Annotated in this window: 45 protein-coding genes and 3 pseudogenes (1 of these 48 running past the window's edge); 22 read left to right on the top strand and 26 right to left on the bottom strand. The window is 55.5% G+C overall.

Features of this window, described 5'->3' with window-relative positions; translation table 11 throughout:
- From ACR0M2_RS20115 to ACR0M2_RS20100, 4 genes and pseudogenes are all read left to right on the top strand, one after another.
- Positions 1–859: the 3' portion of a vWA domain-containing protein gene (locus tag ACR0M2_RS20115; RefSeq protein WP_170352092.1), read on the top strand. It extends 329 nt beyond the left edge of the window; 859 of the gene's 1,188 nt are visible here — the last part of the coding sequence; the start codon falls outside the window, past its left edge; the stop codon is at positions 857–859.
- A 12-nt stretch (positions 860–871) separates the two neighbouring features.
- Positions 872–1,684: an XdhC family protein gene (locus ACR0M2_RS20110; RefSeq protein WP_480706806.1), complete on the top strand. Its 813-nt coding sequence runs from the start codon at positions 872–874 to the stop codon at positions 1,682–1,684.
- A 106-nt stretch (positions 1,685–1,790) separates the two neighbouring features.
- Positions 1,791–2,243, top strand: a complete 453-nt coding sequence (locus tag ACR0M2_RS20105; protein WP_170352094.1) for an SRPBCC family protein — start codon at positions 1,791–1,793, stop codon at positions 2,241–2,243.
- Positions 2,244–2,343: 100 nt separating this feature from the next.
- Positions 2,344–2,448, top strand: a pseudogene (locus tag ACR0M2_RS20100) (IS5/IS1182 family transposase); the annotation flags it as partial.
- Positions 2,449–2,765: 317 nt separating this feature from the next.
- Here ACR0M2_RS20100 and ACR0M2_RS20095 read toward each other — a convergent pair.
- The 4 genes and pseudogenes from ACR0M2_RS20095 to ACR0M2_RS20080 all read right to left on the bottom strand — a co-directional run bounded on the left by ACR0M2_RS20095 (position 2,766) and on the right by ACR0M2_RS20080 (position 6,317).
- Complete coding sequence (locus ACR0M2_RS20095; protein WP_480706805.1) at positions 2,766–3,944, bottom strand: acyl-CoA dehydrogenase family protein; 1,179 nt, start codon at positions 3,942–3,944, stop codon at positions 2,766–2,768.
- 194 nt (positions 3,945–4,138) lie between these two features.
- Positions 4,139–5,158 (bottom strand): AraC family transcriptional regulator, encoded by a 1,020-nt coding sequence (locus ACR0M2_RS20090; protein ID WP_480706804.1) that lies wholly within the window; start codon positions 5,156–5,158, stop codon positions 4,139–4,141.
- 128 nt (positions 5,159–5,286) lie between these two features.
- Positions 5,287–6,033, bottom strand: a pseudogene (locus tag ACR0M2_RS20085) (acetyl-CoA C-acyltransferase); the annotation flags it as partial.
- Positions 6,018–6,317 carry an enoyl-CoA hydratase/isomerase family protein gene (locus ACR0M2_RS20080; protein WP_480706802.1) on the bottom strand — a complete coding sequence of 100 codons (300 nt, stop codon included), beginning with the start codon at positions 6,315–6,317 and terminating at the stop codon, positions 6,018–6,020. The gene ACR0M2_RS20080 and the pseudogene ACR0M2_RS20085, both read right to left, overlap by 16 nt.
- Before the next feature lie 1,671 nt (positions 6,318–7,988).
- On the opposite strand from ACR0M2_RS20080, the gene ACR0M2_RS20075 reads away from it, so the two are divergent.
- From ACR0M2_RS20075 to ACR0M2_RS20040, 8 genes and pseudogenes are all read left to right on the top strand, one after another.
- Positions 7,989–9,551: an arylsulfatase gene (locus ACR0M2_RS20075; RefSeq protein ID WP_480706800.1), complete on the top strand. Its 1,563-nt coding sequence runs from the start codon at positions 7,989–7,991 to the stop codon at positions 9,549–9,551.
- 127 nt (positions 9,552–9,678) lie between these two features.
- Positions 9,679–10,053: a DUF4345 domain-containing protein gene (locus ACR0M2_RS20070; RefSeq protein WP_480706798.1), complete on the top strand. Its 375-nt coding sequence runs from the start codon at positions 9,679–9,681 to the stop codon at positions 10,051–10,053.
- A 16-nt stretch (positions 10,054–10,069) separates the two neighbouring features.
- Positions 10,070–10,855, top strand: a complete 786-nt coding sequence (locus ACR0M2_RS20065; RefSeq protein ID WP_480706796.1) for a DUF302 domain-containing protein — start codon at positions 10,070–10,072, stop codon at positions 10,853–10,855.
- 1,209 nt (positions 10,856–12,064) lie between these two features.
- On the top strand, positions 12,065–12,637 hold the full coding sequence (locus ACR0M2_RS20060; protein WP_438826213.1) for a TRAP transporter small permease subunit: 573 nt from the start codon (positions 12,065–12,067) through the stop codon (positions 12,635–12,637).
- Positions 12,634–13,962, top strand: coding sequence for a TRAP transporter large permease (locus ACR0M2_RS20055; RefSeq protein WP_170350254.1), 1,329 nt, complete (start codon positions 12,634–12,636; stop codon positions 13,960–13,962). Before ACR0M2_RS20060 ends, ACR0M2_RS20055 begins: the two co-directional genes overlap by 4 nt.
- 67 nt (positions 13,963–14,029) lie before the next feature.
- Positions 14,030–15,067, top strand: coding sequence for a TRAP transporter substrate-binding protein (locus ACR0M2_RS20050; protein ID WP_170350253.1), 1,038 nt, complete (start codon positions 14,030–14,032; stop codon positions 15,065–15,067).
- Between the two features lie 347 nt (positions 15,068–15,414).
- Positions 15,415–16,311, top strand: coding sequence for an NAD(P)-dependent oxidoreductase (locus ACR0M2_RS20045; RefSeq protein WP_480706795.1), 897 nt, complete (start codon positions 15,415–15,417; stop codon positions 16,309–16,311).
- A 177-nt stretch (positions 16,312–16,488) separates the two neighbouring features.
- A pseudogene (locus tag ACR0M2_RS20040) lies at positions 16,489–17,107 on the top strand (tyrosine-type recombinase/integrase).
- Positions 17,108–17,411: 304 nt separating this feature from the next.
- Here the strand turns inward: ACR0M2_RS20040 and ACR0M2_RS20035 are convergent.
- From ACR0M2_RS20035 to ACR0M2_RS20025, 3 genes are all read right to left on the bottom strand, one after another.
- Positions 17,412–18,257, bottom strand: coding sequence for a hypothetical protein (locus ACR0M2_RS20035; RefSeq protein ID WP_480690289.1), 846 nt, complete (start codon positions 18,255–18,257; stop codon positions 17,412–17,414).
- 76 nt (positions 18,258–18,333) lie between these two features.
- Positions 18,334–19,980: an arylsulfatase gene (locus ACR0M2_RS20030; RefSeq protein WP_170362759.1), complete on the bottom strand. Its 1,647-nt coding sequence runs from the start codon at positions 19,978–19,980 to the stop codon at positions 18,334–18,336.
- 880 nt (positions 19,981–20,860) lie between these two features.
- Positions 20,861–21,727: a LysR family transcriptional regulator gene (locus ACR0M2_RS20025; protein ID WP_480706793.1), complete on the bottom strand. Its 867-nt coding sequence runs from the start codon at positions 21,725–21,727 to the stop codon at positions 20,861–20,863.
- A 95-nt stretch (positions 21,728–21,822) separates the two neighbouring features.
- On the opposite strand from ACR0M2_RS20025, the gene ACR0M2_RS20020 reads away from it, so the two are divergent.
- On the top strand, positions 21,823–23,130 hold the full coding sequence (locus ACR0M2_RS20020; RefSeq protein ID WP_480706791.1) for an aminotransferase class I/II-fold pyridoxal phosphate-dependent enzyme: 1,308 nt from the start codon (positions 21,823–21,825) through the stop codon (positions 23,128–23,130).
- Positions 23,131–23,469: 339 nt separating this feature from the next.
- Here ACR0M2_RS20020 and pcaF read toward each other — a convergent pair whose 3' ends face one another.
- Entirely contained in the window at positions 23,470–24,672 is a 1,203-nt protein-coding gene (gene pcaF, locus ACR0M2_RS20015; protein WP_480639150.1) for a 3-oxoadipyl-CoA thiolase, read from the bottom strand.
- Between the two features lie 377 nt (positions 24,673–25,049).
- Entirely contained in the window at positions 25,050–26,474 is a 1,425-nt protein-coding gene (locus ACR0M2_RS20010) for a phage head spike fiber domain-containing protein (RefSeq protein WP_480706789.1), read from the bottom strand.
- 546 nt (positions 26,475–27,020) lie between these two features.
- On the opposite strand from ACR0M2_RS20010, the gene ACR0M2_RS20005 reads away from it, so the two are divergent.
- Both ACR0M2_RS20005 and ACR0M2_RS20000 read left to right on the top strand, forming a co-directional pair.
- Positions 27,021–29,156, top strand: a complete 2,136-nt coding sequence (locus ACR0M2_RS20005) for a GumC family protein (RefSeq protein WP_480706787.1) — start codon at positions 27,021–27,023, stop codon at positions 29,154–29,156.
- A 188-nt stretch (positions 29,157–29,344) separates the two neighbouring features.
- The gene (locus ACR0M2_RS20000) at positions 29,345–30,106 is read left to right on the top strand and encodes a glycosyltransferase family 2 protein (RefSeq protein ID WP_480706785.1); all 762 of its coding nucleotides are present in this window, start codon (positions 29,345–29,347) and stop codon (positions 30,104–30,106) included.
- Positions 30,107–30,306: 200 nt separating this feature from the next.
- Here the strand turns inward: ACR0M2_RS20000 and ACR0M2_RS19995 are convergent, their stop codons facing one another.
- The 6 genes from ACR0M2_RS19995 to ACR0M2_RS19970 form a co-directional block, all read right to left on the bottom strand.
- A complete protein-coding gene (locus ACR0M2_RS19995) occupies positions 30,307–32,133 on the bottom strand; it encodes a BCCT family transporter (protein ID WP_226689570.1) in 1,827 nt (608 codons plus the stop codon).
- A gap of 120 nt (positions 32,134–32,253) precedes the next feature.
- Positions 32,254–33,261, bottom strand: a complete 1,008-nt coding sequence (locus tag ACR0M2_RS19990) for an Ldh family oxidoreductase (RefSeq protein WP_170352002.1) — start codon at positions 33,259–33,261, stop codon at positions 32,254–32,256.
- A 52-nt stretch (positions 33,262–33,313) separates the two neighbouring features.
- A complete protein-coding gene (locus ACR0M2_RS19985; protein ID WP_170533858.1) occupies positions 33,314–33,964 on the bottom strand; it encodes a DUF3726 domain-containing protein in 651 nt (216 codons plus the stop codon).
- Entirely contained in the window at positions 33,961–35,652 is a 1,692-nt protein-coding gene (locus ACR0M2_RS19980) for a hypothetical protein (RefSeq protein ID WP_480706784.1), read from the bottom strand. The genes ACR0M2_RS19985 and ACR0M2_RS19980 overlap by 4 nt, the downstream gene beginning before the upstream one ends.
- A gap of 14 nt (positions 35,653–35,666) precedes the next feature.
- A complete protein-coding gene (locus ACR0M2_RS19975; protein WP_170519630.1) occupies positions 35,667–36,644 on the bottom strand; it encodes a membrane dipeptidase in 978 nt (325 codons plus the stop codon).
- The gene (locus tag ACR0M2_RS19970) at positions 36,644–38,095 is read right to left on the bottom strand and encodes an aldehyde dehydrogenase family protein (RefSeq protein WP_480706782.1); all 1,452 of its coding nucleotides are present in this window, start codon (positions 38,093–38,095) and stop codon (positions 36,644–36,646) included. Before ACR0M2_RS19970 ends, ACR0M2_RS19975 begins: the two co-directional genes overlap by 1 nt.
- Positions 38,096–38,202: 107 nt before the next feature.
- Between ACR0M2_RS19970 and ACR0M2_RS19965 the strand changes: the two genes are divergently transcribed.
- The gene (locus ACR0M2_RS19965; RefSeq protein ID WP_170551290.1) at positions 38,203–39,105 is read left to right on the top strand and encodes a LysR family transcriptional regulator; all 903 of its coding nucleotides are present in this window, start codon (positions 38,203–38,205) and stop codon (positions 39,103–39,105) included.
- Between the two features lie 55 nt (positions 39,106–39,160).
- On the top strand, positions 39,161–39,298 hold the full coding sequence (locus ACR0M2_RS19960; protein WP_170351966.1) for a hypothetical protein: 138 nt from the start codon (positions 39,161–39,163) through the stop codon (positions 39,296–39,298).
- Between the two features lie 91 nt (positions 39,299–39,389).
- On the opposite strand, the gene ACR0M2_RS19955 is transcribed toward ACR0M2_RS19960, so the two are convergent.
- From ACR0M2_RS19955 to ACR0M2_RS19915, 9 genes are all read right to left on the bottom strand, one after another.
- Entirely contained in the window at positions 39,390–40,382 is a 993-nt protein-coding gene (locus ACR0M2_RS19955) for an MBL fold metallo-hydrolase (RefSeq protein ID WP_366554077.1), read from the bottom strand.
- A 121-nt stretch (positions 40,383–40,503) separates the two neighbouring features.
- On the bottom strand, positions 40,504–41,457 hold the full coding sequence (locus ACR0M2_RS19950; RefSeq protein ID WP_254428645.1) for a LuxR C-terminal-related transcriptional regulator: 954 nt from the start codon (positions 41,455–41,457) through the stop codon (positions 40,504–40,506).
- A gap of 136 nt (positions 41,458–41,593) precedes the next feature.
- On the bottom strand, positions 41,594–43,087 hold the full coding sequence (locus ACR0M2_RS19945) for a mannitol dehydrogenase family protein (RefSeq protein WP_480706780.1): 1,494 nt from the start codon (positions 43,085–43,087) through the stop codon (positions 41,594–41,596).
- A complete protein-coding gene (locus tag ACR0M2_RS19940) occupies positions 43,087–43,860 on the bottom strand; it encodes an L-iditol 2-dehydrogenase (RefSeq protein ID WP_170351962.1) in 774 nt (257 codons plus the stop codon). Before ACR0M2_RS19940 ends, ACR0M2_RS19945 begins: the two co-directional genes overlap by 1 nt.
- On the bottom strand, positions 43,857–44,861 hold the full coding sequence (locus ACR0M2_RS19935; RefSeq protein ID WP_170351961.1) for an ABC transporter ATP-binding protein: 1,005 nt from the start codon (positions 44,859–44,861) through the stop codon (positions 43,857–43,859). The genes ACR0M2_RS19940 and ACR0M2_RS19935 overlap by 4 nt, the downstream gene beginning before the upstream one ends.
- A gap of 12 nt (positions 44,862–44,873) precedes the next feature.
- Complete coding sequence (locus tag ACR0M2_RS19930; RefSeq protein ID WP_170351960.1) at positions 44,874–45,704, bottom strand: carbohydrate ABC transporter permease; 831 nt, start codon at positions 45,702–45,704, stop codon at positions 44,874–44,876.
- A gap of 13 nt (positions 45,705–45,717) precedes the next feature.
- A complete protein-coding gene (locus ACR0M2_RS19925) occupies positions 45,718–46,584 on the bottom strand; it encodes a carbohydrate ABC transporter permease (RefSeq protein WP_170351959.1) in 867 nt (288 codons plus the stop codon).
- 106 nt (positions 46,585–46,690) lie between these two features.
- The gene (locus ACR0M2_RS19920) at positions 46,691–47,995 is read right to left on the bottom strand and encodes an ABC transporter substrate-binding protein (protein WP_480706778.1); all 1,305 of its coding nucleotides are present in this window, start codon (positions 47,993–47,995) and stop codon (positions 46,691–46,693) included.
- A 94-nt stretch (positions 47,996–48,089) separates the two neighbouring features.
- Complete coding sequence (locus ACR0M2_RS19915) at positions 48,090–49,115, bottom strand: LacI family DNA-binding transcriptional regulator (protein ID WP_480706776.1); 1,026 nt, start codon at positions 49,113–49,115, stop codon at positions 48,090–48,092.
- Positions 49,116–49,237: 122 nt separating this feature from the next.
- On the opposite strand from ACR0M2_RS19915, the gene xylB reads away from it, so the two are divergent.
- The gene (xylB, locus tag ACR0M2_RS19910; RefSeq protein ID WP_480706774.1) at positions 49,238–50,674 is read left to right on the top strand and encodes a xylulokinase; all 1,437 of its coding nucleotides are present in this window, start codon (positions 49,238–49,240) and stop codon (positions 50,672–50,674) included.
- Here the strand turns inward: xylB and ACR0M2_RS19905 are convergent.
- On the bottom strand, positions 50,671–52,266 hold the full coding sequence (locus tag ACR0M2_RS19905; protein WP_226689564.1) for a GMC family oxidoreductase: 1,596 nt from the start codon (positions 52,264–52,266) through the stop codon (positions 50,671–50,673). The genes xylB and ACR0M2_RS19905 overlap by 4 nt on opposite strands.
- A gap of 108 nt (positions 52,267–52,374) precedes the next feature.
- Here ACR0M2_RS19905 and ACR0M2_RS19900 point away from each other — a divergent pair, with 108 nt between their 5' ends.
- The 4 genes from ACR0M2_RS19900 (at position 52,375) to ACR0M2_RS19885 (ending at position 56,496) form a co-directional block, all read left to right on the top strand.
- A complete protein-coding gene (locus ACR0M2_RS19900; RefSeq protein WP_170351954.1) occupies positions 52,375–53,613 on the top strand; it encodes a TRAP transporter substrate-binding protein in 1,239 nt (412 codons plus the stop codon).
- A gap of 68 nt (positions 53,614–53,681) precedes the next feature.
- Entirely contained in the window at positions 53,682–54,347 is a 666-nt protein-coding gene (locus tag ACR0M2_RS19895) for a TRAP transporter small permease (RefSeq protein ID WP_170351953.1), read from the top strand.
- A complete protein-coding gene (locus ACR0M2_RS19890; RefSeq protein WP_480706773.1) occupies positions 54,347–55,705 on the top strand; it encodes a TRAP transporter large permease in 1,359 nt (452 codons plus the stop codon). The genes ACR0M2_RS19895 and ACR0M2_RS19890 overlap by 1 nt, the downstream gene beginning before the upstream one ends.
- An 11-nt stretch (positions 55,706–55,716) precedes the next feature.
- Positions 55,717–56,496 carry an IclR family transcriptional regulator gene (locus ACR0M2_RS19885; protein WP_170362725.1) on the top strand — a complete coding sequence of 260 codons (780 nt, stop codon included), beginning with the start codon at positions 55,717–55,719 and terminating at the stop codon, positions 56,494–56,496.
- An 88-nt stretch (positions 56,497–56,584) separates the two neighbouring features.
- Here the strand turns inward: ACR0M2_RS19885 and ACR0M2_RS19880 are convergent, their stop codons facing one another.
- Complete coding sequence (locus ACR0M2_RS19880) at positions 56,585–57,562, bottom strand: HpcH/HpaI aldolase/citrate lyase family protein (RefSeq protein WP_480706770.1); 978 nt, start codon at positions 57,560–57,562, stop codon at positions 56,585–56,587.
- Positions 57,563–57,671: the final 109 nt, after the last annotated feature.

Here is a 57,671-nt window from a genome sequence, read left to right as displayed (position 1 = left end):
CCAGGATAGTCAGGAATCCGAGACTGGCACGGATCAGGCCGCCGCACCTGATACCGGCGATGGGGAGGCCGTGGGGAGAGACGGGAAGCTAATCGCAACCCGTACGGCCAACCTGTCGCGCCGGGATTTGCGCGAACTGATGGATGAAGACGCCCTGAGGCAGGCGGAACAGGTCGCGACCGCCATCGCACGCGCCATCCGCGACCGCCGCTCGCGTAGGCGAAAGCAAGCTCTGCGGGGCTCTGCTTTGGACATGCGCCGGATTCAACGCGCCAGCCTTGCACGAGGAGGAGAGCCGATGGATCTGTATCGCCGCGCTCGCCCATCACGCCCAATGAGGATTGTGGCCTTGTGTGACGTCAGCGGTTCCATGGCTGTCTATTCGCGGGTCTTTTTGGCCTTTTTGAAAGGATTGATCGGTAGTGGAGCTGAGGCAGACGCCTATTTGTTCCACACGCGTTTGATGCGTGTGACTGATGCACTGCGCGATCACGACACACTGCGCGCGGCTGGACGGCTATCACTCATGGCCGAAGGGTTCGGCGGTGGTACCGACATCTCGGGAAGCCTTGAGAAGTTTCTGAACGGATACGGTGCCCGGGCATTGAACGGGCGGACGATCGTTTTGATCCTCTCGGACGGCTATTGCAGCTCGTCACCTGAAGCCTTGGGAGAAGCGCTGGCTCAGGTTCGACGCAAGGCGCGGCGGATCGTCTGGCTGAATCCTCTTAAAGGATGGAAAGACTATCAGCCCATTGCTGCTGCCATGCAGGCTGCGGAGCCGTATCTGGATGCGCACTTACCGGCCAACACGCTCGACGCGCTGTCGGCGTTGGAACCCGAATTCCGAAAACTGTGAAAGGACACGGCTATGGCAGGTTTCGACATTTTCGACACGATTGAGGAGTTGCGTCAAAAGGGTGACGCCTTTTGCGTGGCAACTGTCCTTCGAACTGCCGACGCAACCTCGGCCAAGGCAGGTGGCAAGGCCGTGATCACGCGGGACGGGTGTATTTTTGGGCACCTGGGTGGAGCGTGCGTGCAGCGCGTCGTACGCGCATCGGCGCAGGAGGCACTTGCGGTTGGAATTCCGAAAATGATCCGCGTGAAACCTTCGGAAAAGGTAGTGGCGATGACAGACCCGGATGGTGTTGAGACCTTCAAAAGCGGTTGTCCTTCGGGCGGAACGGTCGATTTGCTGATCGAACCCTATCAGCACGCCCCGCGCCTGATCATTTTCGGAGAGTCTCCGATTGCACACGCGCTTGCCGCTCACGCGGCGCTGACCGGATTGCGTGTTTGCTTGCCTGAAGGTTCAGAAAGCTCGGTGGAATTCATCGGTTTTGATCCCAATGACCTAAGCGCATTGGGGGTTGAACCACGCGATTTCGCGGTGGTAGCCTCACAGGGGAAGGGCGATGGTGCAGCGCTGAAATCTGCGCTTGAATCACCAGCACGACGCGTTTCGATGGTCGCGAGCCACCGAAAGGCCAAGGTGTTGTGCGAGAGGTTGGAAGTGCAGGGAATGACCGTCGAGCAGACCAGCCGGCTCAAGTCACCGGCCGGTCTGGATATCCATGCAATCGACCCGCACGAAATCGCCCTTTCGATCCTCGCCGAGATCATCCTCTGGCGGAATTCAGACAATTCCAAGGAAACATCGCATGATGAAAAAATGGCGTAAATGGTTGCAGTCCTTTCGGACTGTGAAGCCGGAACAGACCCCGGAAGAGGCGACCGAGACCGCACTTCGCGTTTTCCCAAGATGCTGTTGAGTAAAGGACTCTCAAATGGAACTAAATGACGAAATCCGAATCTCTGCTCCGCGTGACGTCGTGTACCGAGCGCTAAATGATCCGGATGTGTTGCGTGAGTGCATTCCCGGTTGTGAGGAATTGATCCAGCATTCTCCCGAGCATTTGGAGGCCAAAGTTGTGCTCAAAATCGGCCCCGTCAAGGCTCGGTTCAGCGGCGAAGTGACGTTGGACAACTCCAATGCTCCGGATGAGTTTTCCCTGACTGGTGAAGGAAAAGGTGGCGCTGCGGGCTTTGCCAAAGGGGGTGCGGATGTCAATCTTAGCACGGAGGGCGAGGAAACGGTTTTATCCTATACTGCCAAGGTCACAATCGGCGGAAAAATAGCGCAATTGGGCAGCCGGTTGATTGCAGGGACTGCAAAAAAACTTTCAGCCAAGTTTTTTGACAGGTTTGGGGAAATCGTCACCGAGCAAAACGTCGGTTAGGGTCAGGACTTCGGTAACGAGGTCTTCCCAATCAAGCGGTTTTGCGCAAAATTATTGATCCGCCGAAGCGGTGTTGTCAGGTCTTTACCTGTCCGACATGCTATGGGAGTCGATCATGGATACTTTGAACCAAAGCAGAGCCGTTCCTCACAATCTGCAAATGATCGACAGCACCGTGATCCGCGCCCATCATCCACTTCCCGGCAGGGCATTGCGGCAACAATGTCCCGAGAGGGAGGCAGCGGGTGCCAAGCCATGGCCGCGATGATAAGTTACACCTTGGCACGCACTTTTTGTTGATCAGGCGCTGGCTGCATTGTTCGCACTGCGTGAACGTGCACAATTACGAAAAATGCAGTTGCAGCGAATGTCAGCAATGTGGACAAAGGTTGAATTCGCTGCGGTTGCACCAAGGTCTGCAATATCGAGTAACCGGCCGCATATGCGCGGCTGGTCTTTCAATTTTACCGCTCTCTGAGAAGATTTTCAGGTCGGTTCCGTTTCTCCGGCAGGTTGGAATGTTCAGCCAGTCTCACCAAATCCTTTCGGTACTGGCAGATCAGGCAAGGACGCCGCTCGTTTTTGCAGGGCCCGCCCGATAACTACACGGCTGATTTCGGTTGTCCCGTCCACGATCCGCAGCATTTGTGCAAGACGGGACAAACGATCCAGACCATAAGGCTGCAACAGCCCCATGCCGCCCAGCACTTGCGTGCAGGTATTTGCAGCCTTCACTGCGGCATCTGGCACAAACCGTTTGGCATGGGCGGCCATCAGTGGGCCCTCGGGCGTGCCAAGGGCCTTTGCCGCCTTGCGGTACAGCAGTTTCGAGGCTTCAAGATCGGTCGCAACCTCGCCCAGCATCCACTGGATCCCGTCCAGATCGAGGTTCTTGCCACCGAACATCTTGCGGTTCTTGGAATAGGACAGCGCCGTATCCAAGGCAGCTTGCATCAATCCACAGCATCCTGACGCAATCGACACACGGGCGATATCGATTGCCATGAGTGAGCCTTGCAGGCCCTGGCCAATGGGCAGGATGATGTTGTCTTCACTCACCACGACTTTGTCCATGTACATCTCGGCAAGAGGCAGGAAGTTGTAGGACGGGGTGTCGTAGAGCGGACCAAAGCTGAGGCCCGGAGCGTCGGCGGGAATGGCGATCATCGCCATATCCTTGTGGCCGGGTGCGTCACTGGTTTTGACCACGGTGAAATAGATATCAGCCTCGGTCGCCAGGCTGACCCATGCCTTCGCACCGCTGATCGCCCATGTGCCGTCGTCATTGATCACGGCTCGCGAATACATGTTTGTGGCATCCGATCCGGATTGCGGTTCGGTCAGTGCAAAGTTCGCCAGTTTGCGGCCAGAGGTCAGGTCTCGTGCCCATTTTTCCTTGAAGGCATCTGTGCCATAACCACAGCCCGCGAACGTACAGATGTTATGCATCGACAGGGCAAAGGCATAAGCGCCATCTCCGAGCCCCAGCTGTTCGTAGACCTGAATGCCCTCTGCCAGCGGCAAGCCCTGACCGCCAAACTCTTCGGGGGCGTAGAGGCCCGTCAGGCCGGCGGCCCCGGCTTTGTCGGACGCATCACGGGGCCATGTCTTGGCGGTGTTCCAGGCGTCCACATTGGGCAGGACCACTTGCTCGGCGTGGTCGCGTGCGGCTTGCAGTATGGTGTTGAGTTTGTCTGACATTGGTGGATCCTTTCTAGGACGATTATTCTCATTTGACGCCACAAACCCGCAGCCATGAATGGCCGGATTGATGAGCTATCAAGGCGAAACTTCAGCTGAGAATGCTTTTCTGCCGCAAGATTTAGCGAGTCAGCCCGCTAAGCTCTATCTCGTGCGCTGACAGATCATTGTCCAAAAGTGACAAAACAGGCGCTTTACGTCTGCATCCTGCGATAAGAGCTGGGGGTGCTGCCGGTCCAGCGTTGAAAGGCCCGGTGAAAATTGGCAGCCGAGGAGAATCCGACATCATGTGCGATGGCCTCGACGCTTTTGCGCCCCGCCTGCAGGTCGCGGATCGCGATGTCGCGGCGCAGGGCATCCTTGATCGCCTGAAACGATGTGCCATCCGCCTGCAACCTGCGGATCAGGGTGCGCGGGGTCATGTGCATTGCGGATGCTGTCTGGGTCAGGGTCGCCGCGTCCCATCCCGTTTGACCCAGATAGGTGCGCACCCGCAGCGATTGGGTATGTTCGCGCGAAGATGTAAAGATCCAGTCTCGCGGTGCGTTTTGCAAAAACCGGTCAAGATCAGATGTGCTGCGCGCCTGCACTGGACCCAGTGCGCTCGGATCGAACGAGATCGCGGTGGCGGGCTGGCCGAACCGGATCGGTGCCGGAAAGATGATCGCGTAATCCTGATCAAACTCCGGGCGCTCAAACGCGAAATCTACGGCCTTAACCGGAACCTCATGCCCTGCCAGCCAAGACATGAGCCCGTGGGCAAGTTTGAGGATCAGCATATGCCCAAACCGTTGAAGTGGCACTTCGCCTTGTGGTTTCAGAGTCAGCACCAACGCGCTGTCAGCGTCATCCAGATCAAACTGATAGTCATCCAACAGCAAGTTCCAGAAGGTCGAAAACCGGTAAAGAGCCGATGACAGAGACGTAGCCTCTCTGACAGTCGTCAGAAGGTGTTGTAGGGCCCTTGGCCGGACGGGTCTGCTCCAAAGCCCCATCATCTCATCACCGGTCTCAACTGCCGCAAGTTGATAGAGGCAAACGATCTGATCCAGCGTGACGCGACCATTCGGCGAGCGCGTATCCGCGTTCAGACCGGACCGGCCAAGCAGCGACGCCATCTGCGCCTCTGGGCACAGGGCGTTCAGCGCCACCAGCCAGTCATCGACAAACTGGCTGGAAACCGTGGAAAGGATCGTTGGCGCGACATTGGTCATAACGCCTCAGGAGGTATCACCAATTCCGGTCGACATGAAACGCAGGCTTGCAGATGGCGACCCTCGCAGATGACAGAATGTCAATGTCTCAACCAGATAACGCTCTGCTTGAACTAATTTCAGTGGGGTCAGGCGACTTCGAACAGTGCTGCGGCGCCCATGCCTCCGCCGACACACATGGAGGTCACCACGTATTTCACGCCACGACGCCTCCCCTCAATCAGAGCATGCCCGACTTGTCTCGCACCTGTCATGCCGTAGGGGTGGCCAATCGATATTGCACCGCCGTTCACGTTGTAGATTTCGGGATCGATCCCAAGATGGTCACGGCAATACAGAACCTGGCAGGCAAAGGCTTCGTTAAGCTCCCAAAGGCCGATGTCTTCGATGCGAAGACCTGCATTCTTCAGCAGCTTTGGAATTGCAAAGATCGGGCCGACCCCCATCTCTTCCGGTGCGTTTCCTGCAACAGCCATGCCGCGATAAATACCCAGCGGTGTGAGGCCCCGCTGCTCAGCCATTTTGCCTTCCATGAGCACACAAGCCGAGGCCCCGTCAGAAAGCTGGCTTGCGTTTCCGGCAGTGATCACGCCTCCTTCGACAACCGGGTTCAATGCCCCGAGTGTTTCGGCCGTCGTACCCGGTCTGTTGCCTTCGTCTTTTGACAAGGTCACTTCTTCCAGGGTTTCCTCTCCGGTTTCGCGATTCTTGACCCGCTTTATCGCAGTGATCGGAACGATCTCGTCATCAAAGGTGCCAGCGGCCTGAGCCCGGGCCGTCCGACCTTGGGAAAGTGCAGCGTATTCATCCTGGGCGTCACGACTGATCCCATAGGTCCGCGCCACATTTTCCGCCGTCATCAGCATCGGCATATAGGCATGTTCAGATTAGTCGATAACGTTTGGATCATTTGCGTTGCCGCTTCCAGCCCGGCAATCCGTGGCAGCCTCTGGGTGCCCCCGGCGCCTGGCAGCAGCCCCAGCTTGATCTCGGGCAGCCCCATAAATGCATCCGGCGTGGCGACACGGTAATCACAGGCAAGCGCGATCTCCAGCGCACCACCCATCTCGGGACCTGCTATCGCGGCGATAATGGGTTTCTTGCTGGTTTTAATCGTTACACACAGGTCTGGCAGGTCCGGCTTGTCCCAACCAGACATATGTACCCGTCAAAAAAGCAAACAACGCCAACAGGTAAAGGGCAGCGAATACGATGGTGGTTATTCTACATACCAAGTCGAGCTTTACACAGAGCGAGTCAGTGCTGCGCAACCGTACTCAGTTACGCACCAAACTGGTCACAGAGCGCCTTCGTCGCCAAGGAACTCGATACCAGCTGTCGCGCCATCACTGTAAGCAATACAATTCCAAGGAGCACGGTCCTCGCCAACGCCGACGGTTACTTGTGTTCCCGCCTCGCTAAACGCAGACGACAGCACCACGACTTGCGAATTGTTCGTCGTATTGGCGACATCTCGCAGACATGCCTGCTGGGCAGGAGTCAGTTCTGAGGACGCAGTAGAGCTGCCAGTATCTTCACATGCTGCAACGGTTAGAGACCCAATTAGTACAGCTGTGGGGGTCATAAATCTCTTCATTCTTGTTCCCTCGTTGGTTCTGCCTAACATTTGGTCAAAGATGCACTACAAAATCAACTATTCGATTGTGTCGACATTTCTGCGCAATAGCGGGCGCTAAACGGGAATGATCTTTTTCGATAGCAAGAGTCTTTCGGGCGGCAGGTCCATTCAAGCTTCCGTTTTGGGCACGAAGCATGCCGTAGCTGAAGCACTCTAGAATGACGATAACGCGGGACTAAGCCGCCTCTTACACGGCCGTCAATTTAAGCCGGAAAACCTCGTCTCATGATCAGAGCTTTTTGCATTTACTAACTTTCTGAACGGTGTTGTGAATTTTGGCGTAAAATCACAAGCCGTTTTGCGGAATATCTTTATATCGGCTGTGTTCCTGCGCGGGCGTAAAGTCCCGAACAGACAAATAGACTGGTCTGTCCCATGACCAGACTATCCCCGCGTTGCCAATCATCCCAGATTAGGGTGACGCGGGGAACTTTAAATCCAAGCGGCGGTCCTTGCCGTATTAAGCTTAACCCAATCCAATAGTGATTTGTGAGGGGGTAACGAGTTACGGCCTCGCCATTGTGCGGGGCCTTTTTTGTTGAAGGTAAAAAAGGCCAGCTTCACAATGCGGATCCACTCACACACTTGCATTGCGAAGCTGGCAAACAACTCTCCTACAGGGGGATGGTTAGTAGGAGGTGGCAGCACAATTATGGGACTGTGCAAGGCGAAATAACTACAGAATGACAGGATGCGCTAGGCGTTCATCGGTATAGGTTGGGTATCCGAAAGTATAGTTACACTCGACCAAGCTTAATCTGCGGTGCCAGCTTCGAAACACCCTCTCCGCACGGTGCAAAAAAGCTATACACTAGAACTTTCGGAAGGAGATGCCCGCCGGAGACGGCGGCATAGATAGGATATCTGACGTATTTTATGAAAACTGGAAGCGCCCAAAGCAGCTAGATACCCATTTTTTTTTGGTTTTTCCGAGAGTTTACTACTGATGGCTTGGCCTAACTCACAATTCTGGCTCTTTTGGTAGGCGCCAAACTTGACACAAAAGGAAGGTCTGTATTGGGCTCGAACCCGTTGTTCGCTAAATCGCGACGAGTGTACGTTTGCAGACTTTGCGGCCGAAGATGTTCTAACACAAGATATGTTTGGCCTGAAAAGTTAACGAATTAAACTGTTCCTCCAAGCCGATGTTTTTCCTATCGTTGGTGAGAAATTGCGTGTCGGGAGGTCTTAATGAACAAGCTTATCTCAGTAGCGGGTGCGGTCTGCTTTACTTTCACTGGAGCTTGGGCCGACGAGCATGCCCCGCCCAACATTCTTGTCATCATGGCAGACGACGTGGGTTGGGCGAGCGTCGGCGTTTACCATGGGGGTGTCAAAAGCATCGAGACGCCGAACTTGGATCGCCTCTCGTCTGAAGGTGCTCGTCTCACGGATTATTATGCCGAGCCAAGTTGTACTGCCGGCCGATCAGCTTTCATGACCGGACAGTTACCTATTCGGACTGGCATGCACACGGTAGGGTTGCCGGGGGATCCGATAGGGTTAAACCCAGATGATCCGACGCTTCCGATGTTCTTGAAAAAGTTGGGATACACGACGGGCCAGTTCGGTAAAAACCACTTGGGCGACCTCAACGAGTTCCTACCGACTACAAAAGGTTTCGACGAGTATTGGGGCTGGCTCTATCACTTGAATGCCATGGAATATACGTCTGATCCGGATTGGCCAGACGATCCAGAATTCAACGCGCAATTCGCGCCGCGCAACATCATTCATTCTTTTGCTACAGACGAGGAGGACGAAACAGTCGATCCGCGTTTTGGAAAAGTCGGGAAGCAGCGCATCATTGATGACGGACCTGCGCCGCCGGAACGCCAAAAGACTTTGGATGACGAAGTGACATCTTACACGAAGGACTTCATTTCTCGTGCAGTTGAGTCGGACACTCCGTTTTTTGTCTGGATGGCTCCAGCCCGTGCACACGTCTGGACCCACCTCAGCCCCGAATACGAAGCTATGTTGGGCAATGGGCGCGGACTTCAGGATGTGGTCATGAAGGAGTTGGACAACAACGTTGGTAACGTTCTCAGCCACCTTGAAGATCTGGGAGTCGCCGATAATACCATAGTGATGTTCACCGCCGACAATGGCCCGGAAACACTAACGTGGCCCGACGGTGGTACGACTCCTTTTCATGGGGAAAAGGGTACTACCTGGGAAGGTGGATTTAGGGTTCCTGCGATTATTCGCTGGCCGGGCAAAATTCCTGAAGGACAGGTTTTGAACGGTATCTTCAGCGGCATGGACTGGATGCCAACCCTTGTAGCTGCGGCTGGAGGTCCCACAGACCTGAGAGAAAAACTTCTAAAGGGCTATGAAGGCTATAAAGTGCATCTCGATGGCTACAACCAGCTATCTTACCTGACTGGTGAGGATGAAGAGAGCAATCGACGCGAGCTGATTTACTATCAGGGTACGGACCTCCAAGCCGTACGCTACAACGATTGGAAAGCGCATTTTGTCGTTCAAAACCACGGCTGGTCAGGCCCGAAGGAAGAGTTGGTCGCCCCGTTACTCTTCAACCTTCGCCGCGATCCTTACGAGAAAGCAGCGGAGGAAAGCGGAATGTACGTCCGCTGGATGGGTGAGAAAATGTGGGCATTCGGCCCGGCCGCCCGACTAGTGCAGGCACATCTCGCTACCTTCGAGGAGTTCCCTCCGCGCGGGAAGCCGGTCGCCAATCAAGACCATGTTGAAGAACAGACATCAACCGAAGGCGGCATCTCTCAGTAGAGGAAGAGAGGCAACCGATACGCCTTTCTCACTGCGGCGTGGGCATCCGGCTCGGATCATCGGATGCCCCAGAAAACCGGTTAGGAATTTTGCAAAAAAGCGAAACCTCTACGAGAAGGATTCCTCCATGAGTGTTAGATTAGTCCTTCTGCTTGCTGCCGTTGGCCTCGTGCCAATCGCGTTATCATACGGTCTGATACCCGGCAGTTCGATTCCAGCTTTGCTGGGATTTCCGGTGGAAGGGACCAACCAAACCCACGTGTTCCGCGCGACTATGGGTCTTTACCTGGCAAACGCGTTGTTTTGGTTGGCGGCCGCTTTGAAACCAGAATTACAACGCCCCGCGCTGTGGGTCCTTTTTTTGTTTATGTCGGGACTGGCCGTTGGACGCATACTAAGCATTCTTATCGATGGAGTTCCAAACGGGTTACTTCTATTTTATCTTGCGGCCGAGATAGCTTTTGCAGCTCTGGCGGCGGTTTCCCTGAGAAAAGTACAATGAAACAGGAAGTGTTAAAGTGCTGAGGTTTTTCTTTGTTCTCTCGATGATTACAACTGCGTCGGTTTCGACATCCGGTCTGGCACAATCGTCATCTGTCCAGACTGCGGTGGACAAAAATTTTTTAGAGCTTGAGACTGCCGTTGACGAGGCGGGGCCTACTCCAATTGCATCGATAGACCACTCGCGTCTGGCTAAAGCCGAAGGCGTAGATATGCCCGCGTCTCGTGTGCTCATTTTCTCTGATCCTGAGATAAACACACCCATTCTGAAAGAGACCGTGCGAGCAGGTTTGGACCTTCCTTTTCGCGTTCTTTCCTACGATCAGGATGATCGCCCGCAGATTACCTACACGGACTCCCAGTTTCTCAAAATCCGGCATGGGCTCGCGGACGCGTCTTCGGTGCGTGTATTTCAGAGCAAGATGCTCGAAGTTCTTAACGACTTGGATGCAACACCAGCGCCGACCAACGGGTTGTTTGCCGACTATGGCGTCATCGAACTGCGATCTCAGCTCAGCGTACCAGAGGCAGTCGAACGTCTCAGGACAGCTGTGATGGGACAGGACGATACTGTCTGGTTTGGGGAAATCGATTTTGCGACCGAAGCATCCCAACTAGGGGTGGAACTGCCGGATGCAGTTCTCTTACTGTTCGGCGGACCAGCACCCGGTGGCGTAGCTATGGCGGGCTTTCCGGCAATTGGTTTGGATGCCTTTTGCCAAAAACTTTTGGTTTACGCGAATGAAGAAGGCGGCTCCGTAGTTATTTTCAATGACATCGCTGCCCTCGCGGAGTTGCACTAAGGTTTTTCAGCCGAACCTCATCACGGATTGAACAAACGGCTTACCGCAACATTTCGCACGGCAATTGAGTAGCCGGTGTTTGGAAAACGCACTAGAAACCCGTTACCGATTGGCCATCTTTTCGTCGTCTGCTTTGGGGCTCAGTGCAGTCGTTCTCCGCGCGTTAAATGAAGGACTGCTTTTTATTTGTTTGGTTAGAAAATCTCGGATTCTGGAGTCTCAAAAATTGAAAACTCTAAGTAGCTGATTTTGTTGGAACCGCAGTCTCACCATTAAGGTGATCCGACAAGAATTGTCGGAGTACGTAAATAATGGGACTGAATTATTGAGACTCGCCTGTCATTGAATTCAACACCTTGAGATTTTTACGCTTTTAGAGTGTTTCGACGGTTCAAGCCCTTCAAGTCGACGTAAAACAGTAAGCCAATGAGCCTCTTCGCAACCTGAAAACCGGCGCAGTGTGTGTTACTTGGGCGTGATTGATCAGCAGAATACCCTGCCTCAGCGTTCGGCCCAGAGCCGACCTCCAGCCGCCAACCGAGATGCTGCGGTCGCAGCTCGCTTTGCCGCCATTCGCTGCACTAGCGAAAAAGGAGGCCTGTCGAACTCTCGAACTGCGGGCACTGCTGCCACTGGTATTATCTGATGAACATTCATTTAGGTAAGGATGGGCCGCGCAGCGATTTGTCGATAGCTATAACTGTAGCTCGGCAAGAAGATACAACTTCAATTGCAGGCGCCCCCAGGACGTCACAAAATCACTAAGGACCTTAGGCATCTCATCGGGAAGATTGTTAGCCTCCCCAGGTTCGGTTTCGATCTCAAATAACGGTCGTATTTGAATAAAATGTTAAATTACGCTCCTTCACGCCAAATTCTCTGTTTTTGTCGCTCTGAAAGGTTTGTTCTCACTCAAAAAAGTGCATCCATCGAAATGAGAAAGTAGCAAGTAAGGGCGACTTGCAACAATAGGTTTGCCATGAAGCTCTAGAACCATCACCTTAATCAGCCAATTATGCCTGGTACCAACTTGACAGCTATCCGACATGTCGCTCTGATGAAGAGGGAAAGTATTGGGGTAGAGCTCAACATGCGTGAATTTTATAGCGGTTTTCCGCGCGAATGCGGGATGTTAGTTCTTAGTCGCTCGGAGAAGTTTTCGCTCTACGCTGGCTCACATGACAAATCACATTATGTAAAGGCTGCTTCGTGACAGGTGTGATGAAGGCCTATGTCAGTTTTGTGGACCGTGCCAACAGGACGATTGGGCGGGTCATCATGTATGGCATTTTTCTTATGATGGCGATCCTGCTGTATTCCTCTGTGTCCAAGACCTTCTTTGTCCCCTCGCTCTGGACCCTTGAAATGGCACAATTTGCCATGGTCGCTTACTACATCCTTGGCGGTCCTTATGCGATGCAGATGGGTGCGAATGTCCGGATGGACCTGCTGTATGGAGAATGGACAGACCGCCGAAAAAGCCAGGTTGACGTGCTGACGGTGCTTTTTCTGATCGTGTATCTGGCCTTTTTATTTTGGGGAGGCTGGGACAGTTTGATGTATTCGTTCCAATATGGCGGCGAGAGGTCCTCGTCCGCGTGGCGCCCCTATATCTGGCCCATCAAAACGATCATGGTGGTTGGCATTCTGCTGATGCTGTTGCAGTCAATCTCGGAACTGTTCAAAGACATCTTGCGGTTGCAAGGACATGATATGGGTCCGAAAGATGATGAGCCGGTGCATATGGCCCCCGAAGACCTTGAAGGGGGACACCGCGGGTGAGCTATGAATTGATAGCCGCGCTCATGTTCTCGACCATGATGCTGATGCTGTTAACCGGGCAGCGTGTATTCGGGGCTATCGGGTTCGTAGCAGTGATTGCCGCCTTTTTCCTGTGGGGCGACAGGGGGGGCTATGATCTGGGGTTTGCGGCAGCGATCAAGGTCATGCGCTGGTACCCCCTGCTTACGCTGCCGATGTTCATTTTCATGGGATACGTTTTGTCGGAATCCCGGATCGCGGATGACCTGTATCGTATGTTCCATGTCTGGATGGGCGGTCTTTCCGGCGGGCTGGCTATAGGCACAATCGGTCTGATGGTTCTGATCTCAGCCATGAACGGATTGTCCGTTGCAGGTATGGCGATTGGAGCGACAATTGCTTTGCCCGAATTGCTGCGCCGGAACTATGACAAGCGTATGGTGACGGGGGTCATACAGGCCGGTTCATCCTTAGGAATTCTCGTGCCGCCTTCCGTTGTGTTGGTCCTTTACGCCATGATTGCCCGTCAACCGGTCGGGCAGCTTTGGCTGGCAGGCGTTATTCCCGGTTTGATGATGGCCACGCTGTTCATCATCTACATCGCCATCCGCTGTCGCCTGAACCCATCGCTCGGCCCTGTGATGAGCGCCGAAGAACGCGCGCAGGTCACCTGGAGCGAAAAACTCCGCCTGCTGGGGGCTGGTCTGCTGCCCATAGGCATCTTTGCGGTGATGATGGTGCCCTTCGTGAATGGCTGGACCTCACTGGTCGAAAGCTCGGCCTTGGGGGCAATCGCGGCCTTGATGGCGGCGGTTCTGAAACGCCGCATGACGTGGCAGGTTTTTGAGACCTCGATCAAACAGACGCTTGGAATTACCTGCATGTTCATGTGGATCATCCTTGCGGCCCTTGCCTTCGGGGCGGTTTTTGACGGGCTGGGCGCGGTCAAGGCGATCGAAAACCTGTTTACGGTGCAGCTTGGTCTGAACCCGTGGATCATCCTGATCCTGATGCAGCTCAGCTTTCTGGTGATGGGTACGTTTCTGGATGACACCGCCATGCTGGTCATCGTCGCTCCGTTATACGTGCCGCTGGTCGGTGCGCTGGGGTTTGATCTGATATGGTACGGTGTCCTCTACACGATCACATGTCAGATCGCCTATATGACTCCGCCTTTTGGGTACAACCTGTTTTTGATGCGGGCCATGGCCCCGCCAGAGGTGACGATTGGAGATATTTACAGGTCCATCATACCGTTTGTGGCAGTGATGGCATTGGCTTTGGGATTGGTGATGGCCTTCCCAGACATCGCATTGTGGCTTCCGGGCATCGTCTACGGAAACTGAGCACGTAAAGAACGAGAAACCGGGTTAACCGGATCAAGTTCAATGAAAAGCACAGGAGAGGAAGACCATGACTACAAGACGTAGATTTTTGCGGACCGCCGCTTTGGCCGCGCCCGCGACGCTTGCTGCACCGGCTATAGTAAAGGCGCAGGCCCCCATCAAATGGCGGTTCCAGACCTATGCCGGAGGCGCGTTGGGCGAGCATGTGACCAAGCCTGCAATTGACTACATCAACGCCAATGCCAACGGCGAGCTGGAAATCGAGCTGTTCTTCGCAGATCAGATTGTACCCACGGGCGAGCTGTTCCAAGCGCTTCAGCGCGGAACAATCGACGGGGTTCATTCGGACGATGACTCGATGGCGTCACCGACACCGCTTCGCGTCTTTGGCGGGTACTTCCCCTTCGCAACAAAGCACATTCTCGACGTGCCGGTTTTGTTCAATCAATACGGGTTGGCGGACATTTGGCGCGACGAGTATGCCAAAGTTGGCGTTCAGTGGTTGTCTGCAGCTGGGCAAGACCCGTGCAACTTCAACACAAAGAAGGAAATTACATCGGTTGCTGATCTGGATGGGCTAAAACTATACACTTTCCCAACCGCTGGTCGGTTCCTCGCCAAGTTTGGCGTCGTGCCGGTGAACATTCCCTACGAAGACGCGGAAGTCGCCGTACAGACCGGAGAGCTTGACGGCATGGCGTGGTCCGGCATTACCGAGGATTACACGGTTGGTTGGGCTGATGTGACGGACTATTTCCTGACCAACAACATCTCGGGTGCGTGGATCGGATCTTGGTTTGCAAACCAGGAGCGTTGGGCAGAGCTACCGGATCACCTCAAATCCATCGTGATGGCGGGTATCGAAGCAGGTCACACCTATCGCAATCAATGGTATTGGGGCGGAGAAGCGGCATTGCGCGCAAATGGCGATAAGCTGGAATTGCGATCAGTGCCAGCGTCCGAATGGGCCGAGGTCGAGAATGCAGCCAAAGAGTTCTGGGAAGAAATTGCCCAGGAAGGCGAAGTGCATGAGAAAATCGTTGGAATTTTCCGAGAATACAACAGTGTGATCAACCAAGCCGGTGCGCCGTACAACTTTGAGTGATACGTTAGAAGTGGCCTCTGACAGGGGCCACTTCTAATTCCCTTTTTTAGTATTGTGGCAGCCAGATTAAATCTCGGAGCATTTTCTAACTGAAGGCGTTGCCAGGCAAGTTGCTGTCAGTGTCAGTCGGGCCAGTAGAATTGTCTAAAATGCCGTGCCGAGTTTTACCACTCGGCGAGAGTGCGGTAGTTAGTGCCTGACCATCGGTCAATGGTGATGCGACTGTGAAGCACCCGTTTCCCAAAAGACCTGTTCAGAAAACCTTAGTATAGCGAGCCGTTTTCCAAGTACGGTGATCTGATTGGTCGCCCCGTTGGCATTTCGGCGAGACAAAACCGCGCCGTTGTTTGCAATTGGTTATTTGGGAGGAGTTCAGCATGACGGACATTTCAGTAATAGGTCTTGGGTCCATGGGTACAGCGCTTGCCCGAGCTCAAATGAAAGCAGGCCGATCTGTAACTGTTTGGAATAGGACACCCGAGAAAGCTAGCGCTCTTGGTTCCGAAGGAGCAACTGTGGCGGCCACTGTTTCTGAGGCGATATCTGCCAGTCCTGTAACGATTACCTGCGTAAAATCACACCCGCAGACAATAGAACTCTTGTCCAATGCGGCTAATTCGCTGCCCAACAAGACCATAATCGAACTCTCAACTGGAGGCGCAGAGGATGCTGAAGACTTAGCGCAACTCGTGGAAAACGCTGGCGCCTCGTGGATGGTTGGCATCATCAATGCTTATCCGCATATGATCGGAGATAAGGATACCGTCCTGTCGGTCGTTGGAACCGAAGAACAGTGGAAGATCCACGGTCCAATCATTAGAAATTTGGGCGGAAGGTCTGTCCATGTGGGTGACCAAGCCGGAATGCTGGCTGCACTCTTTGCGGGACTTTTTACGGTTCGCCAAGGTTTCATGTGGGGAATGATCTACGGAGCGCTGGCAGCGAAGAAAGCAGGTATCCCCATGCAAACCTTCTCAGATCTTGTGCCCATATCTATGGGAATGATGAAACCCTATTACGACTACTTTGCCGCGACAGCGCCTCAAGCCACCTATGACAACCCACCAGCCTCGATGAGTACTTACGCCGCAGCTTTGGAAGATGTTCTCGCTAGTTTTGAGGCTCTTGGCGCCCGGGATGAATTGCCCCGACTGTTTGTTGAGATGGCGCAATTGGGTATGGATCAAGGGCTTGAAGACAAGGCTCTCACTGCGATAATAGACGTCCTTGCGCAAAAGCACTAATTATCACAACGATAGAGCAAACCGCGATTTTTGCTTTGGGCTCAGACCGGCCTAATGCGTCTGCGGCGTTTCTCAACGAACAGGCAATCGGACAACGGCCATTCAAGCCGACGATAAAATTCAGGCGTCGGCGTGGTGCTGATGTCTGGGCTTGGCGGGAGGATTGGAGGGCGCACTATGCCAAGAGTCCAACTTCCCGCTGTCACTTCGAAACGAAGAGCCTGGAACAAGGGCCGGATCATCGGCCAGAAACGACCGCTGTTGCCGAAACAGGTCTGGGCGATCCGCGCGCGGCTCGAACTGGCGAGCAACCTGCGCGATCTTGCATTGTTCAACGTGGCGATTGATAGCAAGCTTCGTGGATGTGATTTGGTGAAACTGGCCGTCACCGACTTGTTAGGGGATGATCGCATTCGCGAAAGGGTGTCCGTGATCCAGAGCAAAACCAAGCGGCCCGTTCAGTTCGAGCTCTCTGAAAACACGCGTGATACGATTGCTGCGTGGATCAAATCGCCGGAAATGATGGGCTGCCGTTTCATGTTTCCGAGCCGGTTTCATGACCGCCCACATATCTCGACCCGCCAGTATGGCCGACTTGTGCGGGATTGGGCTGGAACCGAGCGGATACGGCACCCATTCGCTGCGCCGGACCAAGGCGGCAGAAATTTATCGAAAAACAGGAAATCTAAGAGCGGTTCAATTACTGCTTGGACACACAATGGTCGATAGCACTGTCCGATACTTTGGCGTCGAACTTGAAGACGCCTTGAGTATCGCCGAACAAATCGACATCTGAATTATGTTGGCGGGCGGCACATGCCGTTCGCCAATCCGGATCGGACCTACAGCTGCTCCGCAGTAATGGTTCGGATCGAGCCCACACCAGACCTGTCAAATTAGTGCTGCGCGTGCTCGCGGCGCCAAATTCGCTGCAATGACGTAAACGTAAAGCTCCGAGAGTTCAGCCTCTTTTTCTCTTTTGCTCCGATTGAGACGATGGAAAATTGACACCAACTAACAGGCATTGGATTTTGGTGCAGCGAAAGACCTCACAACGCGAGAGCGGCCGACATGGAGGTAGTTGGAAAAAGGCATTACCTTCAAAATTGAGTATTGAAGCCAGCAAAGATCTGCCATTTTGCCTGCCCTGGCCCTTTGCTCGCAACTGAGTACTGCGGTTCGACAAAAACGTTGTAGGTGATGTCCTTCTTTTTGAACACTTGCCCGATACCCAAGCCGATTGGCACATTATAGCTGTCCGATTCAAAATCGTAGGTCATTATTGGCGCTGACCTTAGGTATGTCCCTCCACCGAGTTGGTAGAACAGAAAAGGTTGAAAAGCTCCGATATTTACATCCTTTGCATCACTGTCTCCGGCAAAACTGGCTTGCCAAGTCAGAAGGTAACCGTATTGGAATATCGGTGACGACGCATTGAACAATACGTTCGCGATACCGGCTGACCATTTTTTAGATCCAGACCCATCCGTCGAACCTGTTGGCGCGGTTAATTGAGGACCAACACCAAAGCTAACAGCCGGATTTCCAATATCTATAAGGTAAGCGGCAAAAACGTTGAGGTCACCAACGCCCGTCGTTTTCCCACTTTGTGCCGGGAATGAATTTAAAGGCAAAGAGGCCCTTAGAACCCAATTTGTGTTCCCCAAGCTCAAAGGTTGCGCATACCTGAGCCAAAACTGATTGCCAGTTTGGTCCGTTCCGGAAATATCGCCAATATAATAGTTCTGAACGTTGACCGCTTTGAAATTTGCCAGCGGATTATTCGCCTGAGCTGCTGCTGAGGCCGCGTCGTTCTCCTGTGCAACCACAGGATTGCCTGTTGCCGTAGATACTCCCAGAAAGACGAAAAGGCTAAAGAAGAACCTGGTAAGGAAATTCCGGGTCGAAGTTACATTTGTACCTGAAGCCTTCAGATTGGTCTGCACCTTGCTACTCCTTGCCCCACTCGACTGTGTCATCGAAGTGTCGAGGCGCCGCATAACGACGCCTCAACCATTTGCATCAATTTCCGGTTGGAAGGCTTAGCGAGAACCCGTCTTTTTCCAGCTGGTCTCGCACAGTCTTGAACCGGTGATACTCGGTTAGAGTAATCGGACCAGAATATGACTCGCTCTGAACTGGACGCGGCGGATACTCAATGTAGGTTTTTACCACACGTTCAAGTTCGCCCATCAGCGTCGGAACTGTCCAAGTGTTCTCACGCCCGGTTGTCATGAAGATGTCATACCGCTCCATCGGATCTTCCCACAGGTTGAACACCTGCGGAACGGTGGCAACGTACTTTTCAGCACCGCGCCAACCCAATTCGGCTGCCGGGGCTTCAGAACCGGCCCGTGCACCGTTGTCGCCACGCATGTTGAAGACAGCTTTCCATTCGTTAACGCGCACTGCGCCCGGCGAAAGTTCATTTTCTGTAAAATATGCCCAGGAGTTGCGCTGCGGATCAGCCTCTCCAAACAGGACTGGAGCCATATCGATGCTGTCAAAGATCGTCGGTTGACCTTCCCGGTCTTCGGTCGGCAACGGCACTCCTGCAAGGCTCGCAAAGGTGGCCATCAAGTCAGTACCACCGGTAATGTCGCTCGACTTCGAATCCGGCGCAATTTTACCTGTCCATTTGGCGAAGAACGGTACGCGGTACGCTCCTTCCCGGTCGGTTCCCTTAGTTCCGCGAAACGGTGTCATGCCGGCATCAGGATGAACATCCTGCCACGCGCCATTATCAACAGTGTAAATGATCAGGGTATTTTCCCCAATTCCAAGATCTTCCACCTTGTCGAGGATTTGACCAGTGTGGAAATCAAGCTCGACCACCTTGTCGCCGTACTTGTTCTTTACCGCCGACTTACCCACGAAATCAGGCGACGGCAGGTTAGGCTGGTGGTTTGCAGCCCAGTTGATCGACATGAAGAACGGCTTGTCCAGACCAGCAAGACGCTCCAGTTCCGCCACTGCCTTTTCTGCTCCAACCTTGTCCAACGCAGCTAGATCTGCGGTTGTCATGTCTTCAATGGTCAGCACTTCCTTGGCAGGTTCACCAGCTACACCTTCAAATACGCCAGTGGTGTTCTCTTTATAAAATGCCCTCTGATCGTCGGACATCTGCACATTCCAGTCGTCCAGAGCATAAGTATACGCGTTCAGGTGATAGAGGAATGTATTCTCCATCTTGTCATAGCCATGGGCAATTGGCATGGCGTAATCCGCTTCACCGAGATGCCACTTACCCATGAAGTAAGTGTTGTAGTCAGCCTGTTTCAAAACAGACGCAATCGTCCATTCTGCCGCCGGCAGTCCACCACCTTGACCCTGAAAAGCAACCGTCGTCATGCCTGAACGGTTCGGGTAACGCCCAGTCTGCATTGCTGCACGCCCCGGCGTGCAAGAGGATTGAGCGTAGAAGTCCGTGAACATCATCCCCTGCTTGGCCATTTGATCAAGGTTGGGGGTGTCCATGCCACGCGCTGCGCCACCATGATAGGCACCAAGGTCCCAATAACCAGTATCGTCAGAAACGATCAGAATGATGTTGGGTTTGCTCCCGTAGGTCGATAGCGATGTCGGATCAAAATCCTGAGCCGTCGCGGAGATCGCAAAAGTACAAAAGAAAGCAGCCAAGGACGAGGCAACTTGGTGAGGTTTGATCATGTTTGTCTCCTTCTCGGGAAAAGCATCAAAGTTAAGAAATCGCGCTCTGTTAACGGTCTATATACCGTGCAGGACACAACGCGCCTTGGGCTATTCCGAATAGCTTCCTATTCTTATGGGTAGCTCAGACTTTAGGGGCACCGTTTCATCACCCTGAAAATCACAATGATGCGTCGACAGCTTTTAGGTAATCTTGGAGATCGTTTTCAGGAACCTTTTGCGGCGTTTGAAAGTCCAGACCAACGCTCCACCTTTTTTGATCGACCTAACCCACGAACAAGACTTGCTTTCCCTGCAAAAAGTATGGCCGCCTCATTTTCATCGAAGGTTGTCAGTGGAAAACGGCAGAGAACCAACAACTCACATTATGTTATTGCGATTCATTTATTTGTCAAAAACTTCGTCGTATGCAAATCCAGCCCCGGATGTCTTCGTCCTGATAGACCAAAGGCCAACCAAGCACTATCTTTCAATTGGGACCACTTAAATGGGGCAGCTCAGTTCGACCACGCGCTAGAAGCGGCCGTAACCGCGAATTGGGTTGGGCGCACCCAGAGCAGGCCATCGCTTAAGACCGTGTGCATTTTTGCGCAGCAAGGATTTTGGGACCTTCCTATTAAATGTCCGGTTTGCGCTGTCTGCGGTTCTCCGGTGAAAGCGGGCCAATGGCGGCAAAGTCCCGCGTCACCGCCATCTGCGTACCACTCAGAGAATGTCCGGATTGCGTGGTTGGCGACGTGCTGCATGAGCGAACGACTGAAGTGTGATCAACGGCAGCAATGGGCTCTTCCTCCTCTTGGGACACATCGCAGAGAAAGGCCGGTGCGAGCCCAAACCTACGATATGCTGCACCACGCTCGAATGGGGGCCTTGGGAACTTCTAGTAAAGCAGCGAAACGACTTGATCAGTTTCGGGTCTTCGCCTCGAATCTTCGGGCAGTCGAGCGCACAAATGACGCCCCGTATGGCAGGTACGCTCGCTGGTACGTTTCAGCGAACCGTTCGCGAGCGCTTCTTCGATCAGGCACAGATGCCCGATCAAGACGCCGGCACCGGCTTTGGCCTCTTCCACGGCAAGGCTGTAGAGGGAAAACTTCGGACCGTGTATCGGATCGCTTGTGGGCGTGGATGTCGCCTTTGACCAAACGGCCCAGTCATCTGCCCATGTCTGGTCGTGCAGAAGCGTCGTTGTCTCGAAGTCTACGACCCGTTCAAGAATCGCGGGTGCGCACACCGGTACAATCTCATCGGCACAAATTGAGACCTGATCGGGCGATCCATCGGGCACATCGAAGAAAATCGCCAAATCGAACAGTTCTCTCGACAGGCTCGGCGGGGTTTCCATGGCGGTGACCGAGAAGTTGATCATGGGCAAATGCGCTCTGACCTTGCTCAGTCTTTTCGGCAACCAAAGCTGAGCGACGGAAGGAAGGGCTGCGATGTGAAAATCCACGTCCGGACCAAGGTTGCGCAAGGCGCGCGTTGCATCCGCCAACGCGTCAAAGGCAGATGTGAACCTTGAGATCAGCGATGCCCCGGCCTTCGTCAACTCCACCCCTTGGGCGTTACGGCGAAAGAGTGACATGCCTGCCCAATCTTCCAACGTCTTGATATGCTGAGAGATCGCGCCGGGAGTGACGCAAAGCTCATCCGCAGCCGCAACGAAACTCACATGTCGCGCAGCAGCTTCAAATGCCCGCATGGCGTTCAGCGGTGGGCCCTTCGGACGTTTGGGGACGACGCTCATTTCCTAGCCTTAGTTTTTCTACGCCCAGAAATAGCAAATCTGCTTTGCGCTGTCACGCTCAAGGCGCCAGATTGGTGCAAACAGGAGAATGGCGTATGACACTTGCACAACGAAACTGGGTTCCCATAACGAGTGAAACTCTGGTTCAGGACATTGCCAACAAGGCTGCGTCCACGTCCTCGGCCGATCTTCTGGCCCGGGTTCAGACACTCGCTGAGCGGAACCGTGTGATCCACGAGGAAGAATGCTTCAACCTCAATCCGGCGACCAATGTTATGAACCCCAAGGCAGAGGCGCTCTTGTCGTCAGGTATCGGATCGCGTCCGTCCTTGGGTTATCCCGGTGACAAGTATGAAATGGGATTGGAGGCGATCGAAGAAATCGAGGTTATCACCGCCCAGCTTTGCGCAGAGGTGTTCGATGCCAGTTTCGCAGAGGTCCGCGTGCCCTCTGGCGCGATTGCCAACCTGTATGGCTTCATGGCGACCTGCAAACCGGGTGACACGATTATCGCTCCGCCCGCGTCGATTGGCGGGCATGTGACGCACCATATCGCGGGCTGTGCGGGGCTTTATGGCCTGCGCACGGTCGAGGCTCCCGTAAACAAGGATGGCTACACGGTCGATCTGGATCAGCTTCGCGCATTGGCCCTGGCCGAACGACCCAAGCTGATCACCATCGGCGGCAGTCTGAACTTGTTTGAGCACCCCGTGGCCGGCATTCGTACCATCGCGGACGAAGTCGGCGCTAAGGTCATGTTCGACGCTGCCCACCAATGCGGGATCATAGCCGGGCGGGCGTGGTCGAACCCGCTGAAGGAAGGCGCGCATTTCATGACGATGAGCACCTACAAAAGCCTTGGGGGACCGGCCGGGGGACTGATCGTCACCAACGATGCCGAGATCGCAAAGGCGCTGGATGCCATCGCGTTCCCCGGGATGACTGCCAACTTCGATGCTGCGAAGACGGCCGCTCTTGCGGTGACCATGCTGGATTGGAGGGACTTTGGGAAAGCCTATGCTAGGGGGATGATCGCAATGTCGCAAGCATTGGCGACCGCATTGGACACAGAGGGCGTTCCGGTCTTTGCTGGGGCCGAAGGCTTTACGAACTCCCACCAGTTCGCCGTATTGGCCGAACCCTTTGGAGGCGGTCACGCGGCGTCGAAAAAGCTGCGCCCGAATGGGTTTCTAGCTTGCGGCATCGGACTGCCATTGGCCGTGGTTGACGGCGATATGAACGGATTGCGCATTGGCACGCCAGAACTGGTCCGTTGGGGCATTACGACGGCCGATGCAGGTCAGCTTGCCGCGCTAATTAAACGCGGTCTCAACGGCGAAAATGTTGGAGAAGAGGTGGCGTCTTGGAGGCGAAACTTTGACACTCTCTGCTTTGTTCACTGAGACAGAAAGCGGACATTTGTGCATTCTTGGCGAACGTCAAGAAAGTTCGCGTCTCGTTGGTCCGATCGGCTTGCGGCGAATGCTTTTGGTTACATTCCTTCCGGAATTGTCACTGTTCCTCCCGAAGATGCTTATGGGCATCCAATAGTGACGCAATAATCTGGAAGCTGGTTGCGCCGGAGTCGAAAGGCTCCGGCGCTATTCTATTTTGAAACATCTATTTAGTGTTGGATCGCCCCGAGGTTGAGGCAAAGGAGTTACGCACCGGACACCTGCATTGAAATCTCTATCGGCCAGTTTTTTCTGCGTCCTCAGCTCTACCGAGCTTTCGTAAATCGATCAGACGGCTTCCAGCGCGATGGCGATACCCTGACCAACACCAACGCACATGGTGGCCAGCGCGCGTTTGTGGCCACCCAACGACAGCTCCAGTGCCGCCGTTCCAGCGATCCGGGCCCCGGTCATGCCCAGCGGGTGACCCAGAGCAATGGCTCCGCCATTTGGATTCACATGCGCGCTATCCTCGGCCAGACCTAGGCCGCGCAGAACTGCGATACCTTGCGCGGCAAAAGCCTCATTCAGTTCAACCACGTCGAAGTCTTCGGGTTTCAGGCCCAAACGGGCGCACAGCTTTTGCGTGGCCGGGATCGGACCGATACCCATAATCCGAGGTGCCACACCCGCCGACGCCCCGCTAACAATGCGGGCCATCGGGGTCAGTCCGTATGTCCTGGCGGCATCAGCCGAGGCGATGATCAGCGCGGCAGCCCCGTCATTGACGCCCGAGGCATTGCCAGCCGTGACTGTTCCACCATTACGGAAAGGCGCGGGCAGGTTGGTCAATTTTTCCAGCGTCGTGCTGCGGGGATGCTCATCGGTTGCAAACAGAACTGGATCGCCTTTTCGCTGCGGCAGTTCGACCGGAGTAATTTCCTGTGCCAGCCGACCCGACGCGATAGCTTTGGCCGCGCGCTCTTGACTGCGAAGCGCGAATGCGTCCTGCGCGTCACGAGTCACATTGAAATCCTCGGCGACGTTCTCAGCAGTTTCCGGCATGGAGTCGACACCGTACTGTGACTTGATCACCGGGTTGATAAAACGCCAGCCAATGGTGGTGTCATAAACAGCATTCGCTCGTGAAAAGGCGCTTTCGGCCTTGGGCATAACAAAGGGTGCGCGCGACATGCTCTCAACCCCGCCAGCGACCACCAGGTCGGCATCACCACAGCGGATCGCCCGCGCGGCGTTGATCACAGCATCCATACCAGACCCACACAGGCGGTTAATGGTCGTACCGGGGACAGCCACAGGCATGCCCGCAAGCAGCAATGACATACGCGCCACGTTGCGATTGTCTTCACCGGCCTGGTTGGCGCAACCGAATATCACGTCATCGACAGCATCCCAGTCAACGCGTGGATTGCGCGCCATCAAGGCACGTATAGGAACCGCGCCCAAATCGTCAGGGCGTACCGGGGCCAGAGTACCACCAAAACGGCCGATCGGCGTTCGTATATAATCGCAGATATAGGCTTCGGTCATTGAGTTCACTTTCCTGCATGAGCCGTGGTGACATGGGAAACGGGTCGTTCGAAACGTAGGCTCGAGAGTATTTAAAAACAGTTTGAAAAAAATGGGAAATCCGAAATTTAACTTGTCCAGAATTTTGGGCTGGTCATTCGATTACATAGACAGGCGGCGCGGCCGTCTGACATTCGGCTGCACTTGTCTTGTTTCGGCCGACAAACAAGAGCGCTGACCGATCCCAGACCTGGCCAATCAGCGGACAGCAATTCGCCCAACCATGGCCCGAGCTTAAACCCGCGCATTGGTTTCGGTTTGGCGGAATACCTCCTGCGGTTAACCGCAAGAGGCGATTTCTAAGCAAATCCACTCATCGAAGAGTACCAGTTTGCGCTTTAACTCCTGACCGCCGCCCTCAGCTCAAGAAATTTCCGCAATTGCTCGGTTTCCGGTCCTGACAATGCGCGTCCAATTGCGCCATAGGCATAAAGAGACGCACCACCCGGCACCACCCTGTTACCCGCCCCGATAAGCTGGCCGCCACGGATCGTGACCCCGTTCTCATCTGCCCAAAATTCAGTGACGTCCGATCCCAGGTCAGGGAACTCAACGACAAGTTCGTCGTCAATCTGATCATTCGAAAGATACCAGAAAGCGCGCTGTCCAGATTCAGTGACGTCATACTGATTGATACGGTTTTGGTACGGTGTCGGTGCGGATCCGATTTCAAGCTGAGCCTGTGCAAGCAGAATACCCTTCACACCATCCCCCAGAACATCGACCCCCATTTCCTCTCGGGGTCGAAGATAGAGGTTTTTATTGCCCGTGCCGCTGTAGTCCAATTGTGTGGATACCCGGAAAAGACCGCTGCCAAGGCTTTCAACATAAGCTGAACCGGACAGGATTGCGCCCGTCGTCAAATCGACTTCGAAGGCCCCGCGCGACGCAGCAAACCCGTCGCCACCGGTAAAGTGCAGGATTGGATATTCCGCCGCCGAGGCGACAACAGAGAATGTCGCGGCCTGTGTGGCTTGGACAGCTGAAGGCAGGGCAACAAATGTCAGACCACTTTGTCCAACCCTTGCGGCCAGTTTCACCATCTCTATTTCTGGCGTTCCCAGTGCAGTCGCAGTAAGAGATCCAGCACTATCGTTCCAACCTGCAAAACTCGCAGAGTTGTCCATCAAGTTCCTGATCCCACTCATCGGGTGCCGGGCAAGAAAAGGGCGCCGGTCGTCATTAAATTTCTGCGCGGCGTGGTATCCGGGAATGCTACAGGCCGCTATATCAGCAATGGTTATATCCGTCGGTCCCAATCGCCGCTTGATGCTAAGATATTCTACCGTCGATTGTATAATAACGCTGTGCCGACCTATTGTGGTAGGCAAGGGCGGGTTGCCCGTCACACCGCTGATAGACAGGCCACCAAAGCCATATGCGGTCACTGTATATTCTAGTCGGTACCATTCTCCGACCGTTAAAATATCAGTCTGCACGACGTTTGAATACGACCCATCGGGTGAGTGGATGCGCACTTGTCCGTTTGAAATGGTTGCATCACCGTTCGTATTCCAATGAGCCTCACCATCGTTTAACCCCCCGTCCGTGACAGCGTCAGGGCCAGGTCTAAGATCGTTCGATTTATCCAGCATCAACCCTACCGGTTGACCCGGACCCAGTATGGGCATCGTCCCTGCCCAGTTCTGAAACAGTGAGCGCATATCGGCGGGGTCGAGCCAAAGCGACGGGTTCAAGTTTTTAATACCGCCAGGACCATTGCGCGTCGCCAATGATGTGATGGAAAAGCCAAGATTAATCATTATTAACAACCCCTTTCATTTCATCGTTTGTTTGATGCCTGGGTTGTTTGACAAAGGCTGGTTCAGCCTTGCTGGCAATTACTGCGCGGGACATTCTGTTGATCTCCAACTTCTTGGATTGGTGCGATTTCATTGGATGAGATGCCAATTTACCCTCAGATTTCCGTAGCTGCGTGTTCAGAAACCCGGGCTTTATGGGTACTCATTCTCACTTGATGCATGACGTCAGCATTCAGCCATGGGTTGAGATTTGATCGTTCTTCACCCGGAATAATTTTCTAAGATTGTTGATTTTGAATTAGGTGACCGTACGGGTTGATCGGAAATCATGCGCCCAAAGTCAGATAAGGGGGAAGTGGCTGGAAGCCTGGTTTGAACCGACCCAAACAGCAGTCATGAAATGCAGGGGCAAGGTGGTTTTCACCGCGGCTTATTGAACCGGCAGTTTGGCATACGGGCGGGCCTTTATTTATGCCCTGGAACCTTGTAGGGAGCGGCTTCAAACGCGTTTCGCGTGTATCCGGCATTTGGGATAAATTATTTGATATGAAGCAATCTCCAATACACGAAGCACAGTTCAATTCGAGCCGCTCACCAGTGGGTGACGCGCCAGAAGATGACGTGGTCGATTTAGGAGTTTTGATAGGCACATTATGGCGTGGAAAGTGGATCATTGCCCTAGCCACCGCCATAGCCATTTTGATCGGAGGGTATTACGCCTTTGTCGTCGCCGTGCCACTGTACAGGTCGACTGCGGTGGTCATGCTGGAAACCGATCAAGCCAGCGTGGTTGACCTTCAAAGCGTAGTTGGCGGTCTGGCCGGAGACACCGCTGAAGTCAATTCCGAATTGGAAGTGCTGCAGTCCCGCGGTCTGATGGGCAAGGTCGTGGACAAGCTGGACCTCGTTTCTGATCCCGAGTTCAATTCTGATCTTCTGCCAGACTCGGCATTCGATGGGGTCAAACAGTTCGTCAAATCAGTTCTTGGCACCGGAAGCGACCCCGAGCAGGTGGCCGAGGAACTGACCCAGCAGAAAACCCGGGACAGCGTGATTACGGCCCTGCTCAAGAAGCTCTCGGTCAAAATCGTGCCGCAAAGCTTGGTGTTCGAAATTACGGTCGAGACAGAATCGGCACGCAAGTCAGCTCTGATAGCCGACACGATCGTCGAACTATACGTACTGAACCAGATCGAGATAAAATTTGAGGCCACCGAACAGGCGACGGCCTGGCTGACCGACCGTGTGGCCGAGCTGCAAGTCGAATTGGAAACGGCTGAGGCAAAAGTCAGCGACTTCAATGGGACGACCGCGCTGATCTCAGCCGAAGCTCTACAGTTGCAGGAAGTGCAATTGAAAGATCTTCGCGAACGTCGTGTATCTGCCGAGGCAACCCGTGTCACGGCACAGTCCCGGTATGACGCACTGTCTTCCGCAGACAACCGCGCGGCTCAGGCTGAAGCCAGCCAGGACCCGCAGATGCAACGCCTTTTCACGCAAATCGAGGATTCCGGTACGGGCGAGACAGTCTTTGACACCGCTTTTCAACGCCTTCTCGCGCGCACAGCGCTTGAGGTGCGGCGGTCTTCGCAGCAGGTTCAGGCCCTGACACAATCGGCAGAAGACCGTGGGCAAAAGATCGCGCAGCAGAATGCGGACCTGATTACGCTGCAGCAATTGGTGCGTGAGGCCGAAGCGGTTCGGCTGCTTTATGAATATTTCCTGGCACGGCTGAAAGAGACATCGGCGCAGGAAGGCATTCAAAAGGCGGACAGTCGGCAATTGTCACGCGCCGTTATTCCCAGCATCCCGACTTCGCCCCGAAAATCCCGAATGCTAATGCTCTCGGCCATACTGGGCCTCATGCTGGGCGGCGGGTTCGTCTTGTTGGCTGAAGCGCGACGCAAAGGCTATCGCTCTGCGCAGGATTTGGAACGCAAGACCGGCTACAGCGTTTTGGGTCAGATCCCGATCTTTCCTGCACGCGGGCGCCGCAAGGTTCTGGAATATCTGGCCGACAAGCCGTCCTCTGCCACGGCCGAGGCGGTGCGCAACCTGAGAACTTCGCTGATGCTGTCCAATGTGGACCGCCCACCACAAGTTGTGGTTATGACCTCATCGCTGCCAGGCGAGGGGAAGACGACAAACTCGCTGGCGTTGGCCCAGAACTTTGTCGGTATCGGTAAGAAGGTCTTGCTGGTCGAAGGCGATATCCGACGCCTGACCATGACAGCGCAGCTCAAGGGCGCACCCCAAAAAGGGATCGTATCGGTTCTGTCCGGGGACGCCACGCCACAGGAGGCCATCTTTCAGGACCTGTTGCTGAACTGCGATATTCTGGCTGGTGAAGAGACCTCGGTGAATGCGGCGGACCTATTTGCATCAGAACGATTCAAGGTTTTTCTGGACGACATGCGCAAGCTCTATGACGTCATACTGATCGACACGCCGCCAACATTGCTGGTATCCGACGCACGCCTGATTGCACGCAATGCGGATGCGGTGCTGCTGACCATCAAGTGGAATGACACATCCGCGCAAGACATCACCGAGGCAATGCGCCTGTTCCACACCGATAATCAGCACTTAACCGGTCTTATTCTGGGTCAGATCAATGTCCAAAGCGCTAAGCATTACGGATATTCCTACGGAAGATATGCGTCCAAATATTACAGCGATTAAGGCTGTCAAAACGTCTTGGTTTAACGTGCGATTGACGTTTCAGTCGGTGCTGGCAGGACGGATCATTGCGGGGATGCAAAAAGGTAACCACCCTCGCTTTCTGGTCGAACCTCAGCAAGGCTAAGTACGCTGCGGTTACGACGTTGTGAAAGATTGATATTCACGTTTGTTATTCTTTGGAATTATGCATGAAATTTTCTATCCTTACAGCAGTTTGGAACCGTGCGGCCACCCTTCCAGATGCCTTGCAAAGCCTGGATACACAAACCTACGACAACTACGAACATGTGGTTCAGGACGGAGGCTCTAGTGATGGCACGCTAGAGCTGCTCAATGCCCGAAACGATCCGCGTATGCAGCTGGTCAGTGAAACAGATCGGGGCCTTTACGACGCACTGAACCGCGCCACGGACCGAGCAACCGGTGATGTAGTCGGGTTGCTGCATTCTGATGACTTTTTTGCACATGCAGAGGTTTTGACTCGTGTTGCACACGTCTTTGAGGAAACCGACGCAGACGCGGTCTATGGTGATCTGGAATATGTGTCCGCGCGGGATACCGACAAGGTGGTGCGCCATTGGGTTTCTGGACCCTATGGCCCGCACAAGCTGAAACGTGGATGGATGCCACCACATCCGAGCTTATTTATCAAACGCGATGTCATCACGCGGTGGGGTGGTTATGATGACAGCTTCCAGATCTCAGCAGATTATGACAGCATACTGCGTTATTTCGGCCAGGGCCGCATTTCAGCAGCCTATCTTCCGGAAGTTTTGGCCAAGATGCGCCTTGGCGGGGCCAGCAACGGCAGCGTCCGTCGAATTCTCAGGAAATCGACGGAAGATTATAAGGCAATCCGGCGCAATCAGGTTGGCGGTGCGCCTACTCTGATCATGAAAAACGCGCGGAAGGTGCCGCAGCTGTTTATGAATAAGCTGAGATCAAACTAGGCTTGCACAGCTCATGCTTCGGGGCGGGCAAAGTGATTTGGTTGACCACGTCTAGGTCCACGCGGGCGACCTACGCAGCCCTGTCGATACTGAACCCACCGCAAATTTACGATGGTTTCCAGACCCATATTAAGAGCTGGACAGACGCAAAAAAACGCCGCCCGAGGGGGCGGCGTTGCTGATTGGTTTATTGGCTTCAGTTATTCAGCTGCCTGTGTTCCGGCGTCTTCGTGCCTGTCCCGCTGCCCGTCGCGATAAAGCGCCTTGGCCAGAGAAATACACATCAAACCCATCACCATAGTGAACGGCAGCGCGCCGATGATCATCGCATTGCGCAATGCGTCCATCGGGTTGTTCTCACCCGCTGCCAAGATCAGCGCACCGATTACGGCGGTCAGAATCACACCCCAAATGATGCGATGTTTGACGCCGGTCTCCTGACTGCCACCCGACATGATTGTGTTCATCACCAAAATCCCGGAGTCCGCAGAGGTAACCAGGAAGGTCATGATCAGGATCACGCACATGACGTTCAGCATTGACAACAACCCACCGTCGATCATGTAGGACAAAGTCACGAACAGCTTGTTGGTGTTCGACGCCCCAATGATCGCGCCCTCGGCCGCGCCTGCCAGTTCCAGATCGATCGCGGTGCCGCCCAGGACTGTCATCCAGGCAAAGCACACCAATGCCGGTGCGAACACGCAACCCAGGATGAACTCACGCACGGTACGACCCTTTGAGATGCGTGCCAGGAACAAGCCAACGAACGGCGAGAACGCGATCCACCAAGCCCAATAGAACGTGGTCCAGCCCGACTGCCAACCAAACTGACGGCCCTGTTCACCGGCGGCATAAGCTGCGGCCAGAGTTGCTTCGTCCAGTTCAGCTGCTGCACCTTCCAGACCGCTCTTGAAGCCGTCAAAGCTGCCCCAGGCGTTGGTAGCACCCCCCATCAGGTCTGCCGCATGGGCCTGTGCTTCTGCGGGCAGTGCTGCAGCAAAAGCTTCTGCCGACAGCGGCCCATAGGCGCCAAAGCTCAGCGAGAGGAAGTGGAAGATATAGTCGACCATCGCCGAACCATAGGTGGTCATTGCAAAGACAAACGAGCCGAACACCACAAAAGTTCCCAGCAGGATAATCGACAACACAAGGTTCAGGTTTGATAGATACTTAACCCCGCGGCCGACACCCGAAACCGCCGAAATGATCGAAAGTGCCATGATAACGACCAGACCCGCGATCAAGCCCACCTTGGATGGTGCCGGAACGTCTCCGCTCAGGTCCATTACCCATTGCATACCGGTAATCGCATAGACCCCGTCGATAAACTGGCTGACACCAAAACCAATGGTGACCGAAACACCCAGGATGGTCGCAACCACGCCCAAAACGTCAACCACATGACCAAGAAAACCGTTCATCAGCTTGCCGAACAGCGGCGTCAGTGCCGCGCGGATCGTCAGTGGCATGTTACGCGTATAGGCGTAGTAGGCCAAAGACAGGCCCGTCACCACATAGATCGCCCAGGCGTGAAAACCATAGTGCAGGAACGTATAGCGATAGGCCGATTGGATCGCCTCGGGTTCATTGCCCGGAACATCCCCGGCAACCACAACGGGGTTTGAGCCCCACAACCCCAACGGCTCGGCCGTTGCAAACACCATCAGGCCCACGCCAAGACCGGCCCCGAACATCATCGAGAACCACGAAAAGTTCGAAAACTCGGGCTTTTCTCCGGGTGTGCCCATGACACGCTTACCGGTGCCCGGAAGGATGGCCACCACCGCCAGAAACAAAAAGAAAAAGCCCACGATGATGACATAGAAGCCGTTGAAGCTCTCCAGCAATTTGCCGTTCCAGCTGCCCAGGGTGCCGTTGGCATTGGCCGGAAAGACCAAAGCCCAAAGCACCAAAGCAACCATGATCGCCTTGCTTATCAGCGCAATCGGGACGCTGTAGTTCTCATAAAAACCATCATCCGCGGTCTTTATTTCTAAGTCCGTAAACGGTTCCTTTATCGACATCTCTGTTCTCCCTTGTCGGTAAATGGCCTTATTATTTTTTGAAGTGCGCCATTCCCGCCAAATCTATAGGGGGTGCGCATATCAGTTTGTTATTCTCCGTCCGTTTATTGCCCTTTCGCGTCACAAAAGCGCACGGATCTTTTCAAGAAGGGCAGCGTTCACTGCGACACCTTCCTTTGCAGCCCCTTCTCTGTATGTCTTGCGACCGTCGCCTGGCAGGCGGGCACCGTCTTGCGAGCGGACTGACTCGATCAGAGCGGCCAGCTTGTCCTGAAACAGCCCGCCCGAAGTCGCCTGCGGGTCAATGGCAATAAAGAATTGACCGGTTTTCGGCGGGCCACCAGCCGTACCCGAGAATGGGCTGGCCACGGAACCCAACGTCGCACCCGCCATCGCGGCAGCCATCAGTTCGACGGTCAGGGCAATGCCGACACCCTTGTAACCGCCCGATGGCACCATCGAGCCTTTCAGGCCAGCCTCGGGGTCGGTGGTGGGTTGGCCATTGGCGTCCAGCACCCAGCCTTCGGGCACAGATTTGCCTTCGCGGGCGTGCTTCATCACCTCGCTCTTGGCAATTGTGCTGGCGGATTGATCGATCAGCAGCGCGGCATTGCCATCGGCATCGGGGGCGGAAATCGAAAATGGATTGGTGCCGACAACGGGTTTCGCGCCACCCGACGGGGCAATCGAGGCAGGGGCATTGGTAAATCCGATCCCAAGTAGCCCGGCCTGCGCCAACCGCTGTGTATGCACGCCCAGAACACCGCAATTATACGAGTTGTTGACAGCCAGAACTGCAACGCCTTGTTCGCGCGCCAGCGGGATCAGTTTCTCGAACCCCAAATCAATAGCGCTATGAGCAAAGCCAGTGGCGGCATCCACTGTGACAACGGCAGGGCGAGGCTGTGTGACCACCGGTTTTGCAGTGCCGTCCACCTTGCCACATTCGACATGCTGAGCGTAGATCGGAATATAAGCCAACCCGTGTGACGCCACCCCGTCCGCTTCGGTCATCGCAGTGGCGACCGCCAAAGGACGCGCGTTTTCCTCGGATGTTCCGGCTTTGACAAGCGCGCGAAAGGCCAGGTCTTCAATCTCGGACAGTGACAGGGTTTCAGTGGCGATCATCATATATTCCCGTTCGTAAGAGTTGTAAGCGCCCCGGTGCAGGAGCCGCATTTCAGTCGTTGTCGCTCAAACCCGCACCTGCGCCGCGCAAGCGGCTTTCCTCGGTTGCGGGGGCGAAGGTGCGATGGGCAAAGGCGCTGAGCCTGTTCCAGTTTTCCTCTGACACATCGGCGCGCAGCACCGGTTCACGACGCCCGGTCATTTCGGCGGGCGCGTAAAAGACCAGCTTGTTTGCGTGGCGCGCCTCAAGCGCATCGGGCGTGGCTTGTACGCAAACCTGTCGTCCGTCGGTGGCCAAGCGGGCCCCCTGCCATTCGGCAGAAACCGGCACGTCCAGACGCAACGCGGCACCGCCCATGAACGGCACTGCCAACAGGGGCAGGCTGACGTTCTCCATGGTGATCGATCCCCGATTCATCAGCCGCACGGCACAATCGCTCAGCGATGCCCCGGCGATCAGCGGACTCATACGCCGTGTGGGAGCATGCCATACTTCGGCGCTAAGAGAGACGGGCGACACGTCAATCGATGGGATGCGGTCGTTCATTTCCAGCAGATCGGCCAACATCCCAGCCCCCGAGAACCCGAAAGCCGACAGCCAGCGCGTGCCTTTGGCCGCCTCTTCGGCCAGCCCCCATGACAGACCGGCACCGCGCGCGGCGCGTTTGCTCATGGCTTCGATTTCATTCAACGAATGGCTCATGCCACGGCCTCTTCAAGTTCGGGGAATACCCAGAAATCGGCGTTTTCAGAAGTCAATTCGTAGGGCAGGGGAGCATTCCCATACATGCAGATCCGAACCCAGCGGTCCGAGCGAGGATCAAACTTGGTCGCGCCAAAGAAGGACAGCTTGCAGCGCAACATGTCGATGGGAAGTACTCGATCCGAGATCGTATTGTCCCGAATTTCAGCATAGGGTGCGCGACCTACGATCTGGACCCGACGCAGGACGTGGCGGTGTTCAGGGTGGCGCAGAAGGAAATCCGCAACCTGTGCCTCGTCCGACCAATGAGCCAGAGCCTGATACAACAGTGCGGCATCCCGCCCGGGGGCCAGAGGCTGTTCATATTCCTCAATAGGTTCTTCAAAGCGTTCACCTAGGCGCGGTTCCAGCTTTTCCTCGGAAACATACCAAGCGCGAGCCTTGCTGGCCGGAGTGGTCCAATCTGTCTCGATCGCCCAGCCATAAATGTCCTTCAGCAGCGTCCGCAAATCGCCGATCTTCATCGCACCCGCTATCCGGAAGGTCGCGGTGTTATCTGCCGCCATACTTTCGGCAAACCCGTCTACCAGGTCCCCGTAAGGTTCCAGAATAAGCGAGGCAATCCATTCCTGCCCTTCCAGGGTCAGGTTCGTCTCGGCCCATGTGTAAAGCTTATCCCAGGGATAATCCGCATCAAGATCGGCACTGGCCAGATAGTCGGTAACCTTGGCGACATCCCCACGAAGGGCCGCCAGTTTCTCAATCTGGATCGGGTGTTCCGAATGCCAGGTTTCGACGATCTGCGTGTTGCGCGTCAGCATTTCCCGGAACAGGATGATTTCAGCCTCGGTTGCCTTTTGAACCGCACGGACGGCCTGAATGGCCCGTTCGCGTGCGGCCATCCAATTATTGAACAGCACCGGGTGGTTCAGCAGAAACGGCGCCATGCCCAGACCTGTCGAGTTGCCGATGCCAATCGAGCGGGCAATCCCTGGGTCCAGCCGCGCCGCGCGGGTTCCGTCTTTTGCCGCGCGCAGGTTTGCCATGTATTGCACCAGATCGGTCACAAACCAGCGCGTCAGATAGACCGACAACATCTCAACTTGGAAAGGCGCACGAAATTCGGGGCGGTCGGCGATCATCTCACGATCCGCAGCACCCAGTTTGCCCGAGCCGTAAACGGCTGTCGTGCGCATCAGGTAACCGACGTCCTCAATTTTCGCGACGGACGGCTGGCGTCCGCCAGCCAGTTCGCTGACGACATGCTCCCACAGGCGCACCGACCGGTTCGCGCGTGAGACCGATAGTTCTGTGCCGGTCACGCGCCCTGCTTCCTGAACCGGGATATTATGCGACAGGCGTTCGATGTCATCCGCAGTCGGCACACCATCGAACAATGTAAATGTGGCGTCCCAGGCTTCGGCAATCACCCGATCAGACCGTTTTTCAGGCGGCAGGTCATGGGCATAGGCGATCAACGAATATGACGCATCAGGCCCGTGCGCTGTATAAACAGCATGGCCGACGCCGTTTTCATCAATCTCGAAAGCAGTCTGCTCGAACCGCCAGTTCTCTCGGGCCAGACGTCGTGTCAGAATGCGCATGAAAGATAGGCGCGACTGGTGCATCGATCCAAGGCGCGCAAGGCGCATCACAAGCTTTGGGTCGCGTTGGGAAACGTCAGTCATTCGGCCATGCCTCCTCAGCTTTCCGGCGGCCCGAAGTTGTCATTAAAGAAGCGATACCAGTTGCCTCCCATTATTCCGGCGATTTCGTCGGCGTTCAGGCCGGTCTTGCCCAAGCCATTCCTGATATTTCCAAAGTCGCGATTGTCCCGGAACCAATCTGGCATGGGCGGGAAACCGGGGGCTGAGGCAGAGCCCTCACCATAGTCAATCTCTTTGGTCCAGCGACCGACGCGCATCCATTCCACGATGCTGTCGGGTTGATCCTGGCACAGGTCGGTGCCGATCCCCAAATGCTGAGCGCCGTATTTGTCCGCAGTCCGCGCGATCATTTCGCAGAAACTCTCAAGCGTGCAGTCGGATTTGTCCTTGAGGTGATGAGGGTAGACCGAAAAGCCCAGCATCCCACCGTTTTCTGTTACGGCCCGAATAACCATGTCCCGCTTGTTGCGAAGGGCAGGCGACCACTCATGCGGATTGGCATGGGTGATGGCGATGGGACGTTCGGAAATCTCAGCCGCCTCGATGGTTGAACGATCTGCCGAATGGCTCATGTCCACCACAAGACCAACGCGGTTCATCTCTTTGATGACCTGCTTGCCCATGCGGGTGATGCCGGTGTCTTCGGCCTCGTAACAGCCCGTCGCCAGCAACGACTGGTTATTATAGGTCAGCTGCATGAACCGCGCGCCCAGATCGTGCAGGATTTCGACCAGACCGATATCGTCCTCGATGGGCGAGGGGTTCTGGAAGCCAAAGAACACCGCCGTCCGCCCCGTTTCTCGGGCCACGTCAATGTCGCTGGCCCAGCGGCCTTTCATGATGAGGTCGGGGTATTTCTCGAACCAACGGTTCCATTTCTCAAAATTCAGAACCGTTTCGCGGAAGTTTTCGTGATAGGCGATGGTGACGTGGATCGCGTCCACGCCCCCTTCGCGCAATTGACGGAATATTTTCTCCGACCAGTTGGCGTATTGCAGGCAATCGATCAGCATCAATCCGGCTTTCCGGCGCTGATATAGGCGGTCTTGACCGTTGTGTAGAACTCAGCCGCGGCTTTGCCTTGTTCGCGCGGGCCGTAAGAGCTGTCGCCGCGGCCACCGAACGGCACATGATAATCGGTGCCTGCGGTGGGCAGGTTCACCGTAACAACGCCGGTACGCGCGTTGCGGCGGAAATGCGTGGACCGAGCCAGCGATTTGGTCACGACGCCCGAGGTCAGGCCGAAATTAGTGTCATTGACGACGCTCAGCGCTTCATCATAGCTGCCAACCTTGATGACGCTGGTCAGTGGCGCGAACATTTCTTCGCGGTTGATGCGCATATCGTTGCGCGTGTTCAGGAACACGCCGGGCGACATGTAAAAGCCGTCATGCGGCATATCCAAACGCTGCCCGCCACAAGCCAGTTCCGCGCCTTCGGATTTGCCCAGATCGACATAGGCCAAATTTTCAGCCAACTGCTGCTGGCTGACGACCGGACCCATCTGAACCCCTTCCTCCAGCGCGTGGCCGACTTTCATCGCCTGCGCACCCGCAACCAGCTTTTCTACAAACGCGTCGTGAATGCCTGCGTGAACCACGAGGCGGGAGGAGGCCGTGCATTTTTGCCCTGTGCCACCGAACGCCCCGCCAAGGGCCAGTGTTACCGCCAGATCCAGATCGGCGTCGTCCATAACGGCCAGAGCGTTTTTCGACCCCATTTCCATCTGAACCTTGGTTAGGTTCTGGATGGCCGCCGTCGCGATACCCTTGCCGACCGGAACCGAGCCGGTGAAAGAAATCGCGTTGACCTTAGGGCTTTCGACAAGACGCTGACCGATTGATCGGCCCGATCCCATCACAAGACTGAACAGACCCTTAGGGATATCCTGACGATTGATGATCTCGGTCAGGGCCACCGCCGAGGCGGGCGTAATGTTGGCAGGTTTCCACACAACGGCGTTGCCATAACACAACGCCGGAGCGATTTTCCACGAAGCGGTTGCCGTGGGGAAGTTCCACGGGCTGATGATGGCGACAACGCCTACGGCCTCGCGGCGCACATCAACCTCGATGTCGGGACGTACTGAATCAGCGTTCTCACCAATCTGGCGCAGACATTCGGCAGCGTAATAGGTAAAGAACTGACCGGCGCGATAGACTTCGCCCTTGCCTTCGGCCAGAGGCTTGCCCTCTTCCCGGCTGAGCAGGGTGCCCAGCTCTTCGGCACGGGACATCAATTCGTTGCCGATGGCGTTCAGAACCGCCTGTTTGCGCTCAAGCCCATAAGCCGCCCATTCGGCTTGTGCGACACGCGCCTGATCCAGCGTTGTCTCTAGCTGATCGGCGCTGGCCTGAGCAAACATACCAACCAAGTCGCTTAGATCAGATGGGTTGCGGTTTTCGATTTCGCTTTCACCTGCCAGCCACTCGCCAGCGATCAGGTTCTTTTGGATGTCAGCCATAGCTGTGTCGCCTCATTCAGAAAGTATCGATCAGGTATGGACCTCTTTGGGGTAATCAATCAAACTAAAATTATTGAACATTACTTCAGCTAAGTTGAAATGATCGGATGACACTCAAAATCGAATTGCTTCGTGGCTTTGTCGCCGTCGCGCGTTGCGGCAACCTGACGGACGCGGCTTTGGTCCTGAAACGAACACCTTCTGCGGTGTCGATGATGATGAAACAGCTGGAAACCCATCTTGGGGAACCGCTGTTCGAAACGGACCGGAAAAACAAGCTCACTGCACTAGGAGAATTTGTTCTCGAACAATCAGAGCAGGAGGTTCAGCATTTCGACAATACTGTACGGGCCATCGAAAATTTCGCTGACGCCAGTTTGGGACATGTTCGAATTGCCACAGTACCGTCAGTGGCTGGCACAATCATTCCGCAGGTTTTTGCCCGTAAAATAGACACATATGACAAAGTCCGGATCGACCTGCGCGATATGGATTCAAAATCGGTTTTGCATGAATTGTCACGCGGTCGAATTGATATCGGTATCGCAACACTGGGCGTCAACGGGTCCAGTCTGCATAGCCAGCTTTTGCTGACCGACCGGTTCGGCGTTCTGGTCGCCCCAGATCATCCGTTGGCCACGGGCACCGGCCCCGTCAACTGGAAAGCGCTGGAAAATGAACGTCTGATCGCCAATAGCTTATCCGACGGCATTCCGGGTCCAGAATCCGAAAAGATACACGCCAAATCGCGTTTATCGGCCCATAACCTGACCTCCATTCTGGGGATGGTCAGGGCCGGTATTGGCGTGACCATCCTGCCTGAAATGGCTGCAATCTCTTCAGGTCCGAGCGACCTTGTGTTCCGTCCACTGGCCGATGAGACCTTAAAGCGCCACATTCATCTGTTGCGCAAAGCGGGATCGGCGCTGTCACCCGCCGCGCGCAAATTGGAGAAGGACATAATTGAAACGGTCGAAGCTCTGACAACAGAGCATCTTTGTTTTCGATAAGAAAACGCCCCTGGACAACGAAATCGGGTTTTAACCGCGCAACGTGTCGTCCCGGTTGCTCAGAAAAGCGACCCGTGCCGAGGCCGAGGAATTGGCGGTGATGCCGGAATTGGCGGATGGTTGGAAAAGGGCGTTCAAGCGGATGGCGGCGGGTGAATACGACGAAGATGTTCAGCGGCGGTTAAACGGCTGAAGGTGAATTCGCCCTGAGGCTACGTCAGCTTTACGTGAGTTTGTGGCAGGGCGGCCTGCGCGAAGCTAACCGCCCTACCGGCCTGCCTAGGTCAGGCTGTGTGTGCGTTGTGCCCAAAATACAGGAACTCGCGATCCATTCCGGCCACATCACCCGATTCGAGAGACAGGCTGGCCGAATCCAGCATCTTGTAGCTTTTCTGCGATTTCACCCATTCATCCGCATTCTGAAGCGTGGTCAGCGTATAGCTTGTGGTCTCGCTCAGGTAATGCGTTGGAATGATGATCTTGGGCTTCAGCTTTTCGACGATGTCGTTGCCTTGTTTATAGTCCAGAATGTGCTGCGACCCGTCGACGGGCAATGTCAGAACATCAACCTGGCCAATCGCATCCCAGAATTCCTGTGGCGGATCGTGCCGGTTGTCGCCCCAGATCAGTGTGCGGATGCCGCCGGTTTCAATCAGATAAACCACCATGTCCATGTGGCTGACATTGTCCGGCGGGCAGGCTTGCACTCCGAACTCGCCCAGTGCGTTGGTCCAGTCGTACCAGCCCGGCGCGCGGCACACGTGTTTGTCCGCAAAACCGGTGATCTTGATGTCGGCGAATTCAAAGTTCCCGACCATCCGGTCCAGAACCATGGTCGAAACCGGGCGGTGAATGGCGTCATGGTCGAAATGCGTATGCGTGGACATGCAGATATCGACCGGCGTTTCCGGGAATTCATTCTTGAACCACAGACCCCACGCACCCGAAGGGTCGTCGCGCCAGGGGTCGAACAGAACGGTGGCACCACCGGGTGATGTGATCTTGATGGCGCAGTGACCGTAATAGTCGATCCCGACGGTCCCATCCACGGATTGTCCCGTGGTTTTCTGCAATTCGATCACGCCGTTATTGTTGCCGGGTTGTGTCCAGTCGGTGGATTGCGCCTTGGCAGATGTCGTGGTCAGCAGCGAGGCCGCCCCACCAACACCGGCAGCACCCGCCGCCATAAAAAAGGACCGCCGCGACAAGCCCGGCGTCAACTCATCCTTGTCACCACGCAATAGCGTTGGCTTAAGGTTCAGGTCATCTCTTTCCATTTTTGGTATTCCCTGTTGTCTCTCGTTCCGGTCTTTGCCGGAACAGAAACAGGGTACCAACCCCGTTTATTAAACAGTGCATTGAAAATATACGGGGGAAACATGGGGGGATTCCCCATGTTCACTGGATCGACAACAGCAGGCTGCGCAGGTTCTTACCGCTGCGTTTCAAACCAAGCTTTGCGCGTATGTTGTTGCGGTGAAACTCGATCGTGCTGGGTTCGCGTGACAGCGTTCTCGCAATATCCTTGGTCGTCTGCCCCCGCATGATCAACTGTGCGATTTCCTGTTCGGTTGGTGTCAGGGATTCAAAGATCGTGGTCAGTTGCCCACTCATCTCAGAGGTGATGGATTTCAAGCTTTCTTCAGCAAGGTCCAGATAAATCCGACCGGCAGGGTCGCTGTCCATTCGGCCACGCAGCTTTGCCAGATGCGGAACGACTAACCCCTTTATCTGACTTAGAATCTTGGCATCATATTCCTGCCGCGAAGTTTCGACACTGCTCAGCAATACCCGCAACGCGGCATTTGCCTCTTCCAGATCTGCGGTCCGGTTGGCCACGCGCTGTTCCAGTTGATCCAGCGTGGCTTGCAATTCGGCCTCAAGCGCGGTGCGGCGGTCAATCTCAACCAGCAACGAAAGATCGGATTCTATGACCCTCGCGAATTCCTGCAGGCCCTCGCGGAACAGCATTGCGCGTTGGTTACGGCGCGAATCCAAAACGCAAATTGTTCCAAAAATCGTACCGTCGGGCCATTTGAGCGGATAGCCGATATAGAAACTCATCCCGTGTTCTAGGTCGTCATTGTCACACCATTCCGGGTCTTGGGTTGCATTTTCGACCGTCAGTTCGCCATCGCGTTTCAGAACGCCATAGCAATAAAGTTTCTCACTCAGGGTAAAACCGCATCCTACCTCATAGGGGTTGTTGTTACTTCTGCTTGTGACAAAAACAGAATGATGAGGCGCATGTGTCCGCATCACGAGACTTGCAGGGACATCGGCAACCCGGGCAATCAGATCGACGATCCGCTGCCATTTGGCGATGGTTTCCTGCGAAATTGTGGGTTTCAAGCCAACCTCCGAGCGCAACATAGGTTACCCGATGAAACCTATTTGCAGACATTGTCAGTATTTTTGCCCGAATTTGCACGATGTTCAAAATTTATCGCGAATATTTGACCTCGAAAGCCGAAGGCCAGCCACCGGATTACCCGAGGTATTGCGCAATTGCCGCCCGGCTTCCCCGTTGCCAGATGGTCCTGAGCCATAGGGAAAACGCTGTTGCAAAACGTTCTTCCCGGCCGATATCTCCGTAGAACTTGCTTTGTGCGATCCAGATCAAGGGGTCCGCTTTCGCGGCTAGAGCAGCGTCATGCAATTCGGTCCAAAAGGGGTCATTATCCGCGATTTCGCTTCCGTCTTCGCGAAGGCCCGCGCACATCCGGCACCAGAACGCCTCGGCCAGGGCAAGCCCGTTCACTGGCGATCCTGACGCCAGTGCGTCACGCAGCGACGGCAGCAAAAATCCGGGGTGGCGGGACGAGCCGTCAAAGGCAACCCGGCGAGTTGTGTCGTGAATGGCAGTATTCGCAAAACGTCTCGCGACCAGTTCAAGATAGTCAGCAGGTGGTGTTCCAGGCACCGGCGCGACATGAGGTAATATACCCTCAGCCTGAACCTTTTTGGCAAAGGCTGTGATATCGTCATCCTGCATACAGTCGGCAATCGTCGGGACATTCAGTATTTCCCCAACATTCGCAAGCAGTTGATGGCCGCCATTCAGAACACGCAGCTTCATGGCCTCGTACGTATGTACATTGCGGGTCAGTGTCACACCAACCTTTTCAAGCGCGGGACGATCAGCGCAGAAATCATCCTCGATCACCCATTGGCGAAAATTCTCATGCGAAACCGGGGCGCGGTCTTCGATACCCAGGGCGCGGCATTGCGAGATCACCTGATGTGTTGTGGCCGGCACGATGCAATCCACCATCGAATTCGGAAATGCCCCGTTCTGTTCGATCCAGTTGGCCAGATCAGGGTCAGACAACCGCGCCAATCCGACGATACAGTTACGCAGGATCGTTCCGTTGCCTTGCAGATTATCGCAGCTGAGCGCGGTAAAAGGTTTTAAGCCATGCGCTCGACGTTGCCCAAGCGCCGCAACGATGGCGCCGAAAGCCGTACAAGGTTGGTCAGGGTTTTGCGCATCGTGGCGGATATCTTGGTGGGTAGTGTCTAGCGCCCCGGTATTGGCGTCCAGAAAATACCCCCCTTCGGTGATGGTCAGGGACACGATGCGGATCGCTGGATCGGACATTTGTTGGATCAACGGCGCGTTCCCGGGTTCGATCGGCAGATAGTCAATCATCGGGGCAATGATTTCAGCGGACATGCCGGACGGGTCAAGTTCGATCAGCGTTGTCAGACAATCCTGGCTGACCAGCTTTTCCCGCATCCCGGCATCATAGGCCCGAACCCCTGCGCCGATAATCGCCCAGTCCTTTGCCAGGCCCTGCTGCATCAAACGGTGGATGTACCAGGCCTGATGTGCGCGGTGGAAATTGCCAAGACCGATATGCACGATACCCGGTCGCAATTCAGCGTGGCGATACGATGGCCTTCTGACTGCTGCGGGCAAGTCCGTAAGGGCATTACGACCCAGCGGTACCGGAGGTTTTGCGTTCGCCAGAGGATCCATCAGCTCATCCAGTTTCCGCCATCGACATTATAGGTTTGCGCGACGATGTATTTGGCCTCGTCCGAAGCCAGAAAAACGGCCATTCCGGTCAAATCTTCGGCGCGGCCCATACGGCCATAGGGAACAGCCGCCGCCACTTCGCGCTTTTTCTGCCCGGGGGCTTTGCCTTCGTGTTTGGCAAAGAACGCATCAACACCGTCCCAGTGTTCGCCGTCAACAACGCCCGGTGCGATGGCGTTCACGTTAATCCCGTGTTGGATCAGGTTCAGCCCTGCCGATTGCGTCAGCGAGATAATCGCCGCCTTGCTGGCGCAATAGACCGAAACCAGAGGTTCACCACGCCGTCCGGCCTGAGAGGCCATGTTTATGATGCGGCCTTTGACCCCGTGCGCGATCATGTGTCGTGCAACCGCCTGCATGGTGAACAGGGTTCCGGCGACGTTGATGTCAAAAACGCGGTTGAAATCGGCGCGCTCGATCTCGGTGATCGGGGCGGCAGTGAATATCGCGGCGTTGTTGATCAGAATGTCGATGGGTCCGAAATGCGCGAGTGTTTGCGCGACTGCTTGGTCGATGCTGGACTGGTTGGTTACGTCCATCTCGATGGCTAGCGCAGGATCACCGATTTCGGCTGCGGCCTTTCGCGCACGGGTAATGTCGACATCGGCAATCGCAACACGCGCGCCCTCGGCAACATAGGCTTTGGCAAAGGCTAGGCCGATACCACGCGCGGCCCCCGTAATTAGGGTTGTTTTGCCGGCCAAACGCGTCATTCGATGCGCAATCCCTGTGCGTCAAACCGATGAATGACATCTGCACGTGGGGCCAGATGGACACGATCTCCATGACGGAAGCCGACCTCTCCATCCGCGCGCACGGTGATGGTTTCGGCCAACCCGGTTTCGTGGATATGAAAGAAGGTGTCCGACCCCAGATGTTCGGATACGCCAACGACACCAGACCATGGCCCGTCGCTTTCGGATACCGTGATATGTTCAGGGCGCACACCAATGGTGTGGGCCCCGTGTTTCGCGGCCTCTTCACCCTCGATAAAATTCATTTTGGGCGAGCCGATGAAGCCTGCAACAAACAAATTGCGCGGAGTGCGGTACAGCTCTAGTGGGCTGCCGACCTGTTCGATGACACCGGCCTGAAGCACCACGATCTTATCGGCCATGGTCATCGCCTCGACCTGATCGTGAGTCACGTAGATCATTGTTGTGGCCAGACGTTCGTGCAACTCGCTGATCTCAAGCCGCATGCCCACCCGCAACGCCGCATCGAGATTGGACAGCGGTTCGTCGAACAGAAACGCCGCAGGTTCACGCACAATGGCGCGGCCAATGGCAACGCGCTGACGCTGCCCACCCGACAACTGACCAGGTCGACGATCCAGATAGTCTGCAAGGTTCAGTACACTTGCAGCGCCTTCGACGCGCTTGTCGATTTCCGCCTGATCCAGTTTGGCCATGCGCAGCGGGAATGCGATATTCTTGCGCACCGTCATATGCGGGTACAGAGCGTAAGATTGGAACACCATCGCCAGGCCACGTTTGGCGGGGGGCACGTCAGTGGCATCTGCCCCGTCAATATCGATAGAGCCCGAGGTGATATCCTCCAACCCCGCGATCAAGCGCAGCAAGGTGGACTTGCCACACCCCGAAGGGCCGACGAAGACAGTGAACTCGCCATCTTCGATGGTCAGATCCAGCGGTGGAATGACCTGCACGTCGCCGAAGCTTTTGGTCACGGATTTAAGTTGAATACGTCCCATACGTCGTCTTCCTTATTTCACAGCGCCGAAGGTCAGGCCGCGGACAAGTTGTTTCTGGCTGAACCAGCCAAGGATGAGGATTGGTGCGATCGCCATGGTCGAGGCCGCGCTGAGCTTGGCAAAGAACAGGCCCTCGGGGCTGGAGTAGCTGGCAATGAAGGCAGTTAGCGGTGCCGCGTCGACGGCGGTCAGGTTGAGGGTCCAGAACGCTTCGTTCCACGCCAGAATGAAGTTCAGGAGAACTGTCGAGGCGATGCCGGGGATGGCCATGGGCGTCAATACGTAAAGGATTTCTTCTTTCAGTGTCGCCCCGTCCATCCGTGCGGCTTCCAGAATTTCACCGGGGATTTCGCGGAAATATGTGTAGAGCATCCAGACGATGATCGGCAGGTTGATCAGCATCAGCACCACGACCAGTCCACCGCGTGTGTCTAGCAGTCCCAGACGGATGAACAGCAGGTAGATCGGATACAATACGCCAACGGCAGGTAGCATTTTGGTGGAGAGCATCCACAACAGGATGTCCTTTGTGCGCTTGGACGGTACAAAGGCCATCGCCCATGCGGCGGGGACCGCGATGATTACGCCAAGAATGGTCGATCCGCCTGCGATGATGACGGAATTCCACAGGAACCGCATATAATCAGACCGTTCTTGCACGATGGCATAGTTCTCAAGTGTCCAGTCGAAATTCAGGAACAGGGGCGGGCTGGCAATCGCCTGTGCCTCGGTCTTGAAACTGGTCAGAATGGTCCAGAGGATCGGGAAAAAGATCAGCAGTCCAACGGCCCAGGCAAGGGCGGTGTTCAGCGATTTGCGGCGGGGTGTGACGGTGCGGGCCATGGGTCGTATCTCCTCACGCGTCCAGGTTTTTGCCGACGATGCGCATCAGGAAGATGGCAACGATATTGGCAAGGATGATGGCGTAGACACCTCCGGCTGATCCAAGGCCGACGTTTTGGCTTTCCAACACGCGCTGGAAGATCAGGTAGGTGAGTGTGCGGGTGCCGAATGCACCGCCGGTGGTCACGAAGATCTCGGCGAAGATCGACAATAGAAAGATCGTCTGGATCAGGATCACAATCGTGATTGCGCGGCTCAGGTGCGGCAAGACGATATGGTAAAAGCGCTTCAGAACTGGCGCGCCGTCCATCTCAGCTGCTTCCAGCTGTTCGCTGTCCAGCGACTGGATGGCAGTCAGCAGGATCAGCGTGGCGAAGGGTAGCCACTGCCACGACACGATCATGATGATAGACGTCATCGAGGCCTCGGACAGCCATGAAATCGGCTCGGCCCCAAAAAAGCGCCACAGATGCGCCAGAAGACCGTTCACCGGGTCCATGAACATGTTCTTCCAGACCAGCGCAGAGACCGTAGGCATCACAAAGAAAGGTGCAATCACAAGGATGCGGACAACACCCTGACCCCACATTGGTTGATCCAGCAGAATGGCCAGCAGGATGCCCAAAATCACGGTGATCACCAGTACACCACCAACGATCATCAGCGTCGCCTGCACGGCAGGCCAAAACGAGCTGGAGGACACAAACCGGACGTAGTTGTCAAAGCCGACCCAGCCCAGATCACCACCGCGTAGGGGCAGGTATTTCTTGAAGGAAAAATACAGCGTCATTGTCAGCGGCACGAGCATCCAGCCAAGCAGCAGGACCACGGCGGGTGCCATCATTAGGCGGGCCACTGATCGGGAATGTTGGGTTGCCATGGCGCAAGACCTCTCTGTTCAGGCGCATACCAGCCTGCGAGAAAAACGTGGATTGTGGAAGGGTAGGGCGGGGGGCAAACCTCTGCCCACCCGCAATTAGAAGACGTCAGTAACCTGCGGCTTCCATCTCTTCTGCGGTGAAAGCCTGCGCTTTTTCAAGCGCCTCTTCCACCGATTGCTGTCCGGCGTAAACGGCCGAGAATTCCTGGCTCACTTGCGTAGCAATGCCTGCAAATTCAGGGATCGCAGCAAACTGGATGCCGACATAGGGCACCGGTTTCACCGTCGGATCATTTGGATCAGCCGACAGGATCGAATCCAGTGTCATCTGGGCGAACGGAACCTTCTGATACTCGGGGTTCTCGTACAGTGATGTACGCGCACCCGGCGGGACGTTGGCCCAGCCTTCGTTTTCGGCCACCAGCTCAATGTAGTCTTTCGAGGTTGCCCATTCGATGAACTGCTTGGCAGCGTCCGCCTGTTCGGTGCCTGCAGGGATGGCCAGCGCCCATGCCCAAAGCCAGTTGGAGCGCTTGTCAACGCCTTCCGAATTCGGAGCCAACGCGAAGCCCACTTTGTCGGCCACAGTCGAGTCGTCAGGATTGGTTACAAACGATGCCGCGACAGTGGCGTCGATCCACATGCCGCACTTGCCCTGCTGGAACAGCGACAGGTTTTCGTTGAACCCGTTAGTAGCGTAACCCGCGGGGCCGGATTCACTCATCATGTCGACGAAGAAAGTCAGCGCTTCGTTCCATTCCGGCTGATCAAACTGGGGCTTCCAGTCTTCGTCGAACCAGCGGGCACCAAAGGAATTTCCGGTCACGGTAATGAACGCGCCACCTTCACCCCAACCGGCTTTGCCACGCAGGCAAATACCGTTGATGTCGTTGTCTCGATCCGTCATCGCCGCAGCCGCCTCTCGGATGAACTGCCAGGTCGGCGCATTAGGCATTTCCAGACCGGCTTTTTCCATCAGATCAGTGCGATACATGATCATCGAGCTTTCGCCATAGAACGGAGCCGCGAACAGCGTCCCCTCATGGCTCAACCCGTTGCGCATCGCGGGCAGGATGTCATCCACATCATATTCTGCGGACATTCCTTCCAGCGGCACCAGCCAACCATTGGCGCCCCAGATCGGGGTTTCGTACATACCGATGGTCATGATGTCGAACTGGCCACCTTTGGTGGTGATGTCGGTGGTCACGCGCTGGCGCAACACGTTTTCTTCTAGCGTCACCCATTCGACATCGATGCCGGTCGCCTCGGTGAATTTGTCGGTATAGCCCTGCATCCGGATCATGTCGCCGTTGTTCACGGTCGCTATGGTGATGGATTGCGCGTGGGCCGCTGCCGTGGCGACGAATGTCAACGCCGTCGCCGCACGAAGTGCGTTTTTCAGATACATCCTTGTCCTCCCTGAGCTTGGATGCTGTGCAGGAAGCCTAGTTCATAAATTGTCGCGGCGTCAATAAAAACTTTACGCGCGTTAAATTTAGTGTTCAGGCGGACTCGCGTAAAACAAGTCTTGCGGGAAACAAAGTTTCTGTTCGTTTTTCAAATTTCCCACCGCTTTCAATAAGTTCGAACAGTGTTTCGACGCTGCGGGCAGCCACATTGTCATAGTCATGCGCGGCCGTTGTCAGGGACGGACATGTGAATTTTGCGAAGGGATGATCGTCATTTGAGGCTAATCGTAATGTGCAATCTTCTTTTCGCCCAACCCGAATCCCCTGTTCGTAGCAGGCTGCCAGAAAGCCGATGGCGAGACGGTCATTGCTGCACAGTACCGAGTCGGTCCGAAGGCTGCGTTCTTCCAGCACTTTTCGTGCGCCTTGCCGACCGATCTCTTCAAAGGCCCATCCTGTGCCGTCAATCTTGATGATATGTGGCTCAAACCCCAGACGCTCCATGACATCGACATAGGCTTTGCGCCGCTTGTTGGCATTTGGGTTGGCTGGGGTGCGCATTTCAAAGAACGATGGTGGTTCCCCGGTGCGGGTCATGTATTCCACGGTTTGTGACACAAAGCTGAAATTGTCCGAACCGATGAAAGCAGCCCCCATACCATCAAGGTTACTGTCGAATAGAACCGTTGGAACATCGGCGCAAAATTTTTCAATCGCTGACTGATCCGACGCGCGGCCCAGCGGTGCTAACAGAACACCTGCTGGTTTCAGCGACCGTAAGCTGTCGAGTATCTCATTCTCCAGTTTTTGCTCACCATGTGAGCTGAACAGAGACGGGCGATACCCTGCCGCGATACAGGATTGCTCCAGATAGCGCGCGATCTCGGCAAAAAAGGGATCAGCCAGATAGGGCACGACGATACCAATATTCTTGGTGAGCTTCCGGTTCTGATTTATGGCGTAAATATTAGGGCGATAGTCAAAACGCTCTAGCGCCTCTTCGATGCGCGCCCGCGTTGTGGGCCGCACGCTGTCCGGGTCGTGGAAATATTTCGAAACCGTCGGCCGGGATATCCCGCTGAGGGCCGCGAACTCTTCCATGTTTTTAATCTTGGTCATGCCAATCTACCTGCGGATCTTTGCCGCTTTGATCTTATCATAGCTTTACATATTCTTTGCGCGCGCTAAAAAATCAATAGCCGGACATGTGCCGCACCTCGGACGCAGGGCAAGGGATGTAAATGTATCTCGGGATCGACATCGGCACATCAGCGGTCAAGGTTGTCTGCGCCGACACGGCGCGGATAATGGCAACGGCATCGGTTGAAATGCAAACCTCTTCGCCACAGCCTGGATGGTCGGAACAGCATCCTGACCTGTGGTGGCGCGCCACCTGCGATGCGCTGCGCAAGCTGGGGGAACAGATCGCGTTGGCGGACGTTCGGGCCGTCGGTCTGTCGGGTCAAATGCATGGAGCCGTACTGCTTGGCCAGGACTTGTACCCAATCCGTCCGGCCATTTTGTGGAATGACAGCCGTTCGGCGCAGGAATGCGGTGAACTTCGCGATGCGTTGCCGCAGATCGGTCAGATCGCGGGCGTTCTGCCCCTGCCGGGATTCACTGCGCCCAAGATTACATGGCTGAAGCGGCATGAGCCTGAAAACTATAACCGCATCGCTCATATCCTGTTGCCGAAGGATTATATCGGGCTGCGCCTGCACGGGGTCCTCGCGACGGATCCCTGTGATGCGGCGGGCACCCTTTGGCTGGATCAAGCCGCGCGGCAGTGGCACAGCGGGATCGCCGAGGCGACCCATGTTGCGACCCACTGGCTGCCGCAAATTTCCGATGGGCACGAAGTTGTGGGCAAAATTTCGGCAGATGCGGCCAACCAGACCGGACTGAAGCCCGGCGTACCTGTTGTAGCAGGAGGTGGGGATGCGGCCACCGGCGCAGTGTCGCTGGGAGCAACCGAACCGGGGCGAGGGTTTATTTCGCTGGGCACTTCCGGTCAGCTATTCGTTGCGGATCGCGTGTATAAGCCAAACCCGGAACGATATGTGCATGCGTTTGCGCATACACTCCCTGATCGCTGGTTCCAGATGGCGGCAATGCTAAACGGCGCCAGGCCAATCGCGTGGATCGGCGGGCAGCTTGGATTGTCCTCGGCAGAAGTCATCGCAATGGCCGAAACAGCCCCGCAAGACCGTGTGCCGAATTTCCTGCCTTATCTGACAGGCGAACGCAGCCCCCACGGCGATCCGCATATACGCGCCTGTTTCTTTGGACTGGAAGACGCGACAACGCGTGCAGAAATTTGTCGCTCGGTGGTTGAGGCCATCGCGTTTTGTTTCGCCGACGCCGCCCAGAGTTTTGGCGACTCGATAGACGGCCTGTCGGATTTGGCCGCCATCGGCGGCGGCAGCCGGTCCGACCTGCTGCTTGGGTTGATTGCAACGGTGACAGGCAAACCCATCCTTCGATCTGAGGGGGCGGATTCCGGGCCCGCCTATGGCGCGGCTCGATTGGCGGCTTGCGGTGACAAAGCGCTGACTATTGAGGACCTTGCCATCCAGCCCGCAGGATCTGTCAGGTTCGATCCTGCGGAAATGGGCGCATTGTCGGACCGGCTTGGCCGGTTTCGCTCGCTTTACAAAGCAGTTCGCGCTGCTTTCTAGGCATCCGCTGCCAACAAATCGCTGGCCTTTTCTCCAATCATGATAGCAGGAGCGTTCGTATTACCGCTGACGATCTCGGGCATAATCGAACAATCCGCCACCCGCAGATTGGCAATTCCGTGGACTCTTAGCTTTGCGTCGACAACCGATGCCTCAGAGTTGCCCATCGCGCAGGTGCCTGTCGGGTGATAGATCGAGGTCGAATTTGACCGGGCCCAATCCAGCGTGCCTTCGTAATCGTCACAGCTCAGATCCGCCGAGGGCCTGAATTCCTCGGATATCTTCGAATGCAACGGGTTCTGCTTAGCAATCCCGCGGGCGATGTTCACGCCGTCGACGATGGTTCGACAATCCGTTTCGGTCGACAGGTAATTCGGGACTATTTTGACGTACTTTGAAGGGTCTGGCCCGTTCAGGCGCAGCTCACCCCGGCTTTCCGGCCGCAGCTGACAGACGGACATGGTAAAGGCTGAAAACGGATGCACACCCTCGCCGGGGCTGTCGGCGGACCATGGTTGGACGTGGAACTGAATGTCCGGAGTTTCAACGTCGGGGCGGGTCTTCATGAACCCCGTCGCCAGGCTGGCGGCCATGGTCATCGGACCGGCACGGAACAGGGCGTACTTCAGAGCGATACGCGCCTGATTGAACAAGCTGCGGACCTCATCGTTCAACGTGGGTTCATTGCATTTGAACACCAGTCTTGCCTGCAAATGGTCCTGCAATCCCTTGCCGACACCGGGAAGGGCGTGCAGCGGTTCGATCCCGTTTTCCTTCAGGTGGTCCGGGTCGCCTATCCCTGACAGCATCAGAATCTGGGGCGAGTTTATCGCACCACCGGACAGGATGATTTCGCGCCGAACTTTCAGGGTTTGCTCGGTGCCCGAACGATCCCGATAGACCAATCCAGTTGCCTTTTTGCCCTCCAACGTGATCCGGGTCACCAAGGCCTTCGTAATGATGTTTAGGTTCTGTCGGTCGCGGATGGGTTTCAGATACGCCACGGCAGCGCTACAGCGGCGGCCATTGCGCGTGGTTAGCTGGAAATACCCCACACCTTCTTGCTCAGCCCCATTGTAGTCTGGATTAAACGGATACCCTGCGGCCTGCGCGGCTGCGACCCAGGCGTCACAGATGGGGCGTTGGATGCGCATGTTTGACACCGACAATGGCCCGCCGACGCCGTGGAATTCATCCTCGCCACGCTCCTGATCCTCGCAACGTTTGAACAGGGGCAGTACGTCGTCCCATCCCCAACCTTCGTTGCCCATCTGACGCCAGCGGTCGTAATCCTCTTTCTGGCCGCGCACGTACAGCAACCCATTCAGCGACGAAGACCCGCCCAGCACCTTGCCACGCGGCCAGTCGATAGAGCGCCCATTCAGCCCTGGATCAGGTTCAGTACGATAACACCAATCCACCGAGGGGTTATGCATGGTTTTGAAATAGCCCACCGGGATGTGAATCCACGGATTGGTGTCGCGACCGCCGGCCTCGAGCAAAGCAACGGTCACGTTTGGGTCGGCGCTCAGGCGATTGGCGATGACACAGCCCGAAGACCCGGCCCCGACAACTGCATAGTCTACTTCCATGATCACCTCCCTGAAACTGGTTTCAAAAAGTTCTAGCCAAACGATGAGAAATATACTAGCCTTTTTTGATACAAAACGTCTCATTATTTGCGATCAGGGAGGTAAGCAATGGAGATCGGACGGAAACTAAGTGGTATTTCACGGCGGGATTTTTTCCGCGTGGCAGGCCGTTACGGTATGAGCTCAACTCTGCTGGCTGCGGGTGGGTTCGGTGGGGCGATGAGCCTGGCGAATCTGGCGCAGGCTGCCGAATCAACCTACGAAAAGCGCTTTTCGAAAGAGCCGAAGCACACGCTGAAATTCGGCGCATCGGGCTTTAATACCCGCAACTTGCTGATCGAGCGTGCGGGTGCAATCGAATTTGCGCGTGACCTGGAAGAGCGCACCGATGGCGAGATTCGCATCGAGTTCATCGGCGACAACCAGATCTGCGGTCAGTTGAGCTGCGTCGAGAAAACCCAGCAGGGGATCGTCGACATCTATGCCGCCTCGACTCAGAACTCGGCTGGTGGTGCGCCCTATCTGAACGTGCTGGACTATGCCTATATGTTCCCCAGCCGCGCGGCGCAGTACCACTTTTTCTACAGCCCGGCGAGCCAGCGCATCCTGCGCGATCCGCTAGAAAAACGGCACGGTCTGAAATTCCTGTTCACTCATTGTGAGCTGCGCGGTCTGCAGATGGGCGCGAACTTTGCCGACAAGCCAACCGTCACAAAGCTGGAAGAACTATTTGGCACCAAGAACCGTGTGACGGGTACGCAACTTGGCCGTATCGCCATGCAACTGCTGAACCTGAATCCGGTACCTGTCGCGTGGGAGGAAACGCTGGACGCGCTGAAAACCGGCCTGATCGACGGCGCCGAAACTTGGGCATCGGCTGTGGCCTACGCCAACATGGCGCCTGTGGTGTCACAATCGGTGAACCTGAAATTCTTCTGCGGTACCGAGCATACGTCCATGTCTTCGAAGGTCTTCGACAGTCTGGGCGGTGAGTTGCAGGATGCGGTGATGGAGTCTTCATACTTCACGCAGGCGCTGATCCAAGGTGCGAACGAAGCCGCGCTGTTGAACACCGTGGGTTTCTCGGAACCGCAATTGCCGCATACGATCTTCGCCGAAAACGGCGTACGCCCGGCCTTCCTGGCGGACGACCAAATTAAACTGGCCGAAGAAATGTGTGCCCCCAATTACAACCCCGAGCCTTGGGCACAATGGCGCGAGCGCATTAACAAATGGGCCGGTGGTATCGACACATATCAGGAGATCTACGACATCGCGCGTGAGATTCCCGCTGATACAATTGCGGAAAACGTCGAGCCACGCCGTTGGTGGAGAGGCGAAGCCTAACCTAAGCTTAATACGAACCGGCCCGGGTGGGCCGGTTCCACTAAACACCGACTGGGAGGACGGGGTTCATGTCATTTTGGGCAGATGTCGGCGCGATATTCAGTGCTTTACTCACCTTCGATTCATTCGAGATTCAATCCGCGCTGGAATCCGACGCAACATGGGTCGTAGGCGCAATCGTCTCGGCCCTGGGTGGGCTCCTCATCATGTGGATTTACCAAAAAGTGCCGTTTGTCGAACGCCACTTTGAACGTGCCGTGATGGTTTATTCCTACCTTGCGATTGCCTTCATCATCTTTTGGGGCGTGATTGACCGGTTCGTGTTCAACGATCAGGAGCCTTGGTCAACAACGATCCCGCCACTGCTGTTCATGGTGATGGCGTGGTTCGGCGCGTCTTATAACGTGCGGCTACGCACGCATCTAAGCTTTAGCGAATTTCGCACCTCTATGCCGCGCGGCGGGCAACTGGCTTGCCTGTTCCTAGATGCTGTCCTTTGGTTCATCTTCGCAGTGATCGTCATTGTGACCACCACACGGTTGGTGGCGCTGTCGGCATCGAACTTTCAGATCGTTCTGGGTACTGACAACATCATGCAGTGGTGGTTCCTGTTGGCCGCGCCGCTGTCGTTCTTTTTGATGGTTGGGCGGGTGTTTCAGAACCTCGCCGACGATCTGCACAACTGGAAAACAGGTGAGCCGCTTATCAAGCAGGCCGTGATTGGAGCAGACTGATGACAGACGGAACCATGGTCACACTGATCTCGCTTGGGGTCACCTTTCTGTTCATGCTGGGCGTGCCAGTGCTTCTGGTCATTGGCTATTGGGTTATTGGCTGTTCGTTTGTGCTGGGCCTGACGCTGGACAATATGGGGGCCGAGCTGCTGAATGTGTTCAACAAAGGCTTCGCCCTGCTGGCGATGCCGCTGTTTATCCTGACTGGCGACCTGATCAACAAATCCGGCATCGCGCGGCGGCTTAGTGATTTTGCATATGCCTGTCTGGGCTGGATACGCGGCGGGCTGGCAATGGCATCGCTGGGGGCTTGCGGGCTTTTCGCAGCGATCTCGGGGTCAAACTCGGCAACAACCGCGACCATCGGGTCGATGCTGCACCCTGAGATGGTCAAGGGCGGTTATGATGAACGCTTCAGCGCCGCAACAGCAGCGGCGGGTGGTACAGTTGGGATCATCATCCCACCGTCGATCATCTTCATCGTTTACGGGTTCCTGATGAACCTCCCGATTTCCGAGCTGTTTGTGGCGGGTATCCTGCCCGGCGCGTTGATGGTGTTTGGCATGCAATTTGCCTGCTGGATAATCTGCCGGATCAACGGCTGGGGATATTTGATCCCGTTGCAACTAAACCGGGTGCTGAAAACCGCGTTTGGTGCGTGGCTGGGCTTTTTCGCCATCGGATTGGTGTTGTGGGGCATCTACACGGGCAAGTTTTCACCAACCGAGGCGGCCGGTGTGACCGTAGGCTTCTGCGTCATCGCAGGGCTGGTCAGCTATCCGATCAACCGTGTCATGGGCGCACGCAATGACATTCCGCCGACCGAAAAAAGCTATGCTGAGATGTTCGTGGTCGAAGGCTTCACGATCCCCGAGATCCCCTCGATCGTGATCCGCTCGGCCCAGATCACTGGCATCCTTGCACCGCTGATCGCAATTTCGGTTGTGATGCAGCAAATCTTGTCGCTGCTCGGCGCGCAAGAGACCATCGGGAACTTCGTGACCTCGATGGGGGGTTATCATGCGGTGCTGTTCACCTCGATGGTGATCGTCTTCTTCTCGGGCATGGTACTGGAAAGCCTTCCGGTCACGATTATTCTCGCGCCGATCTTGGCGCCGATTGCCGCCTCGGTTGGCATTGATCCGATCCATTTCTCGGTGATTTTCCTTGTGGGTGCTTCTATCGGGTTCATCACACCACCTTACGGGCTGAACCTTTATGTGGCGTCGGGTGTGACGGGCGTGCCTTATTTCCGGCTGCTGCGGTATACGGTGCCTTATCTGGTGGCTCTGTTGTCGGTCTGGATTTTGGTGTCGCTGGTGCCCAATCTGGCCTTGATCCTGCTGCCAAATAACTAGAATGTTGCGGGATGGCCGAGACGGAAACACAAGAAAAAGAAACTCAGATCCCAACGAACCTGCGCCTTTTGCTGATCCTTGAAGAGGTGGCTCGGCGCGGGGTAGCTGTTAAACCGTCAGACCTGATCGATGCATTGGGTCTGGCAAAACCCACCGTTCACCGATTGCTGCAAACGGCTGAGGCTGAGGGGTTTTTGCAACGCGATCTGGACGGTCGGTCTTATGGCCCTGGCCGTCGTTTGCGACTGCTCTCCGTCAACACCATGTCTGCCGAACATTTGCGGACTGCACGCCTGGCCATATTGCGCAGCGTGGCCGAGGAGGTGGGAGAGACCTGCAACCTCGCCATTCCCGACCGCGAGGGGATGATCTATCTGGACCGGGTCGAAACCAAATGGCCCCTGCGCATTCAGTTGCCCGTGGGCACGCAGGTTCCGTTTCACTGCACGGCCAGTGGCAAAATGTACTTGTCCACGCTGCGTCAGAAAACGCTGGACGGGTTTCTTTCGGCCGGAAAATTGCAACCGCAGACCGAGCGTTCGCTGACGGACCCCAAGGCAGTAAAGGCCGAAGTCCAACGCATTTCCGACAATCAGTATTCTACCGATGATGAGGAATTCATGACCGGAATGTCCGCACTTGCGGTGCCTGTTCAGGACGGGCAGGGCAGGTTGGTAGGGACGCTATCGGTTCACGCCCCGACCCAACGCCATGATGTCGGCAGCCTGATGTCGTTTCTGGAAACACTGCGGCAGGGCGCGGACAAACTTTCAAGTCTTCTCGCTGAGTGACCAGAAAAACGCAGCGCCAAACTGTACCAGTGGCCGATCCACAAAACCGTTTGGCGCTGTACTATCTAGGTAGCCTAAGCCCTTCGGATCAAGCCGCTGCGATCTGGCCTGCTTTTTCGACCAGCACTTCGGCCTGACGGATTGAGGCATAGTCGATCAGACGACCATCGAGAGACACAGCGCCTTTGCCCGCCGATTCAGCCTCGGCCATGGCGACAAGAATGCGCTGTGCCTTGGTGACTTCGGCCTCGGATGGCGACATGACCTTATTGGCCAGGGCAATCTGGCTGGGGTGGATGGCCCATTTGCCTTCACATCCCAGAACCGCCGCACGTTTGGCAGCCGCTCGATAGCCGTCGGGATCCTGAAAGTCGCCAAATGGCCCATCGATTGGACGCAGTCCGTTGGCGCGTGCCGCAACCACCATGCGCGCCAGCGCATAGTGCCACATATCGCCCCAATGCGTCATGCGGTCTCCGTCAGCATCCGGGTCCGTCAGAACGGAATAATCGGGGTTCACGCCGCCAATGATCGTGGTTCGTGCGCGGGTCGAGGCCGCATAGTCAGCCACTCCGAAATGCAGGCTTTCATTGCGTTTGGAAGCTGCCGCAATCTCGCTGACATTCTGCATCCCAAGCGCGGTTTCGATGATGTGTTCGAACCCGATCCGTTTTTTGTAACCCCTGGCGTCCTCAATCTGCGTTACCAGCATATCGACCGCATAGACGTCCGCAGCGGTGCCAACCTTGGGGATCATGATCAGGTCCAGCCGTTCGCCAGCCTGTTCGACCACATCCACCACATCGCGATACATATAATGCGTATCCAGCCCGTTGATCCGCACCGACATGGTTTTGTTGCCCCAGTCGATATCGTTCAGCGCCTCGATGATGTTCTTGCGGGCCTGTTCCTTTTCATCAGGCGCGACCGCGTCTTCCAGATCGAGGAAGATCACATCTACATCTGATTGTGCGGCCTTTTCGAACATTCCGGGTTGGCTGCCCGGAACGGCCAGTTCGCTGCGGTTCAGGCGAGCAGGGGCTTGGTCGATATTGTGAAAGCTCATGGGTAAGGGTCCTTCGTCTTACAGGTTCGGATAGAGAGGGAAGCGCGCGCAGAGGTCTGCGACCTCGGCTTTGACCTTGGCTTCGACGGCGCTGTTGCCGTCTTCGCCA

This window comes from Ruegeria sp. BE10 (genome assembly GCF_056538905.1).
This window is presented reverse-complemented; position numbering and strand designations above follow the sequence as displayed.

Excerpts from the sequence above, each read along its gene's own strand:
- ACR0M2_RS20110 (WP_480706806.1), top strand. The coding sequence starts at position 872 with ATGGCAGGTTTCGACATTTTCGACACGATTGAGGAGTTGCGTCAAAAG.
- ACR0M2_RS20105 (WP_170352094.1), top strand. The coding sequence starts at position 1,791 with ATGGAACTAAATGACGAAATCCGAATCTCTGCTCCGCGTGACGTCGTG.
- ACR0M2_RS20095 (WP_480706805.1), bottom strand. The coding sequence starts at position 3,944 with ATGTCAGACAAACTCAACACCATACTGCAAGCCGCACGCGACCACGCC.
- ACR0M2_RS20090 (WP_480706804.1), bottom strand. The coding sequence starts at position 5,158 with ATGACCAATGTCGCGCCAACGATCCTTTCCACGGTTTCCAGCCAGTTT.
- ACR0M2_RS20080 (WP_480706802.1), bottom strand. The coding sequence starts at position 6,317 with ATGTCTGGTTGGGACAAGCCGGACCTGCCAGACCTGTGTGTAACGATT.
- ACR0M2_RS20075 (WP_480706800.1), top strand. The coding sequence starts at position 7,989 with ATGAACAAGCTTATCTCAGTAGCGGGTGCGGTCTGCTTTACTTTCACT.
- ACR0M2_RS20070 (WP_480706798.1), top strand. The coding sequence starts at position 9,679 with ATGAGTGTTAGATTAGTCCTTCTGCTTGCTGCCGTTGGCCTCGTGCCA.
- ACR0M2_RS20050 (WP_170350253.1), top strand. The coding sequence starts at position 14,030 with ATGACTACAAGACGTAGATTTTTGCGGACCGCCGCTTTGGCCGCGCCC.
- ACR0M2_RS20030 (WP_170362759.1), bottom strand. The coding sequence starts at position 19,980 with ATGATCAAACCTCACCAAGTTGCCTCGTCCTTGGCTGCTTTCTTTTGT.
- ACR0M2_RS20025 (WP_480706793.1), bottom strand. The coding sequence starts at position 21,727 with ATGAGCGTCGTCCCCAAACGTCCGAAGGGCCCACCGCTGAACGCCATG.
- ACR0M2_RS20020 (WP_480706791.1), top strand. The coding sequence starts at position 21,823 with ATGACACTTGCACAACGAAACTGGGTTCCCATAACGAGTGAAACTCTG.
- pcaF (WP_480639150.1), bottom strand. The coding sequence starts at position 24,672 with ATGACCGAAGCCTATATCTGCGATTATATACGAACGCCGATCGGCCGT.
- ACR0M2_RS20010 (WP_480706789.1), bottom strand. The coding sequence starts at position 26,474 with ATGATTAATCTTGGCTTTTCCATCACATCATTGGCGACGCGCAATGGT.
- ACR0M2_RS20005 (WP_480706787.1), top strand. The coding sequence starts at position 27,021 with ATGAAGCAATCTCCAATACACGAAGCACAGTTCAATTCGAGCCGCTCA.
- ACR0M2_RS20000 (WP_480706785.1), top strand. The coding sequence starts at position 29,345 with ATGAAATTTTCTATCCTTACAGCAGTTTGGAACCGTGCGGCCACCCTT.
- ACR0M2_RS19995 (WP_226689570.1), bottom strand. The coding sequence starts at position 32,133 with ATGTCGATAAAGGAACCGTTTACGGACTTAGAAATAAAGACCGCGGAT.
- ACR0M2_RS19990 (WP_170352002.1), bottom strand. The coding sequence starts at position 33,261 with ATGATCGCCACTGAAACCCTGTCACTGTCCGAGATTGAAGACCTGGCC.
- ACR0M2_RS19985 (WP_170533858.1), bottom strand. The coding sequence starts at position 33,964 with ATGAGCCATTCGTTGAATGAAATCGAAGCCATGAGCAAACGCGCCGCG.
- ACR0M2_RS19980 (WP_480706784.1), bottom strand. The coding sequence starts at position 35,652 with ATGACTGACGTTTCCCAACGCGACCCAAAGCTTGTGATGCGCCTTGCG.
- ACR0M2_RS19975 (WP_170519630.1), bottom strand. The coding sequence starts at position 36,644 with ATGCTGATCGATTGCCTGCAATACGCCAACTGGTCGGAGAAAATATTC.
- ACR0M2_RS19970 (WP_480706782.1), bottom strand. The coding sequence starts at position 38,095 with ATGGCTGACATCCAAAAGAACCTGATCGCTGGCGAGTGGCTGGCAGGT.
- ACR0M2_RS19965 (WP_170551290.1), top strand. The coding sequence starts at position 38,203 with ATGACACTCAAAATCGAATTGCTTCGTGGCTTTGTCGCCGTCGCGCGT.
- ACR0M2_RS19955 (WP_366554077.1), bottom strand. The coding sequence starts at position 40,382 with ATGGAAAGAGATGACCTGAACCTTAAGCCAACGCTATTGCGTGGTGAC.
- ACR0M2_RS19945 (WP_480706780.1), bottom strand. The coding sequence starts at position 43,087 with ATGGATCCTCTGGCGAACGCAAAACCTCCGGTACCGCTGGGTCGTAAT.
- ACR0M2_RS19940 (WP_170351962.1), bottom strand. The coding sequence starts at position 43,860 with ATGACGCGTTTGGCCGGCAAAACAACCCTAATTACGGGGGCCGCGCGT.
- ACR0M2_RS19935 (WP_170351961.1), bottom strand. The coding sequence starts at position 44,861 with ATGGGACGTATTCAACTTAAATCCGTGACCAAAAGCTTCGGCGACGTG.
- ACR0M2_RS19930 (WP_170351960.1), bottom strand. The coding sequence starts at position 45,704 with ATGGCCCGCACCGTCACACCCCGCCGCAAATCGCTGAACACCGCCCTT.
- ACR0M2_RS19925 (WP_170351959.1), bottom strand. The coding sequence starts at position 46,584 with ATGGCAACCCAACATTCCCGATCAGTGGCCCGCCTAATGATGGCACCC.
- ACR0M2_RS19920 (WP_480706778.1), bottom strand. The coding sequence starts at position 47,995 with ATGTATCTGAAAAACGCACTTCGTGCGGCGACGGCGTTGACATTCGTC.
- ACR0M2_RS19915 (WP_480706776.1), bottom strand. The coding sequence starts at position 49,115 with ATGACCAAGATTAAAAACATGGAAGAGTTCGCGGCCCTCAGCGGGATA.
- xylB (WP_480706774.1), top strand. The coding sequence starts at position 49,238 with ATGTATCTCGGGATCGACATCGGCACATCAGCGGTCAAGGTTGTCTGC.
- ACR0M2_RS19905 (WP_226689564.1), bottom strand. The coding sequence starts at position 52,266 with ATGGAAGTAGACTATGCAGTTGTCGGGGCCGGGTCTTCGGGCTGTGTC.
- ACR0M2_RS19900 (WP_170351954.1), top strand. The coding sequence starts at position 52,375 with ATGGAGATCGGACGGAAACTAAGTGGTATTTCACGGCGGGATTTTTTC.
- ACR0M2_RS19895 (WP_170351953.1), top strand. The coding sequence starts at position 53,682 with ATGTCATTTTGGGCAGATGTCGGCGCGATATTCAGTGCTTTACTCACC.
- ACR0M2_RS19890 (WP_480706773.1), top strand. The coding sequence starts at position 54,347 with ATGACAGACGGAACCATGGTCACACTGATCTCGCTTGGGGTCACCTTT.
- ACR0M2_RS19885 (WP_170362725.1), top strand. The coding sequence starts at position 55,717 with ATGGCCGAGACGGAAACACAAGAAAAAGAAACTCAGATCCCAACGAAC.
- ACR0M2_RS19880 (WP_480706770.1), bottom strand. The coding sequence starts at position 57,562 with ATGAGCTTTCACAATATCGACCAAGCCCCTGCTCGCCTGAACCGCAGC.